Below are 46,860 nucleotides of genomic sequence, written 5' to 3' on the forward strand. Positions count from 1 at the left end.
CCTCGGCGGCCACAACCTCGCCGTGTCGACCTGCTCCCGGCACCGCGCCACCGCCTGGTCGTTCATCAGCTACATGACGACCAACCGCGACATCCAGTCGGCCATGTTCCGCGACGGCGGCTACCCGGCCGCTCTGCTCGCCGTCTACAGCGACCACGAGGACGAGTTCGGCCGAGCGGTCGTCAGCAGCCTGAAGGGCGCCGGCACCCGTCCGATCAGCCCGTACTACGCTGCCGTGAGCGGAACCATCCAGGATGCCGTCCACAGCGTGCTGACCCACGAGCGCACCCCCGCCGAGGCCGTCGCCTTCCTCCAGCAGCAGCTGCCCGATGCCCTCCATGGCGGATAGCCGGTCGCGCCCCTGCTTGCGAATGATGGATGCCGCGGACGGCCGGGCCGGGTAACGGATTCGAGGCGTGCGGGAGTCAGCGGTCGGCCGGGAGGCCGAAGAGCTGGGTCCAGTAGACACCGTAGCTGCCGCCGCGGGCACAGCCGACCCCGATCTGGGTGAAGTCCCCGGTAAGGATGTTCTTCCGGTGTCCGGGGCTGTTCATCCAGCCGGCCATCACCTCGGCCGGGCCCGGCTGTCCCGCGGCGACGTTCTCACCCAGCATGCGGTAGCGATAGCCGGCCGCGGCGGCGCGGTCGGACATCGTCCGCCCGTCCAGGCTGACGTGGTCCATATAGCTGTTGGCCGCCATGTCCTCGCTGTGCCGCTGCGCGGCCAGGGCCAGGCGGGGCTCGGACGCCAGCGGTCCAGCGCCGGTCCTGGCGCGCTCGGCGTTCACCAGCACGACCACCTCCGCCAGCGGGCCGGCCAGCGGCGCGGTGTCGTCGTCCACCTGGACGCCGAAATCACGGACAAGCCCGGCAAGACCGTCGGAGTAGCCCTGGCCAAGCGCACGGATCTTCCAGGCGCCGCCACGCCGGTAGATCTCGGCGAGGAGAAACACGGTCTCAGCGCGTGGCCGGGGCGGTGTGAAGCGCACCAGCGTGGAGCCTTCACCACCGCGGATATCCAGCACCGGCACTGGCAGCTGCCCGAGCGACAGCGCGCTGTCGGCGGGGCTCACGACCACCACCACCCGGCTCGCCCCTGGCCGCAACCGGCCCGGATCGATGGTCACGCTGTCACCGTTCACCGTGGCGCCAGGCGCGGACGGCTGGTTATAGAAGACGAAGTCCTGATCCGCCGCGACCTTCCCGTCGTCACCGGTGATGAGAAGCGAGAGGTCGAAGGGGCCGGGCACACGGACCGACAGGACGCCACCGGGTAACGGCCGGTTGGCACCGGCAACCAGCTCGATCATGACAGCTCCCGAACACGTTGCCGGCCTGTGTTGTGTGCTGCCGGTAGGCGGCATCGCCACGGCGCGGATAGGCTAGGTCACGGAAAGGACGTAAAGTCACATTTTGGCCCCGCTACCAGATGTTATTGTGCCCGGCATGGCCGAGCCGGCGTCCCCCTCACTGGGATCTTCTTCCTCCTCCAATACTCCCACCGCGCTCGACGGGGCAACGTCACAAACCTCGCGCCCAGAGCCGCCACCCACTCCACCGATGCCGGTGGCCAGCACCTCGATCAAACGATCGATCAAGCTGTTCCAGGCCTGCCGCCGCGAGCAGGTCGATCCCGCGGGCTTCTACTCGCTGCTCGCCGCGGACTCGGTGCACCAGCTCAGCCAGTTCACCTCGCTGGCGGGGTCGGTCGTGCTGGACGTCGGCGGCGGCCCCGGCTATTTCCGTGCCGCGTTCGGACGAGCCGGCGCCCAGTACTTCTGGGTTGAACCGGATATCTCGGAGATGAGCGCGGGAGGGATCGTGGAACCGGGACGGGTGCTTGGCAGCGCCCTGGACATGCCGTTCGCCACCGCCTCGGTGGACATCTGCTATTCCTCAAACGTCCTTGAACACGTCCCCGACCCGTGGCGGATGTGTGCCGAAATGGTGCGGGTGACCCGCCCCGGCGGCGTGATCTTCCTGAGTTTCACCAACTGGCTGTCACCGTGGGGCGGCCACGAAACCTCACCATGGCATTATCTGGGCGGCCACCGGGCGGCGCTGCGATACGAGCGCCGCAGCGGTGTCGCGCCCAAGAACCTCTACGGCACCAGCCTGTTCCCGGTGTCGGTCGCCGACGCCCTGGCCTGGGCACGCGGCCGAACCGACATCCAGATCCTCGAGGCCATGCCGAGGTACCTGCCTACCTGGACAAAACCAGTCCTGCGGGTTCGGGGCCTGCGGGAGGTCGTCACCTGGAACCTCGCGATGGTCTTCCGCAAACGTTGACAAAACGCTGTCATCGCATGCATCCCGACATACGATCCGGCCGCGTCGACGACATTGTTCCCGACGGTGTCGTCGACGCGGCCATCGTCACCAGGATTATCGAAAGCTCGATCTCACACACGCTCTCAGACCAGCCGTAACTGGTGGCCCTGGTTCGCCCGTTGCGGGCGGGTACCCGCCCGGCCCGAACGGCGCTGGAGCAGTGGCTCACCAAGAACGTCCAGAAATGGTGACGGCCGTGTCTCGACGACCGCCCCACCCCGGCCGCGGCGAGCCGCCTGGGTGAGCACGAGCCGCCCCTTGGCCCGGGTCATGCCGACGAACAACAGCCGGCGCTCCTCGGCGTCCTCGCCGCCCTCTCCAGCGCTGGGACCCGCCGCGTTGACAGCTACTGGCGAGGAGGCACCCGCCCAGCTCAACGGCAACAAACCAGCCTCGCAGCCAATAATGATCACAAGGCCGAACTCCAGGCCCTTGGATGCGTGCAACGTCAGCAACGAGATCCGATCCGCACGCGGATCAAGAGTGTCGACCTCCGCGCCGAGCGCGATCTCGGACCGGAACCGCTCCAGATCATCCCCGCACTCGGTGGCGAGAGAGGTCAGGATGTCAAGCGCGTAGCGGATCTCGATCTCGCCAGGAACCGGCTGGCCGGAGGCTGGCAGGCCGGTGGTGACGGCCGGCGCGGGAGAAGCGTCGATCATCTCTTGTGCGGCGGCACGCAGCCTCGCGAGGACGGACCGCCGCTCCGCGGAGCCGCCCTCGCGCTCGTCGATGAGCTCCAGCAGACGCCCGACGCCCGCGGCGTCGGCAAACCGGTTGTGGGAGCGCCGCTGGAAGGGAAAACCGTGGCGGTCCAGCGCGTCCATCACCGGCCGGGCCTGGCGAGCCGTGCGGTAGAGCACCGCGATGTCGGCGAAGGAGAACCTGTCCTCGCCGGTCCCGTCCACACCGAGGTCGAGCGCGTGAAAGGAGGTGCCGCCCAGCGCCTGTTCGATGGTGCTCACGACGACCGCGGCCTCCTCGGCCTCGTTCGAGGCTCGATGCAACAGCGGCCGCGGGCTTTCTGGGTGGGTGCCGACCGCCGCGAGCGTCCGGCCGGGAACGAGCGTCGCCGGTTCGATCAGGCGGACGGCGGCATCCACGATGGCCGGCGTGGAACGGTAGTTACGGGTGAGCGAAACCATCTGGGCGTCGGGAAAGTCCTCTCGAAAACGCAGGAAGAATCCCACATCGGCGCCGCGGAAGGAGTAGATGGCCTGGTCCGGGTCGCCGATCGCGCACAGGTTCGCGGCAGGCCGGTCAACCGCCGCACCAGCTGGTCCCGTACCGGCGGAACGACCTGTCAGCATCGTCAGTAGCACGTACTGCAGCTCGTCGACATCCTGGTACTCGTCGACCCAGACATGCCGCCAGCGCGCCTGGTAGGAGGCGGCCAGGTCCGGCCGCGCCCGCATGGCGACCACCGGCAGCCCGACCAGGTCGTCGAGGTCCACCAGGCCACGCGCGCGCAGTGCCTCGTCGTACCGCCGGGCCGGGCCCGCCAGCTCATGGCCCGCCAGCGCATCGCCCGCCAGCGCATGGCCGCTCGGCGGAGCACCGAGCGCGCACGCCCGGCGGAACCCGGCCAGCTCGCGCCGGACCCGTTCCAGGCTGCGCACGCCCGTGACCGTCCCGGCCAGCGCCTCCCGCAGGATGTGGGTGCACGTCGCGTCGTCGGCGATACGGACGTCCGCGCCGAGGCCGAACAGCTCGTGGCAGTCCTGGACGATCCGCAGGCCCAGGCCGTGGAAGGTGGTGGCGAGGATGCGGGGCGCCGCCTCGCCGGCGAGCGCGTCGAGCCGCTCCCGCAGCTCGGTCGCGGCCCGCCGGGTGAAGGTCACCGCCAGGCACTGTTCGGCGGGCACGCCCTGCTCCCGGACCCGGTGCGCAATCGAGTGGACCAGGGTCCGGGTCTTGCCGGTGCCGGGTCCAGCAATGATCAATAATGGTCCCCGGATGACCGCGGCCGCCGCGCGTTGTTCGGCATCGAGACCGGCCAGGATCGACGATCCGGCCGGGCCGGCGCTCGCCCCCACGCCGGTCGGGGCGGGGGCCGCCGGAGCCGCGGCTGTGGCCGCGCTCGTGGCCGCGGTCTTGGGCACAGTCCTGCCCGCGGCCGGTAGGACCGACGGCGCCAGCGCGCTCCGCTTCGCACGCCGGGCGTTACCTCGCGCGCTACGGGTAGCGCCGGCCGGGCCACCGGCGTCCTTCGTCGCCTCCGGCCTGCCGCCCTCCGCGGTGGGTGTGCTGGGTGCAAGGTCGAACAGCGTGCCCGCGCGGGAGGCCAGTTCCTTCGGGTCGAACAGCCGGATGACCCCGTACTCGCCGTCATAGCCGGCGTCGCGGATCACCTCCTCCCGGCGCAGCCGCCGGATCGCCTCGACCAGCACGGACGAACCGACCTCGGCGATGGCGTCCAGCGGGACCTCACCAAGGATTGCCAGTTCCGGGCCGAGGCGGGCGGTAAGCGTGGTGACCTGCGCGGCTACCGCCTTGCTCTTCGGGCCGACCCCAAGGATCTCCCCGACGACCTCGGGCAACGCGACCAACGAGCGCACCTCTCCCGCGGTCGCCGGGCGCACCCCATCGCCGCGGTCGGCCAGCGCGTCCACGCGGTGCAGCACCCCGACGGTCAGTGGGCGCCCACACTGCGGGCAGCGGCCGTCGACCTCCCGGGTCTGGCTCGGTTCGAAACGCACTCCGCAGTTGCGGTGACCGTCAAGGTGGTACTTGCCCTCTTCCGGGAAGAACTCGATGGTGCCGGCGAACCCCTCCCCGCCACGCAGCGCCGCGCGGATCGCGAAGTAGTCGACATCGCAGGTGAACGCGGTCGCCTCCCGGCCGAGCATGGGCGGCGAGTGCGCGTCGGAATTGCTGACCAGCCGGAACCGGTCGAGCCCGGACACCCGCCAGAACATCGGCGGGTCCGCCGACAGGCCCGTCTCCAACGCGAAGATGTTGTCCGCGAGGTCGAGATAGCAGTCCTCGATCGCGTCGAAGCCGGATTTCGACCCGAGAACGGCGAACCAGGGGGTCCACACATGCGCCGGCACGAGGTAACAGCCCTCCCCCGCACCGAGCGTGATCTCCAGGAGGTCACGGGAGTCCAGCCCCAGGATGGGACGCCCGTCCGCGGCCAAATTGCCGATCTTCGCAAGACTCGCGGTGATCCGGCCAGCGGCGTCGGTGTCCGGGGCGTAGAGGAGATGGTGGACCTTGCGGGTCCGCTCCCCCCGCTTGTAGATCGTGGAGATTTCCGTGGACAGCATGAACCGGGTCACCTGCTGGCAGGACGCGGGCAGCGTCCGCAGGACATCCGCCTCGAGGTCCGGACGCAGCCGGAACAGACCGGGCTCGGCCGGCACGAGCTTGGTGGCGATCTCCTGCGACCATGCGGGATGGGTGAAATCGCCCGTACCGACCACAGCGATCCCCTTGCGTGCCGCCCACCAGGCCAGATGCTCCAGGTCGCAGTCCCGGCTGCATGCCCTGGAGTACTTGGAATGGATATGCAGATCTGCAAGAAACCGTGAGTTCACAGAAATGTATGTTGTCGCATCGCCGCACCCGCACAGGCGGCTACCCCGCTGCACCGGCGGCGGGGCACGGATGGGACACCACCCGTCCGGTAGCTCCGGGACCGCCGGGCCAGCCCCAGGTCGCGCAGATGGGCACTTTCATGATCCTACAATCAAAAAAACGGACCATGCGGCCCGAGCGCGGGAGCAGGCCAGCCACGAACCCCGCCGGCACGACACGGCGAGCCATCCAGCCGCACCCAACAGTGACCGACAGTAATCTTCATCAGGTGCCTCTGACTCGCGAACGCCTGCGCACGGCACCTTCCGTCCTGCTGCTCGTTTCCCTGGTGACGGGGCTGACAGCCATGCTCCCGACCGCGGCGGGAGCCACCGCGGGAGCCACCGCGGCACCGAGGCCAACCAGCACGAACCTCCTCGGCGGTCCGGAGCTGGCGAGCGATGCCGTCGTGGTCGGTCCGCGGGCCTCGTCGCAGCCTCCTGGAACCACCGCCGCGAGCTGGCTGATCGCCGACGCCGATAGCGGCGCGGTCCTGGCGGCTCGAGACGCCCACGGTCCCCACCTGCCGGCGAGCACGCTCAAAATCCTCACGGCGCTCGCGATACTGCCGCGGCTGTCACCAGCCCAGGAAGTGAAGATCAGCAGCGCCGCCGCGTCGGTCGACGGAACTCGGGTGGGTCTCGTCCCAGGTATGACCTATACGGTCGCGGAGCTCGCCACGGAAATGATCATCGCTAGCGGCAACGACGCCGCTGTCGCGCTCGCCGAAGCCGCTGGCGGCGCCGCCACCACGATCGCCCTGATGAACCGCACCGCGGCCGAACTGAACGCGCGCGACACGCAGGCCGGAGATCCGAGTGGCCTGGACGCACCCGGACAGCGGACATCAGCATACGATCTTGCATTGCTGGGCCGGGCCGCGCTTGCCAGCCCCATAGTCAGCCGGTTCCTGACGATCCCGCGGGCGACCGTCCGCGGGCGGAGCGGCACATCGTTCCAGATCCAGAACCATAATGAGCTCCTCACCTCATATTCAGGAACCATCGGCGTCAAGAACGGCTACACCGCCGCGGCGGGAGCGACCTACATAGGCGCTGTCCGGCGGGGTGGCCACACCCTCATCCTCACGATGATGCGGGCAGCCCCCGCATATGCCGCGGAGGCCAAGGCGCTGCTCGACTGGGGATTCGCGAACGTCGATACAATCACCCCGATTGGGTATCTTGTCACGGAAAGCGATGAAATTCGCAATGTCGAAATGTTTCCAGCCGGGTCAATCGTGGACGGCTCGCGACCACTGATCGCTTCCAGCGCTGACCCGGGCATCCGAAGCCGCAACGCTGTTGGGGACCGGAATTACCCAGGAACTCAGCCATGGCGGCGGGACAGCCACGACCGCGGGATAGGGACGGTGACGTGGATCGCCATCGCAATCACCTGCGCGGTGGGGCTGCTCACCCTACGGCGGCGGCTTGCCCGCCATCGCCTTTTCTCGGGCATCGGCACGTTCCCCGTGGGCACACCGCCCGGCATCGCGATCCGGCCGCCCCTGCCCTCCTCCGGCCCGGAAAACATCTCCGGATCCCGTGTCCGGCTGCTGCCTCCTCGACGAGGCGGGGACGAAAGCGGAAGCCCAGCAGCCGCTCGAGGCGTCGAGCCCGATGGCGGCCCAGCGCCATCCACCTCTCCGCCGGGAACGTTCCCGGCAGGAGCATCCGTACCGGGAACGGCTACGCCGCCGGGGACATCCCTGCCGGCGGTATCCGTGCCGGCGGTATCCGTGCCGGCGGCAACCGCGGTACCCGACGGCGCGACATCGGAGGAATAAGGCGCGGTGACCGTCCACGCCGCGACCAGCAGCGTCCAGCGCATCATGATATTGATCCAAATCAACAAACCGACAATCACCGCGAACGTCCCGTAGACGGGGTTTCTGGTCGTCATGCCCACCAGCCAGGTCGCGAGGACCTTGAGGCCCTCCACCCCGATCGCGCCACACAGCGCCCCCCGCAACGCGCGGTCACGATCGGTGCTCAACGGCAACCAGAGAAACAGACAGAGGAAAAGCGCCACGTCCAGAGCCAGCGCGACGGCAACGGCGAGCAGCGAGGTCACCACCGCGGCCATGGTGCTGCCAGACAGCCCGATCCAGCTCAGGAACGTCCCTGACACCGATGTGGCAACGCTGGTCACCGCGATCGACACGAACCCGATAAGACCGAGCCCGGCCAGGACGCCGATATCTTTCAATCTGCGCGTCACCACATTGCCGACGTCTACCGGCTGGTGCCACATGATCCTGATCGCGTCCCGCAACGCGTCGATCCATGCCAGCCCGGCCAGCAGGAGACCGAGCAGACCGAGCAGACCGACGCCGACCTTCGCGTTGCCGATGCTGGCGATGTCCAGCTTGTCCGCAAGCCCCGGCAGATAGTTGTTGATCTGTTTGGTCATCTCCCGCTGGACGTCCGGATAGGCATCAACCACGAAGCCCGCGATCGAGAAGGCCAGGGCGACCAACGGAAAGAACGACAGGAACGCGAAGTACGTCGCGGCGGCCGACAGGCGGTCGCCACCGTCAGCGGTATACCGGCCGTAGGCGCGGACAGCGTGGTCGACGCAGGGCCGATGCCGGCGCACGGCTCCCGCCGCGCTGGACGCTTTTCGGGCACCGAAACGGACCGCTCTGATCGGATTGGCCACTGCTGCTCAGTACCCGCTCACGCCGCGGCTGTCACGCCGGGGCCTGCCCGGAGTTGACCCGCGGCCTCCTCTCAGCAGGCCTCAGCAGGCCCAATCGGTCCTGGCCAAGGCCTAAACCAGGGCCCAACCAGGCCTAAGCGGGCTGGTCGGACGCAGTGCCAGCCGGCGAACCGGGATGCTGCCCCGCGGCGCCGGCGTAGGCGGCCTGCTGGGCCAGTTCCCATCCCTCGGGGAACTGGATCGCGACCCGTCCCAGCGTGCCGCCATCCGTGCTCGGGAAGCAGACCCCGGACATGTAAGCGGACTCGTCGCTGGCCAGATAGAGCGCGGCGTAGGCGTTGTCGAGCAGGTTCGGTGGACGGCGCAGCTTCAGCGGCATCGGGGCGTGGTCCGGGTTCCAGGGTCCCATGACTTCCTCATAGGACTTGCCGAGCACCTCGGCGTCCGGAGGCAGACCGAAGTTGACGGACATGCCGTGGGTCGGGCAGATGGCGTTGACCCGGATGCCGTAGGCGCCTAGATCGAACGCGGCGCCCCGGACGAGCGCGTTCACCCCGCCCTTACTCGCGGTGTAGATCGTGAACCGCGGGTAGGCAGCCAGCGAGGACGCCGATGACGTGACCACGATCGTCCCACCGCCGCCCTGCGCCTTCATCGCCCTCGCGGCGTGCTTGATAGCGAAAAAGACACCCTTGAGGTTCGTGTCATGGACATGTGTCCAGCTCTCCTCGGTGGTGTCCTCCAGCGCGACCGTTCCCTGGCCAGGCACCGTGACCCCGGCGTTGGCGAACATGACGTCCAGCCGGCCGAACTGCTCCACCGCGGCGGCCACCGCCGCGGCGACCTCGGTTTCCACCGTGACGTCGGTTCTGATGGCCAGCGCCTGGCCGCCCCGCTCACCGATCAGGTTCGCGACGTCCTTCGCCCGCCGTTCGATGATGTCGGTGACGACAACCGTGGCACCTTCACGGGAGAACAACAGCGCGCTCTCCCGGCCCAGACCCGACCCGGCGCCGGTGATGACGACAACTTTGTCTTCAAGTCGCACCTGAACTCCTCGGAAAAACGAAAGAGATTATTCGGATAATGAGATCGCGCGTTCAGGACAGGCCGCCGCCCCATCCCGCGCCTGCCGCTCAAGGCCCACGGACACCACCGCGTTCGCGATAGTGCAGTAGCCGGAATCGTCGAGCTGGTAGACATCCGGCCCGTCGGCGTTGCAGCGGCCGTGCCCGACACACAGCGAAGGATCAACCTGGACCCGCATACGGTCCTCCTCGGTGCAGGTGAGGCGTGCGGAGACGAGACAGCGGTGCCCGGCCGAACGCGCCGCCATCCGCCGGGAGCCCGGATCGCGCGTCATCGGCCTGCCACCGGCGCCGCGCCGGGCAGGGACGCGCGGTGCTCCCGGGGCCGCGGACAGCGATCAGATTCGGCAACGGCACCACCGGATCGGCGATCACACACCGCTCCCGGGCAACTGCCATACCCCGTGCCTCTTCTCATCCGGATGGCATATCCCGCCATCGAACTGTCGCACACCTCACAGTGGACAAATGATCATCAACTGTCAAGATATCGATGCTATCCAGAAGTGCCGGAAACGCCGCGGCCCAGGACGCCCAAAATGATCATCAACGCGGTCGGTCCGAGACGTTTTCCCGGCCGCCGGAGAGCGTGCCGCCGGCTTGTTGATCGACCTGACGGACGGCCAGCCCGGCACGCGGGCACTGGTCGGTCATCATGGTTGAGTGACCCCGGATCCCCGCTCCCGACGCAGCTCGGCGACTGTCCGCTCGCTGGTCCTGGGCGCGGCTCGGGAACTGTTCGATATGTACGGCTACGAACAGGTGAGCACCCGGGAGATTGCCGCCCGCGCTGGCGTGACCCAGGCGCTGGTGTTCCGGCACTTTGACACGAAGGCCAACCTGTTCGCCGAGGCCGTCTACCGGCCCTTCTATGACTTTGTCGCCGAGTATGTACGGCAATGGATCGAACGCGGGCATGGCACAAGGAGCGCCGAACAGACCACGCTGGACTTCGTCGGCGGACTTTACGGGTTACTTGTCAACAACCACAAACTGCTGCTGGCGCTCCCCGGGGGGCCGAACGGAGGCTCGCCCGAACTGCGCAACCGCGCCAGCGCGTTTCTCCAAGAGGTCTTCGACGAGCTGGAACGGGAGATCGAGACCGAGGTGACCATGCTCGGCGCCCCTGTGATCGACGTGGCGTTGGCCGTCCGGTTCACCGTAGCACTCGTCTATGGCACCACTGTGTTGGACGACGTGCTGTTTCCCGCCGGCCAGCGGCACCCGGGCAGCCAGCGCCTCGTCGAGGAGCTGGCCGGATTCGTGATCCGCGGTGCCGGCGGCGTGAGCCCACCGCACGATCATGCCGGTTACAGCGGCCTGGCCACCGGCTCCTCGGCACCAGCACCAGCACCAGCACCAGCACCAGCACCGAGCGCCGCCACCACATCGTCGGACAACGTGGGCCAGGCATCCACCGCCCAGGAGCCGAACTCACGGTCGGTCAGACAAGCACAGGCGGCATTCAACGCCGGATCAACCCAGAGAAAAGTTCCGCTCCGACCGAAATGACCGAAGGTCCCGGGCGAATTTGCGCCCCCCGTCCAGTGGGGCTGTTTTCCGCCGCGGATCTCGAAACCGAGCCCCCAGTCGTTCGGGTCGCGCACACCGAAGCCGGGCAGTACCCCGGCGAGCCCCGGAAACGCCACCGAGGTCGCGGCCGCGAATGTCGGCGGCGCAAGCAGGCGTGGAGCCAGCAGCTCACCGGCAAAAACAACAAGATCGGATAGCGTGGACGACACCCCGTAGGCCGGCGAGCCCCGCAGCTCGGACGCTGTCATGCCCAACGGCCCGAACACGGCTTCGGCGAGGTACTCACCGAACGCGATTCCGGACGCCTTTTCCAGCGTTTCACCGAGAACCTCGATGCCCGTGTTCGAATACACCCGCCGTGTCCCAGGGCGGGTCACCGTCCGGGTGCCGGAGAAGCCCAGGCCCGAGGCATGGGCGAGGAGATGGGCGACGGTCGAGCCCGGGGGGCCGGCCGGATCGCCCAGGCCGAGGGCTCCCTCCTCCACCCCGATCAGGACGGCATAGGCGGCGAGCAGCTTCGATACCGATGCCAACCGGAAGGATCTGTCCATGGCGCCGACCGATCCACGTACCGTGACGCGGCCGGAGGCGTCGCGTACCAGGACGGCAACGGCCGCGTTCTCGACCGGCCAGGAATCCACCTGCGCGAGGGCATCCACGTGCCGAACTGTACGAACCCGGGCTGTCTGGTGCGCGCCCGGCTCGCTGAGACACTGGGCGGATGTGGCAACACCGACACCTCCCGATGCCATGACCACGCACGCACGCGGCGTCCCCGCGGTGGCCGATCCAGGTATTCCGGCCGGGCGCTCCGCCATTGTGGACCTGCTCGTCCTCGGCGCTGGACCAGCGGGCTGCGCCGCGGCGCTACGCGCGCTGCAACTCCGTCCGGATGCCCGTGTGGTGCTGTTGGATGCCGCGGCCTTCCCCCGGGACAAGGCCTGCGGTGACGGCATCGCCCCACACGGCCTGGACGTCCTGCGTGCCCTCGGCGTGCCCGATGCCGTCGCGGGGTACTCGCCAGTGGATCGCATGCGGTTGCGGACGCCTGGGGGCGCGGAAGTGGCCACCCCGTCCCAACGAGCGAACTACGTGGTTCCCCGCAAGATCTTTGACGCACGGCTCGTCGCCGCCGCCCGTGCTCGGGGTGCGGTGCTCCTGCGCCAGCGCGCGCGGTCCGTCGTGACCGGTGGCACCGCGGACGAGCCAGTGGTGATCGTCAACGGTGGCCTGAGAGCACGGGTGGTGATCGGTGCGGATGGCGCGAATTCGATCACCAGGCGGTCACTCGGCATCGGGCCAAACCCACCGGAGGCACTTGCCATCGCGGTCCGAGGGTACGCCGACGCGCCGCATACCCCCGGACCGCCGGAACAGCTCATCGAGATGACCGACGAGGGCTGGCCGGCATATGCCTGGTCGTTCCCGATCGGCGACGGCCGCGCCAACATCGGCTATGGGATGTTGCGATCCAAACTCGCCGCGCTGCCCGGCGACACGGGCGGCCGCACCGTTCTGCACGGCACCCTCGCCCGGATGCTGCCCGAGCAGCCAGCGCATCCGGGAACGCTGCGCGCCCACCATCTGCCCATGTCGACCTGGCGGCCCCGCCAGCCCGATGGCCCGGTGCTGCTCGCCGGTGACGCCGCATCACTGATCAATCCGCTGACCGGGGAAGGGATCTACTACGCGCTGCTGTCCGGCTCCCTGGCTGGTGCGGCCGCCACGACCGCCACCCCAGCCCAGGCCGGCGCGGTCTACCGCCGGGCGCTCGACCGGGAGCTCGGCCGGCATCTACGCCACACCGCCCTGCTGGCCGGGCTCGCCGGCCGCCGTCGAACCCTCATGGACTCAGCCGTGCGAGCCGCCGGCCACCGCACCGAACTGTACGACAACCTGATCGAGATCGGCCTTGGACGGGGGACGATCCCGACCGCCTCCGTCGCACGTCTCGCCCTGCGCAGGATCATCTCAACACGGCCGTGACGCACCGCGGAGAATCCATCCAGCAGCGCGATCGCTGCCCCTTTCGCGCCGCTGGAGGCCAAAAATATCAAAACCGAAATATCAGAACCGGATGCTACAGACTGGCCACATCCGCCTGCTTGACCCGCACAGCCTCGGCCGCGGTGACGAGCGCGGCTTTCTCCGCTGCCGAGAGGTCAATTTCCACGACCTTCTTCACACCCCCGCGGCCTATCTGGGCAGGCACGCCGAGATAAACACCGGAAATACCGAACTCACCGTTCACCCAGGCGCACACCGGCATGACCGCGCCGGAGTCCTCTGCCACAGCCTTCACCATCCGAGCGGCGGCGGCGGACGGCGCGTAGTAGGCCGACCCGGTCTTGAGGAGGGCGACCACCTCGGCACCACCGTTACGGGTCCGCGTGACCAGATCATCGATCTTGTCGGCGGGCAGCAATTCCGCGAGCGGCCTGCCGTCCACCGTGCACTGGGACGGAACCGGCACCATGGTGTCGCCGTGCGAGCCCAGGGTAAGGGTCTGTACCGACCTCACCGGCACTCCCAGTTCCACCGCGACGAAGTTGCTGAAACGAGCGGTGTCGAGCATGCCGGCCTGACCGATGACCCGGTTACGGGGAAACCCAAGGACATTCGCGGCGAGCGCGGTCATCTCGTCCAGCGGGTTGGAAACCACTACGACGACCGCGTCGGGTGAAGATTTCGCGATGTTCTCCGAAACCTGCCGGACAATCTTCGCGTTGACCTCAATGAGGTCCATCCGGCTCATGCCGGGCTTGCGGGGCAGGCCGGCGGTGACGACCACGACGGCCGAACCCTCGGTATCGCCATAGTCGTTTGTTCCGATCACCGTGGTCTCGAAATTCTCGACTGGGCGCGACTGATTCAGATCGAGAGCGATGCCCTGGGGCTTGCCCTCGATAATGTCGGTCAGGACAACCGTGTCGAAAATATCGTACTCGGCGAGGCGCTGCGCGGTCGTGGAACCATAGAAACCGGCTCCGACCACAGTCACTTTCCCAGCCATCGGCTGTCAGCTCCCCAGCTTCTCGATGATAGCGTCGGCGCGCTCCGCCGTCCCCACCGCGGTGGAGCCGCACGGGTCGGCTTCAGGTCGTAAGCGACACTACGCCCTTCCGCAATGACCAGCCCGCCCGCAATGGCCGGCGCGACGGCCTGATCCAGCTTCCCCGCCGCTCAGCCGCTCAGCTCCCGGGTGGCACCGTGAGCGTCACAACAATGATCATCAATCCGAACACGCCAAGTGTGGTGACATCGAACGCCCTGCTCCGCGCCGCAAGTAGCCCCACCCGCCGAGTCGGCAGCACCATCCGCAGAAACGCACCGGCAAGCAGCACCGCTCCGAGGCCGACCAGGCCCTGCCGCCAGTGACCAGCCACGACGAACAGCAGGGCGAGACCGACAGCGCCGAACATGGCGGCGAAGACCGGCTCCCGCCGCAGCCATGACCGCCATCGCGACACGGACTGGCGGTGCCGCAGACTCATGACAGCGTGGCCAGCACACGCCCGATCAGCCGTCCGATGCTCGCTCGCCTCCCACCCGTACGCGGGAGCCGACCCGCTCACCCCCGACCATAGACGCAGGTGGGAAGCGGCGCGAAAAATCGCGATCACACGCTGATCGATTTCCCAGCCCACGGCGAGAAGTCACTGTCCGGCTACCGGCCCGCGTGCGACGCATCGAGAAGAATGTGCCTGGCGGGCGCGGAAGTGGCCTACGCACAGCGTAGAAACCCCACCAGGCATCCTCAACCTCACGATCGCCGCACCGGATTCACAATCGTACGGACCCCCCGGGCGCGGACACCGTGTGCAACTAGGGCAGACTTCCGCCGCAAGTCCCCGGAGTGGGAGGGAGCGGGCCGTGGCAGACGAAACGCCACACAGCAAGAAACTGCAGGAGCTGATGTTCCGGGCTTGGGAGACCTTCGGAGATGCCCGACATCTCGACAGCGACGACCGGGTGTTCGTCCAGGCTCTCGCACGGCAGACGGCAGACAGGATCTCGGTCCTGTATGGCGCCAGCTGGCGGGATGCACTGGACTGGGTTGCGCAGCGTTACGTACCCAACGACGACGCACCCGGTGGTTCCATCCTGGCGTCATCGAACGGCAGCATGTCATCGAATGGCACCACGTCGTCGAACGGCACCACGTCGTCGAACGGCACCACGTCGTCGAACGGCACCACGGCGTCGAACGGCACCACGGCGAGCGCGCGACGAAGCGTGGCAGCGGCGGAGTCCACCTCCATCTTGTGAAACGTTGGTGTCGTCCGGCCAGTCACAGCTGACCCGGACGGCGCCAACGAACAGGCACACAGCAGCTCCATCACCACGGTGTGGCCGGGCTTCACGGGCTTCGGACGCCGACATTAGAGCGACCGGCAACAGGGGGACGCGGCGTCGCGGAGCTGGGGCACACGCCCCAGCCCGCTCCTTGATCCGCACCTCTGTTGCCAGGTGCTCCAGATGAACAACGATCATCCGAATAACGCCTGAATAACGCCTGAATAACGCCCGGATGACGTCAGTGCGCGAAGTGGCGGACGCCGGTGAAGTAGAGCGTTATCCCCGCTTCCCGCGCGGCGGCTATTACCTGCTCGTCACGCACGGATCCACCCGGTTCGACAACCGCGCGGACACCGGCGTTGATGAGCACCTGCAAACCGTCCGGGAAGGGGAAATAGGCGTCACTCGCGGCCACAGCTCCCTTCACCCTGTCACCGCCACGGCTCACCGCGAGCATCGCGGCATCGACCCGGTTCACCTGCCCCATACCCACGCCGATCGTTGCGCCGCCCAGGGCGATCAGAATCGCGTTCGACTTGACGGAACGGGCTGCCTTCCAGGCAAAAACAAGATCATTTAGTGTTGCCTCATCGGCAGGCGCGCCAGCCTTCAGCGTCCACCCCGACGACCCGTCGCCAGCCGTGTCCAGCACGTCACGGGACTGCAGCAACAGCCCACCGGAGATCTGCCGCATTTCGACCCCGTGCGGATCCATCGGCAGCGGGCACTCCAGCAGCCGGATCGAGGGCTTGCGGGAAAGGATCTCCTCGGCGCCTTCGGCATAGCCAGGCGCCACAACGACTTCGGTGAATATCTCCGCGATCTGTTCGGCCAGGGCGACGCTGACGGGCCGGTTCGTCGCGATAACCCCGCCGAAAGCGGACACCGGATCACATGCGTGCGCCTTGCGATGAGCATCGGCAACGTCGCTGCCGATGGCCAGGCCGCATGGGTTCGCGTGCTTGACGATGGCCACGCATGGCTCGTGGAAATCACCCGCGGCGCGCCGGGCCGCCTCCGCGTCGGTGTAGTTGTTGAACGACATCGGCTTGCCGTGCAGTTGCCGGGCACCCGCGAGCCCGGGCCCGCCGTCATCCGCCACATACAGCGCGGCCCGCTGGTGGGGGTTCTCGCCGTAGCGCAGGACCTCCGCCCGCCGCCAGAGCGCCGCTACCGTGTCCGGCCAGCCCGACTCCCGGGCGATCTCATCGGGCGCCAGAACGCCGGCGAACCACGACGCGACCGCGACGTCGTACGCGGCGGTGTGCGCGAAGGCGCGGGCGGCAAGCCGGCGCCGCGCCGCGAGCTCGAAACCACCAGCCCGGATCGCGGCGATCAGCTCCGGATAGTCCGCCGGGGAGACGACCACGGCCACGGAGTGATGGTTCTTCGCCGCGGCGCGAATCATCGCCGGCCCGCCGATATCGATCTGTTCGATCGCCTCGTCCTCGGACGCGCCGCCCGCGACCGTTTCCCGGAACGGATAGAGGTTCGACACAACGAGGTCGAACGGCTCAATGTCGAGTTCCGCGAGCGTCTTGGCGTGCTCGACGTCGCGCAGATCAGCGAGGAGGCCGGCATGCACGCGTGGATGCAGTGTCTTGACCCGTCCGCCGAGAACCTCGGGGAAACCGGTGAGGGTGCTTACGGGCGTCACAGCCAGGCCATGGCGAGCGAGCACCTGTGCGGTGGATCCGGTGGAGACGACCTCCACCCCGGCATCGATGAACGCGTCCGCGAGGTCCGGCAGGCCGGCCTTGTCGTAGACGCTGACCAGAACACGGTGGATGGGACGCCGGCCGGTGGTGACCAGCGCCCCGCCGGCTGATGGTGCCGGGCCGGTGTGCGGGAAGGCCCGTGCCCCAGCCGTCGAGTCACCGGCGGTGGAGGCCTGCTGATCCTGTGTGGACGTCATGTCCCCTCCTCCGACCGGATGATCCGGCCGATTGTCGCCACGTACAGGACACGTTCCACCGCCTGGATACGGGTACGCAGAGTTTCCTCAGTGTCGGACTCCTCCACCGCTACGACCGCCTGCGCAAGGATCTGCCCGGTGTCGACGCCCTCATCCACCCAGTGGACCGTCACTCCGCTGACCTTGACGCCGTACGCAAGCGCGTCGGCGACGGCGTGCGCTCCCGGGAACGCGGGCAACAGAGACGGATGCGTGTTGATCGTCCGAAATCGGGCGATCACCTGTTTGTCCAGAATTTTCATGTAACCAGCGAGCACCAACAGATCCGGAGCGTATAGGGAGATCCTCGCCGCGGTGGCCGCGTTGAAAGCCGCTCTGTCCAGCGCGTCCTCCAGGCGGACGACGAACGACGGGACGCCGGCCGCCGCCGCCCGGTCCTGTGCTCCGGTGCCGTAGCGGTCCGCGCCCACGGCAACAACTTCCGCGCCGAAATCTGGATCTCTGCACGCGTCCAGTACAGCCTGCAAGGTGGTACCCACCCCGGAGGCGAGAACAACCAGTCGTGCGGGCACGGAACTCTCCGGTACGACAGGTCGGCGGTGGCTCGCCGGTGGACGTATGACCGTTCCGACTGTACTGAGGTCTACCGGCCCGCGCGCATCAACCAGCCGCCCGGTCACAGGACGGCTTCGGTCGCCCCCCTCATCGTCGGTATCTCCGGCTCCGGACACGGATCCTCCCGTTCAACGCGGTAGCCCGCGGAACCGGGCTCGCGAGCCGGCTCGCCCACAGCATCGTCACAACCAGTGTCGAGACGGCCGAAATCCTCCCCGTCAAGAAGGTCGCCGGGCCGGCAGAGATACAGCTCGGCGAGCCGCACGAGCGTCTGGGTCGACGGCGCCCGCCCACCTCGACCGGGCCAGACCTCCCAGTAGGAGAAGGATTTTCCCGTCTTCGGGAGACCTTCCCCGGACCACCGTGCGTTCCATCGGCAGGCTGCCTCCTCCTGCGTCCAGCCGTGCGCGAGCCGGAAGGCGACCCGCGCGTTCAGGCGATAGCGATGCTGCCACTCCAGGGCGATGCGCCGATAGGACCAGCCGAGTGCCCGCAGGCGCCCCGACTCAGCCCGCAGCCCAGCGACGCTGACAGCCATGGCGACCTCCCCATAGACGAACAGATGTTCGTACATTAGCGAGCAGGTCGGACATTTCCTGACGCTATGAGCCCTGGCCGGCTCGCGCCGCGAAAACTCCCCCGCTGGCGGGGTGCCGCACCGGTGGGGGGACGGATGAGCACGCATACCCGCGGGCGCCGTGACCCGTTATGATGCCCGTTGCCGCAGCTGGGAGGGCCTGCCATGGTAGTGCCGAAGGAACCACGGCCGGGCGCCGCCCCCAGCGACGACTCGCGGCCTACCGAGTATCGGCATACGCATGTTGATCATCCGGGCGGATCCCGGAACAACTTTGGCGGTCTGGCCCTGGCACTGGGCCTGCTCGGTGTCGCGACCTGTTGGATCGGCATCGGCGGCCTGGCCGGAATCGCCGCTGTGGTCGTTGGCATGTTCGGTCGTTCCCGCGCGCGGCGGATGGGCGGTGCGGGCGGCGGTGTCGCAACAGCTGGACTGGCGCTGGGCGTGCTCTCCACTCTCATCGCGCTGCTTCTTGTCGGCGGCACCTGGACCTTCTACGAGCGGCATGGCGATGACCTGCGCCGGTATCAGGACTGTCGGAGGGACACGAGCCAGGACCCCGCGGTCTGCCAACAACGCTTCGACGAAGTGCTCAAAAACCCACCCGCCTCAAGCCGGTGAGGTGCGTGCGCACGCTGCACGCCCATGAACAGCGGCACGCCCTGAACAGCCGCCGCACGGGCGGCCAGCCCCACTCGACCACCGGAACCGACCACCGGCGCCCCGCCCGGAAGGCTACCGCGAGCGGCCTGTCTACTGGTCTCGCTGACCGTAGGGCGGCTGGCCGTAGGGTGGCTGCTGGCCGTAAGGCGGCTGGCCGTAGGAGGGTGGCTGGCCGTAAGGCGGGTGGCCATGCGGACCAGGTTGTCCGTAGCCGCTCTGCGGAGGCTGCCCGTAGGTGCCTGGTTCGCCATACCCGCCCGGCAAGGGGCGGCCCGAGGAGTCGTATCGGGTACCTGGCGCGGGCGGGAACCGCGCCCGGCCACGGCCGCCCTGCCCGGGCAGCGTGTACCCGCTCGCCAACACGCTGAGAACCGCGAAGGCCGTGATCGCGGCGGACGCGATGAGCCCCAGCCACAGCCCAGCGGCACGGTGGCTGTTCCCAAACCCCAACAGCACTTTAAGAAAGATCATAATTGTGCCGAGCGCCGCCGTCCCGGCAATGACCAGAATCCAGTCCGCACCCACTGCCGGCAGCTGGACACGGGCGAAGGCACGCAGCGCCACCAGCCCGGTCGCGAGCAGCCCCAGCTCCACGCCGCTATAGGCGAAAAAGCCCACTCCCCACGCGTTCTCCGCGAGCCTGCCGAACGAAAACCAGTTGAATAACGAGACGATGAGCAAGACGGCACCGGCGACGAGAACGCCGAGATCATTATTGGATACGTCACGACCGGCGAGACGTGGCACGGAATGACCTCACTTCATACGATCAACGGTGGCCTGACGGAGCCACCCCTGCCACGGTAGCCGCTGTGTCCCGAGACGTCATGATCCCATCCGTGATTCAGGTCCGATACTGAGAATTTCCCCCGATGGACCTGACACGACGTGGAGCACCGTAACCGGGTGTGAACCGCCACCGAAACAGCGAGGACACACCCGGTTACGAGATGCTTCAAGATTTCAGAACGAACGCATGACGTCAGCCATGAGACGGGCGGTCTCCGAAGGAGTCTTGCCCACCCGTACACCCGCCTTCTCAAGAGCTTCTTTCTTGGCCTGCGCCGTGCCTGACGATCCGGAGACGATCGCCCCCGCATGGCCCATCGTCTTGCCCTCCGGCGCGGTGAAGCCCGCGACGTAGCCGATGACCGGCTTGGTGATGTGCGCCTCGATGTACGCGGCGGCACGCTCCTCGGCGTCACCGCCGATCTCACCGATCATCACAATCGCGTCGGTGCCGTCATCGGCCTGGAACGCGTTGAGAGCGTCGATGTGAGTCGTGCCGATGACGGGGTCACCCCCGATACCGACCGCGGTGGAGAAGCCGAAGTCCCGCAGCTCGTACATCATCTGGTAGGTCAACGTACCGCTCTTGCTGACCAGACCGATACGGCCGGGCGGGGTGATGTCCGCCGGAATGATGCCGGCATTCGACCTGCCGGGGCTGATGATGCCCGGGCAGTTCGGGCCAATGATCCGCGTCGTGTTGCCCTTGGCCTGCGCGTACGCCCAGAAGTCAGTGGTGTCATGCACCGGGACGCCTTCGGTGATGACCACGACGAGCGGCATGCCCGCGTCGATGGCCTCGATCACGGCGGCCTTCGTCCCCGCTGGTGGGACGTAGACCACGGAGACGTTCGCGCCGGTCTTCTCAATCGTCTCGGCCACGGTCGCGAAGACCGGGACACCCTCGACCTCGCTGCCCGCCTTCTTGGGGTTGGTACCGCCGACGATCGATGACCCCGCGCGCAGCATCCGGGCGGTGTGCTTGCGTCCCTCGGAACCGGTGATGCCCTGAACCAGGATCTTGGACGTCTCGTCCAGCCAGATTGCCATTGTCGGAAGCCTCTTCCCGTCCGCTCAGGCCGCGGCCGCGGCGAGCTGGGCGGCGAGCTTCGCCGCACCGTCCATGGTGTCCACCGACCTGACCGCATCGAGGTTCGCCTCGGTGAGGATGCGCCGGCCCTCGTCCGCGTTGTTGCCGTCCAGCCTCACGACCAGCGGCGTGGCGACGTCGCCGACGATCTTGAGGGCCTGCACGATACCGTTCGCGACCGCGTCGCAGGCGGTGATACCACCAAAGATGTTCACAAAAACACTCTTGACCGCGGGGTCGGAAAGAATGATCGACAGGCCGTCCGCCATCACCTGCGCGGATGCGCCACCGCCGATGTCGAGGAAGTTCGCCGGCCGCTGGCCGCCGAACTCCTCACCAGCGTAGGTGACGACGTCCAGCGTGGACATGACCAGGCCGGCACCGTTACCGATGATCCCGACCTGTCCGGACAGCTTGACGTAGTTGAGGTCCTTCTCCTTGGCCCGCCGCTCAAGGGGGTCCACCGCCGCGACATCGACGAAGCCCGCGTGGTCCGGGTGGCGGAAGGAGGCGTTCTCATCCAGGCTGACCTTGCCGTCCAGGGCCACCACACGGCCATCGGCGGTCAGGATCAGCGGATTGACCTCCACCAACGTGGCGTCGGACTTGACGAAGACATCCCATAGCTTCACCAGGAGTTCGGTGGCGCCGTCGAGAGCGGCCGCGGGCAGCTTCGCGGCAACCGCGATCTGGCGGGCAACGGTCGCGTCAACCCCGGTCAGCGGATCTATCGGGATGCGGGCGAGGGCTTCGGGCTTGGTCGCCGCGACCTCCTCGATCTCCATCCCACCTTCGCGGGAGCACATGGCAAGGAATGTCCGGTTTGCCCGATCGAGCAAGAAGGAGGCGTAGTACTCCTCGGCGATGTCACTCGCCTGTTCCACCAGTACCGAGTGGACGGTATGGCCCTTGATATCCATCCCCAGGATGGCGGTGGCTTTGGCGGTGGCGTCAGCCGGACCGTCGGCGACCTTTACTCCGCCGGCCTTGCCCCGGCCGCCGGTCTTGACCTGCGCTTTGACGACAACGCGGCCGCCGAGATCGGTGGCGATGGCGTGCGCCTCGCCGGGGGTCGTGGCGACCTTGCCGGAAGGCACGGGAACGCCGTGATCGGCGAACAGCTTCTTCGCCTGATATTCGAAAAGATCCACAGTCCGTCCAGTCGGATACGAGATCGGTGGTCAGGATCGAACGTTTGAAAGTTCACGAAGATGAGAAGCATCCCGAGCCTACTGAGTTGCCCGTCGCGGTAGCCGCGCTGGCTGTCGCGACAGACGGTCACGCATGTCCGGGACAGCACCATCATCACCCGTACCCGCCACCGGGCGCCCTACTTTGTGGCAGCCGACACCGCGATCACACCGAGCAGGCGACCCTCATCACGAAGATCCTAAGAGCGCCCGGCAAGAGGGTCAACGAGGCTGGCGTGATCCCGACAACCGCGGGACCGCCGCCCGAGCCAGCACCGCGCGCGGCTCCGGCGATGTCCAGCTGCATCCCCACTACCAGGGTGAACGGGCCACCGGGAGCGCCTGATCGGGTCAGGTCAAAAATCACAGGCCCGAGCGGGAGGCCGCCCTGCCCCGCTAGCTCAGCCAGAACCGGCGCCCGCCTGACCGACCAGGCCCGCCTGGTACGTACAGGGAAGATCTAAAACAAACCGACAACTCGGTCAAGAGCCAATCCGCACGTGATCCAAAATGATCAAACCAGTCAGAGCGCGTGCACCGTAGCTACCCGCGAACGGATCCAGTCGACGATCTCGCTGGTCGTCGCACCCGGAGTGAATATCTCGGCCACCCCGAGCGCCTTCAGCTCGGGGATATCGGCAGCTGGGATAATACCGCCGCCGGTCACCACGATGTCGTCGGCGCCACGCTCCCGCAGCAGCTCCATCAGGCGCGCGAACAGGGTCATGTGCGCGCCTGAGAGCACCGAGAGACCGATGCAGTCGGCATCCTCCTGGATGGCGGTCTCGACGATCTGCTCGGGTGTCTGATGCAAGCCGGTGTAGACGACCTCCATGCCCGCGTCCCGCAACGCACGCGCGATCACCTTGGCACCGCGATCATGACCGTCGAGACCCGGCTTGGCAACCACAACCCGGATCCGCTCACCGTTTCCGCTCACGCCGCCTCCTTGCGATCCGTGACATCGACTTCCGTAACAGGGTGCTGGGAAACAGCATCTCTCGGTGGGCCGCCCAGCCCCCGGCCGCACGGTCACAGCTCCTCAGCCGCGGTCGCGGGCTCGCGGAATCCAGTAGGCCAGCAGCCACGCGATCATCGTCCTCTCCCGCGACCGGAGACCCCGAGCAGGCTAGCGGCGCACGTCCGGAGAAGCACGCCGTTGCTGACCGGGCTGACCGGGCCGGCCGGGCTGACCAGCGGAGAAACAGTCGACAGCTATCAGGTCCGTTTGTACTCTCGGTCACAGTGGGCGTGACGATGATCCGCGGAACCTCTAGCAACACGAAGAGTCACCACGAGAGTAGCCGACAGCTCGGTTCGCGATCCAACGGCCCTCGATCATCGCACTGCTCCGGTTGGCCGGTTCTTCCGACGGCTATCCACGCACGGACGGGAGAAGGGGTAATCGACAAACGTCAACTAGGCCGGAGCGACACGGTGGTGGGCAAAATCGCCAGATCCTTCGGTGCGACCACTGCTCGCCACGGCGCAAAAGTGACACGCGGGCTGCTCGACGTGCCCGCGACGGTCCGCGGGATGGTCCTGGAAGCCACCTGGGTGGCGACCCATGTCGCCTTTTATCCGGTCGGGGTCGTCTCGGAGAAACTGCGTGAGCCCGTCCAGCGCTACACCCTCGAGGGGCTGTCACCGCTGAGGCGCGGCCTGCTCATCGGCGACATAGAAGCCGCAGGCACGCCGATCCTGCTGGTGCACGGCCTGATCGACAACAGGTCCATCTTCACCCGGCTGCACCGGTCACTGCGCCGGCGCGGTTTTGAACACGTCGCCACGGTGAACCTGCCCTTGTTCACCTCGGACATACCCACAGCGGCCAGCAGGCTTGCCAAGATGGTCGAAACCACGTGCGAGCAGACCGGGCACGGGCGCATACACATCGTCGCCCATTCGCTCGGCGGCCTTGTCGCACGCTACTACGTCCAGAAACTGGGCGGCGACGAACGCGTCCACACACTGGTGACCCTGGGAACTCCGCACGAAGGTACCCGCCTCGCCCGGATGCTCCCGCCAATGGTGCCCTACACCCTGCTGCGCCAGTTACGCCCAGATTCGGACGTAATCCGGGAACTGGCCGAGCCCGCACCAGCCTGCCGGACGCGCTTCCTGGCGTTTTCCGGCGATCTGGACACGGTGATCCGCCCGACCGAATCAGCGCTTCTTCACCACCCGGACCTCAGCGTCCGCAATGTTCGGCTGCCTGGTGTCGGTCATCATTCGCTGCCGTTCAATCTTGACGTTGTCCACCAGATTGCGAACGTGCTGGCCCACCTCGATGGTGACGCGGAACGTCCCAGCGCCGGCAGGGAACGACCGGAGGAACAGCGGCCGAAGGCGGGAGCGCGGTCCGAAGCTCGGTAGGAGCCTGTTCCAGCCCCTGTTCCCGATCCTGGCGGCCGCTCCCGGCACCGGGATCCGTCCAACATGATCCGATCACCTTGGACCCGCGGCTGCGAAAAGCGACCTATGTTACGCTCACCGTCACTACGCCCCCTTGGCGTGGGGTGGCGACAAAGTCATGATTTGGCCGGTGTAGCGTCTTCATCGGTTTACGGGATCCCCCCTCCTGCCGCACGGTGCCGTGGCTGGAGCCTTGTCGACCAACAGGAGCGTGAGTCCGGGTTGTCGCAGCCCCCTGCCCGCAGCTCCGCGCGACACCGTGAGCACGGTGCGCCCGCGAGACGCGGGATACCGTTCGGTCGCGGCCGGCGAACGGTGCCCCTGGCCCAACTGCGTCGCACCGGAGTTGCCTCGGCTGTTGTGTCGACGCTTGGCATCGCCATGGTCAACACAACCGGCATCGCGCACTCCGAACCGCCATCTCTCACCCGACTTGGGACCGTCGGGGCGGCCTCGGCCTCCGGCCAGGCCGAGAGCGCGACCGATGGCCTGAGTGACCCGGCCCTGGTCGCACAGCTCGACAACGACGGCGCGGCTATGCGGCTCCGGGTCCAGGCTGATCGGGCTGACCGCGATGAGGCGCTGGCCCAGCTGTCCATCCTCCTCGTGCAACGACGGAATGCGGCCGAGCGGACCGCACGCGATCAGGATGACGCGCTGCGCTGGGTGCGGCCTATCGAGGCCCGTCTCACCCAGCGGTTTGGCGGTGCCAACGGCCACCCCGGAATTGACCTTGGAGCCGCGCTGGGCACCCGGATCGCCGCCGCCCACGGCGGCACAATCATCTATGCGGGATGGGAGTCCGGCTACGGCAACTTCGTACAAATCATGCACGAAAACAAAATTGTCACCTGCTACGGCCACCTGTCACGCATCGATGTCCGGGTCGGCCAGGTGGTCGCCACCGGCCAGCAGATCGGCCTGGAAGGCTCAACCGGTTATTCGACCGGCCCGCACCTGCACTTCGAGGTCCGGCTCAACGGCCAGGACGGGATGAAGATCGACCCGCTGGCCTGGCTCGCCGAACACGGCGTGACCTACTAATACGTGCCTGACGGCTCTCTACAGGCGCTAAGAGCGCTCCGATAATAGGGCGCGAGCCGGCCAGTCCTATTGCCGGAGCCGCTAAGAGCGTGTGTGAGATCGTCATTCCGGCTCGCCGCGCCCAGGCGTCCCCTGGCTGCGTTGTCGGCCGCACCGAGACAACTCATCCGGTGTCGCTTCGGCCTGCCGCCTTGCCGGGGGGCGCCTGGACGCGGCTCACTGATCGAAAGCCCGATCTCACACACGCTCTAAAAGCCGCCTGCGTTACACGACGCCAGCGCCACAGCCGGTCAGAGTTTTTCAACGGGTGCGAAACGCAGGAGCAACCGTTTGGTTCCCGTTCCATCCCCAAAATCAATACTCGCTTCCAGATTGTCACCGGATCCCGCCATGGCGACAACCTGGCCCAGCCCAAACGTGTCGTGGTTGACCCGGTCGCCCGTGGTCAGATCGGGAATGGGACGTGGGACCGGCGAGGGCCGGCGGCCGGGTAGTCCGCCGGCCCTCGCGGGCGACGGCCCAGCGGACGCCGAGCCCCACCCCGACACCCGCGGCGCGGACACGGGCGACGGCGGGCGAGTGCTCTCCTGCCAGGTAACCAGCTCTGTCGGCACCTCATTGAGGAAACGCGACGGCGGGTTGTACGCCGGCTGACCCCAGGCATTGCGGACATGCGCCCGGGTCAGGTAGAGCCGGGCCCGAGCGCGGGTGATGCCGACATAGGCGAGGCGACGTTCCTCCTCAAGCTCGGTCGGGCTACCGAGCGTGCGGATATGCGGGAACATGCCGTCCTCCAGCCCGGTCAGGAAAACAACCGGGAACTCCAGCCCCTTTGCACTGTGCAGGGTCATCAACGTGACGACCCCGGCTCCGCCGTCAGCGGGGTCGGGTATCTGGTCGGCATCGGCCACCAGGGAGACCTGTGCCAGAAAGTCCGCCAGTGAACCCTGCGGAAAGCGTTCGGTGAACTCCCGGGCCACGCTGACGAGTTCCTGCAGGTTCTCCACCCGTCCGGCGGCCTCGATATTTTCCTGCGCGGTCAGTTCGGCGAGGTATCCGGTTCGTTCCAGGGCCGCCTCCAGCGCCGTTACCGGACCGGCTTCCCCGACCGCCCGCAGCTCGGCGAGAAGGTCCACGAAACCACGGACCGCGGTCGCGGAACGGGTAGGCAGGCCCGGGATCTCCCCCGCCTGGCGCAGGGCGTCAGCGAACGGAATCCGCTCTTTTTCGGCAAAGACGGCGAGCATCGTCTCGGCACGCTCGCCGATGCCCCGCTTGGGCACGTTGAGAATACGCCGCAGACTCACCGTATCCGCCGGATTGGCCAGCACCCGCAGATAGGCGAGGAGATCCCGGACCTCACGCCGATCGTAGAAACGCACTCCGCCGACCACCCGGTAGGGCAGCCCGACCCGCATGAACAGTTCCTCGAAGACACGGCTCTGGGCATTGGTCCGGTAGAAGACAGCGACGTCACCCGGCCTGGCTGTGCCGGCGTCGGTGAGCCGATCGACCTCGGCGGCGACAAACGCGGCCTCATCGTGCTCACTGTCGGAGACATAACCGACAATCTTCTCGCCGTCGCCCGCGTCCGACCACAGCCGTTTGGGCTTACGCTGCCCGTTACGGGCGATCACCGCGTTGGCCGCCAGCAGGATCGTCTGCGTGGAACGGTAGTTCTGTTCCAGCAGAACCACGGTCGAGTCAGGATAGTCCTGTTCGAACTCAACGATGTTGCGGATGTTCGCGCCCCGGAAGGCATAAATCGACTGATCGGCATCACCGACCACACAAAGCTCGGCCGGTTCCACACCATGGCCCCCCACGCCTGGGCGGACCGGCTCGCCGTCCACGGTCAGCGGGGATACGCGCCCGACCAGCTCCCGTACGAGCACGTACTGAGCGTGATTGGTATCCTGGTACTCGTCGATGAGAATGTGCCGGAACCGGCGCCGGTAATGCTCGGCGACCTCCGGGAATGCCTGCAGCAGGTTCACGACAGCCATGATCAAATCGTCAAAATCGAACGCGTTCGCTTCCGCGAGCCGGCGCTGATAAATGCCGTAAGCCTCGGCGGTGGCCCGTTCGACATGATTCGCCGCCCGGTCGCGGGCGGTCTCCCAGTCGATCAGCTCGTTCTTGAGATTGCTGATCCCGACAGCGAGCGCGCGGGGAGGGTAGCGCTTGGGATCAAGGTCCAGATCGCGAGCGACCAACGCCAGCAGCCGCTGCGCGTCGGCCGCATCGTAGATTGAGAAACTGCTGGTGAACCCAAGTCGCACCGCTTCCGACCGCAGGATACGCACGCAGGCGGAATGGAAGGTGCTGACCCACATCGCCCGCGTCCGGACGCCGACCAGCGCGGTGACCCGCTCCTTCATCTCGTTCGCGGCCTTGTTGGTGAACGTGATCGCGAGGATCTCGCCAGCGCGGGCCCCGCGCACGGCCAACAGATAGGCGATCCGGTTCGCGAGGACCCGTGTCTTGCCCGATCCCGCGCCCGCGACCACGAGCAGTGGCGAACCGGCATGGACGACCGCGGCCCGCTGCTGCGGGTTCAGCCCCCCCAGCAGGACATCGGGACCGAGTCGCGGAGCGGGACGACCAGCCTGCTCGCCCGGGTCGACACCAGCGTCAGCACCGGCATCATCGAAGTCGGCGTACGGACCGCCGGAAAGAGTACTCATAGCAAATCGATCATATGTTCGACGTCCGACAGTTCTGGCAGCGATGCACACTCGACACCCTACGAGGCACCGGTAGGCCTCACGACAGGGCGTAGCGCCGGATCGGCATCCGGGCCACTCCGATCACGCGGACCACTCCGATCACGCGGGCCATACCGGGATCGATCAGCTGGCCGAGCGGGCGGCCCGCCGGCACAGTCAGGAGGATCTCGGGCATCCGGTTTGACGACCATCGGCACGAGCGAGCATCCTGAGCGGGTGGCGCAGCATCTTATGATTATTTCTTGGGCGCGCGAACCCGCCTGACGAGCCAGCGCTCCGGGTCCGTGCGCCTTGCCCTCCTGCCATGCCGGCGGGGGGCTTTTTTGTTGCCGCGGCCATGCAGCAAGCTGGTCGCCGAGCCATCGGGAGAGCAGCGATGAGCCGACCAGCCGCCACCCAGGCGCCGACCAGCAGTGATGGCGCCGCTGCCGAGACTCCGTCAAGACCCGGCCCGCCCCCAAGCGGCCGCCGTGCCGACCAGCCAGCCGCGGAGGTCCCCGATGCCGACATCAACACCACCGACATCAACACCACCGACATCGACGTCGCTGGCATCGACGTCGACCGGGCCGCGGCTGTGCTCACCGGAGTGGCCCAGCGCACCCGGGTCGTGCGCAGCGCGCACCTGTCCCGCCTGACCGGCGTGCCGGTGTGGTTCAAATGCGAGAACGAACAGCGCACCGCCTCGTTCAAGCTGCGCGGCGCCTTCACCCGGATCGCCCTCGCGGACCCCGAGGTGCGTGCGCGTGGCGTGGTCGCCGCCAGCGCTGGTAACCACGCCCAGGGCGTGGCCTACGCGGCGGCCCGCTTCGGCGTCCCAGCGACGATCTTCGTTCCAGCCGGGGCAAATCCTACAAAAATCGCTCGAACCAGGCGATTCGGTGCTCATGTCGAACTCGTGTCAGGCGACGTCGACGCCGCCCTGCTTGCCGCCGAGTCCGCCGCGCACGACCTCGGTGGGCTGCTCGTACACCCCTTCGACGACCCGATAGTGATCGCCGGTCAGGGCACGATCGGGCTCGAGCTGATCGAGCAGATACCGGGGCTGCGTACCGTGCTGGTCGGCGTTGGCGGCGGCGGGCTGATCGCGGGTATCGCGACAGCGCTCAGACAGCGCCGCGCCGATGTGCGGGTAATCGGTGTCCAGGCAGCGGGCGCCCCCGCTTTCGTCCGCTCCTGGCGCCGCGGGCACCGGCTGTGGGTACCGGCCACGACGATCGCGGACGGCATGGCCGTGCGAAGTCCGGGCAATCTGCCGCTGGCTCTCGCCGCGGACCTGGTGGATGACATGGTCACGGTTGATGAGGAGGCGTTCTGGGAAGCGATGGTGATGTTGGCCCAGGCCGATGGCCAGACGGTCGAACCGGCTGGTGCCGCCGGGGCCGCGGCGCTGCTGCGCCATCCGGGCTGCGCGCAGGGCCCGACCGCGGTGGTCCTGTCCGGCGGGAACATCGACCAGGCGACCGCTGGCCGCGTACGGGCGCTGGTGGCCGAGTCGCTGCGCACACCCGCGGCCTGAACCGGCCACATCGCCACCCGGGCCGCTCCCACACCACCCGGGGCTACTCCCACTCGATGGTGCCAGGGGGTTTCGAGGTGATGTCGTAGACCACCCGATTCACCTGGGCGACCTCGTTGACCACCCGATTGGAGATGCGTTCAAGCAGCTCATAGGGCAGCCGAGCCCAATCGGCAGTCATCGCGTCCTCGCTGGTGACCGCACGCAGGACAACCGGGTGCCCGTACGTGCGCTCGTCCCCCTGCACCCCGACCGAGCGGACGCCGGCCAACAGCACCGCGAACACCTGCCAGATCTCCCGGTCCAACCCGGCACGACGGATCTCCGCGCGCACAATCGCATCCGCGGCCCGCAAGGCCTCAAGACGCTCAACAGTGACCTCACCGATGATCCGGACAGCAAGGCCAGGCCCTGGGAAGGGCTGCCTCCAGACAATCTCCTCGGGCAGCCCGAGCTCCTCGCCGAGCCTGCGCACCTCGTCCTTGAACAGCGTGCGCAACGGCTCCACCAGGTTGAAACGCAGATCGTCGGGAAGACCACCCACATTGTGGTGCGACTTGATCTTCGCCGCGGTCGCTGAGCCGGACTCGATGACGTCGGGATACAGCGTCCCCTGTACGAGGAACTCAATCTGGGTTCCCTCGCTCTCGGCCCGTGTCTCGAGCTCGCGGGCCGCGGCCTCGAAGACCCGGATGAATTCCCGGCCGATGATCTTACGTTTACGCTCGGGATCGGTGACACCGGCAAGCGCGGCGGCAAACCGGTCGGCCGCCTTCACCTGGAGCAGCTCAACGCCGGTCGAGGCAACGAAGTCCTTCTCGACCTGTTCGGCCTCGCCAGCGCGCAACAATCCATGATCGACGAATACGCACGTCAACTGATCACCCACGGCTCTGTGCACAACGGCCGCCGCCACCGCCGAATCCACCCCACCGGACAGCCCGCAGATGACCCGGCCGCCACCGACCTGAGCACGCACCGCCGCCACCGCCTCATCCGCGATGTTGAGCGTGGTCCAGTCCGGCCGGCACCCGGCACCGGCGAACAGGAAGTGCCGCAGGATGTCCAACCCCCAGTCGGTGTGCGCGACCTCGGGATGAAACTGGACGCCGAACAGCCGGCGTTCGGTGTTCTCGAAGGCCGCGACCGGGGTTGACCGGGTCGCCGCGGTGACCACGAAGCCAGGTGGTGGTGCCGTCACCGAGTCGCCGTGAGACATCCACACCTGCTGGGCGACGGGCAGATCCGCGAACAGGACGCCCGCCGCCATGACCGCGAGCGGGGTCGCTCCGTACTCCGCGACACCCGTGCGCGCGACCGTCCCGGCCAGCGCGTGCGCCATCACCTGATGGCCGTAGCAGATGCCCAGGACCGGGATACCGGCACCGAACAGCGCCGGATCCACCGCCAGCGCGCCCGGTGAGTACACCGACTTCGGCCCGCCCGAAAGGATAATCGCGGCGGGACGCCGAGCGATGATCTCCTCGACCGGAAGATCCCACGGCACGATCTCCGAATACACATGGCACTCGCGTACCCGCCTGGCGATGAGCTGAGCGTACTGGGCACCGAAGTCCACGACCAGAACCCGGTCATGGACGGGGCGAAACCCCGGATCGGTACCGGTCGGACGTCCGGCGGGCTGCGAGGCTGCGGTGTTCACGGCGTCAGCCTACGAAGCGGCAGGGGCCCGCGGCCGCGCGGACATTGATCCTTTCCCGCGGACATTGATCCTTTCCCGCGGCCGTGCCGTGACGGGTGTCCGCACGAGTCCCGGCCGGGGCACCGCCTGGATCACCAGACAGCAGCCGCGCGCGCTGGCCGATCGTAACGATTCCGGCATTCACGACTACCATCAACTAGTATCAGCCCATGCCCGTCTGGCCGCTCCTGGGTTCGGCGGGAACCACTCCTGGGTCCGGCGGGAACACAGCCACCGCATCGAGCGGGAAGTGGACAACACTTCCCACACTTCCGGCTGTGCCGAGAAAACCATGATCCTATAGCCTTTGGGTGGCTACCCTAGGGTAGGCGTCTTTCGGGTCGCCTGTCCGTACCGCTAAGGTGCCTGTCGAGGGACATCCGGGCCCGATACCGAGCCATCCTGGTACGACGTGTTCCGGGAGGCTGGCGGAGAGGTTGCGAAGGTACGTGCGCAGACAACCGATAGCCAGCAGGGGCGTCGACGCGCCCGCGGCATCCCCAATGACGCCGGAGGAGCCCGCCGACGACGGTGGGCATCGCGTCGGTGCGCCTACGATTACCCCGGCGGCCCCCGGCGGCCTGCGGCGGATAGCGGCGAACGTCGCTACCCCGGCGAACTGGCGGGTCCGGACCAAACTGATCGCGATTCTCGCCGTTCCAATGATCGCCATCCTGGTCAATGCCTCCCAGGGGGCCAACACGGTCCTCAGCAGCACTCAGCAGATCAACAGAGTCCGTAACATGATCCAAATCAGTCGCGCCGCCACCACCCTCACGTTCGAACTGGAACGGGAACGCACCTACACGATCGGCTATGTCGCGAGCGCGGGGCAACAGCGTTCCCTCGACGCGGTCAAGGCAGCACAGGCCCGGGTCGATCAGGCCGCCCGTGACTACGAGGACACCGCCAAGGGCCGCCAGAACGGCTTCAGTGAGCAGACCCGGGCGGCAATCCAAGCAGCCGCCGACCGGCTGTCCCGCCGACAGAACGTACGCGCGACAGCGCTGACTGTAGTTGACCCAGGCACTGTCACCGTGGCCTATACAACTATTATCAACAGTCTTGTCAACCTGGTTGCCCTCATTCCGCAGGGTCAGGACGACGGGTCGCTGCTGGCGGACGTGGTGAGCGCGGACTCGATTGCCCGCTCCGGGGAATTGCTGGCCGCTCAGCAGGCGCTGGTCTACGGCATTCTACAGAAGCAGCAGTTCGACAACAGCGACTATCGCGCGTTCGTCGGATTCCACACTGAGCGCGAAAGCCAGATTTCCCGCTTCGAGGGCGCGGCAACCGGCCCGCAGCGCGATTCGTACGGGACGACTGTTACCGGTCAGGACGTGTCGCAGGCCAACGACAACTCGCAGACCGTGCTGACAGGACGAGTTGGGCAGCCCCTCGACCTGGACGCCCAGAAATGGCTGAGGTCGACCCAACAGACGATGGACCTCAACCACAAGGTCCTGACCTCCCTTTTCAGCGACACCGACAGCCGGGTTCAAACGCTTCGTTCGACTATTCAGCGCAAGGCGCTGGTGGCCGGTCTGCTCATCGTTTTCATCCTGGCCGCCGCCCTCCTCATGACAATGGTCGTGGCCCGCTCCCTGGTGCGGCCACTGCTCGGACTGCGCGCGGCGGCGCTCGACATCGCCGGCAGCCGCCTGCCTGAAGCCGTCCGTCGCCTGCGTGACTCCACTGACCAGGACATCGACACCAACATCCAGCCGGTCGGTATCGACACCGAGGAAGAGATCGGTGAAGTCGCCCGTGCGTTCGACGAGGTACACCGGGAAGCCGTCCGCCTCGCCTCCGAGCAGGCGGTCCTGCGAAACAACGTCAACGCGATGTTCGTCAACCTGTCCCGACGAAGCCAGGGCCTGGTCGAACGGCAGCTACGGCTGATCGACGATCTGGAGAACCGGGAGCAGGACCCCGACCAGCTCTCCAACCTGTTCAAACTCGACCACCTCGCCACCCGTATGCGGCGGAACAACGAGAGCCTGCTGGTCCTCGCCGGTACCGACACCGCTCGCCGCTGGACCCACCCCGTCCCGCTCAACGAGGTCGTCCTCGCCGCCATCTCCGAGGTGGAGCAGTACACGAGGGTGAAGCAGTCGGCCGCGGCCCCGGTATCGATCGCCGGACACGCGGTGAGTGACGTCGTGCACCTCATCGCCGAACTGCTGGAGAACGCGACATCGTTCTCGCCACCGGCAACAGAGGTGCTGGTCACCAGCCATTCGCTCGGTCCCGGCGCAGGGGCAATGATCGAAATTGAGGATCGTGGCATCGGCATGCCGGCCAAGGATCTCGAGCGTGTCAACGAGCGCCTTGCCAACCCGCCGGTCGTCGACGTGTCGGTATCCCGGACGATGGGCCTGTTCGCGGTAGGCCGGCTGGCCACCCGGCACGGCATTCGCGTCCAGCTTCGGGAATCAACGTCCGGCGGCATAACCGCCGTGGTGCGGCTACCAGCCAAAGTTGTCGCCGGTGATCCGTCCTCAAGCGCCCCCGCACGGCCGGCGAGTACCGTCGGTGGCGGTCGCCCATCTGTTGGCAGCCGGCCAGCGGCCGACAACGCTTTCCCCGCGGCCATGCCCAATGGCAACTTCACGGCCAACGGCAGGACGCTGGCCAAGGACAGCGCATTCTCCAACGGCTCTGCCCAGCTCAACGGGCATGCCCCGTTGAATGGCAGCGATCCGAGATCCGTCGAGCCGCAGTTGGGATTCCCGCCTCTTCCGTCCCCGGCGCCGCACATGGCGTCCCACGACGACCAAGACCGGGGACGTCGTCCCGGAGCGGACGGGATGCCGGCCGACAGCGGATTCCGCCAGGCGGGAAGCGGCGGATTGGACGTGGGCTCCACCCGTTTCGGAGGTACGAAGCCAGGGCCGGACGCTCTGTCCAGCGCTACCGGCCCGCAGAACATCATCGCCGGCGACCGGTCGGGAACCGATTTCCCAGCCGCGACCGGACCTTCCAGCGACGGCTATGAGATCCCCCGCGGGCCAACTGTGTCGCCTTGGCCGGCCGCATCGGACACCGGGCCGATCAGCACCGGGCCGATAAACACCGGGCCGATCGGTAACAGACAGCCCGCAATGGGCCCCACCGGCTTCGGGATGTCAGAACCCACGGATCACGTCGCCCCGGACACGGTGTGGGGTGCTCCGAAGGCCAACGCCGATCCCGCCTTCGGCCGGGCCGCCGTGACCCACGAGGCATACGAGGCATACGAGGGCGGACGCTCGCCCGGCACCATGCCGACGGCCAGCAACCAGCCTGACGATTTCAGTCCAGATCAGGCCGACGCCCCCTTGGATGATTCGTCCTTCGTCCAGGCAAGCGCTAAAGACGATCAAGGTGCTGAACACGAGCTGGACGATGCCGACACAACTCCTATCTTCGACTCGGTATCGGCCTGGTTCCAGCGGCGCTCCCCCGCACCGGCGCTCCCGACCCGGCGGGCTGTGCCACCGCCGTCCCCGCTGCGCCGTCCAGGCCCGGCAATCAACCGTGGCCCGGCGGTACAGCGTGCTGACTCACGCCCGGCAGAACCGCTGAGCCGTCTCGGTGGCCGTGCTAACACGATTGCGGGCGGCGAGAGCACCCGCCCCGGTTCCTCCTTCCCGCCCCCAGGCCGGCTCGCGAACCCTGCCCCGGCAACCAGCCAGGATGCGGCGTCCCCTGAGCTCCCGGTACGCGCCGGTGCGGGGATGGGTCTCCCCCCGGCCTACTCACCAGAGGCGATGTCGAGCGCGATGGTCACCGGTGTCGGCGACGCCACGGCGGCTTCCGCCGCCCCCGGGGCGATCTCCTGGTCCTCCGCCGGTGATGCGGGCTGGCAGGCTGCCGAGGCGGCCCGCCAGCCCGCATCCAGCGGAACGACTCGGGCCGGCCTGCCGTTGCGGGTCCCGATGACCCACCTCGTGCCGGGTAGCGCCGAACCCGGGCCACGGCGCCGTCCACCGGACACGCCCCCTCGGTCTCCGGAAGCAGTCGGTGGCCGGCTCGCCAGCTTCTATCAAGGTGTTCGGCAAGGGCGCGACGTCACCAGGGACGCCGCCCCTCGCCGGGATGCCCAGGAGGACATGTGACGCCCATGAGCTCAGACGCACAGAACCTCAACTGGTTGATCAATAACTTCGTCGAGAGGGTGCCCGGTGTCGCGCACACCGTGGTGGTCTCCGCGGATGGTCTGCTTCTGGCCGTATCGGACGGATTCCCCCGCGACCGCGCGGACCAGCTGGCGGCCGTCGCCTCGGGCCTGGTGAGCCTGACCCAGGGCGCTGCCCGGGTCTTCGAAGCGGGCAACGTGACGCAGACTGTTGTCGAGATGGAGCACGGCTTCCTGTTCATCATGGCGATCAGCGACGGCGCCAGCATGGCGGTCCTCGCGGCGCCGTCGTGCGACATCGGGCTTGTGGGGTATGAGATGGCGCTGCTGGTAACCCGGGCGATGGACGTTCTGACGCCGGCACTACGGGCCGAGCTGCAGGGGATCCTTCCGCGGTGAACCGACGGGAACACAGGGGGTCAGGGTGAGCATTGATCCCGAGAACGCCCCCGGGCCGGTTGTCCGTCCCTACGCGATGACCGGTGGAAGAACGCGCTCACGGTACGAACTTGCCATCGAGGCGTTGGTCTTCACGACAACCCTCGGCGAGGAACGGGCAATTGACCTTGCCCTGGAGCAACAGACAATTGCCGCCATGTGCCAGCATGTGCGATCGATCGCGGAGATCGCCGCTGGCCTGCGGGTTCCCCTCGGCGTCGCAAGGGTGCTGGTAGGCGACATGGCGGACGAAGGTTACGTCCGGGTACACCAGCAACCGGACCGCGACGAGGCGCCAGACCTCGCGCTGCTCGAAAGGGTTCTCAGTGGCCTTCGAAAACTCTGACCACCGACGGGTCAATTCATCCGTCGCCACGACATCAGTCAAGATTGTTGTTGCTGGCGGTTTCGGTGCCGGCAAGACGACCTTCGTGGGTTCGGTGTCGGAGATTGTGCCCCTGCGCACTGAGGCTGTGATGACCGAAGCCGGGGCGCACGTCGACGACCTGACCCACCTGACCGACAAGACGACAACCACCGTCGCCATGGACTTCGGGCGGGTCTCCCTGGATGAGGATCTGATCCTGTATCTGTTCGGTACGCCAGGACAGTACCGTTTCTGGTTTATGTGGGACGACATCGTCCGCGGCGCGATCGGTGCCATCGTGCTGGCCGATACGCGGCGGTTGGCCGACTGTTTCGCCGCAGTCGACTATTTCGAGCAGCGACAGCTGCCGTTCGTCGTAGGCGTGAACTGCTTCGACGGTATCCTGCGGCATTCCATCGACGATGTTCGGGAGGCCTTGCAGATCAACCAGGCCGTACCGATCATCACCTGCGACGCGCGGAACCGTGACTCCACGAAAAGCGCGCTCATCTCGGTGGTCGAACACACCATGTCCCGAGCGGTAGCGCGGACCTGAACCCGGGCCCGCAGCCGGCCGAGGGCGACCCCAAAGAATACTGATCAACTCGCCCTCGGCCGTACGGGACGTTACGGCCGCAGGCGGCTGGGATATTGTCGGCCCCACTCCTTTATCGCATCAGCCGTACTGCTGCACCCGGTCCGACTGCGAAACAATGCTGCTGTCCGAATCTTCACCGACGATCACAAGCTTGTATCCCTTGTTCTCTTCCGGGCGCCACTGACCGCCGACCAAAGGTGTCTTCGCGACGTTCTTGGGGATGTTCGCCAAACCGCCGAAGGCGAGCGGCCCCACTATCGTGTTGATACGCAGTTTACCGATGGCATCCGCGAGTGCCGCCCGGTCACCGAGGGAGCCGACCTGGGCCAGCGCTTCGGTGGCAACCTCGTACAGCGCGTGCACGAAGCCAAGGGTCTGCAGCCATGGCTTCCCGGTCTTCGCGGTGAAGTCGTCGGCGAGCGCCTGGGGGGTGGCCCCCGTCAACGAGCTCCGAAAACGGTGCACAGGTGACCACCAGACCTCGGTGCCAAGGTTGCTCGCATTCGTTCCGAGTTCCAGGACCGACGCCGGGAACAGCAAGGCCTTCGCCACCGTTACGATCTTTGGCTTGAAATCCTGCCGGACTGCCTCCCGCCAGAACAAGGCAAAGTCGGCCGCTGTCATCACCCCGGTCAGGATATCCACTCCCTTGCTCTTGAACTGGCTCACCAACGGGCTGAAATCTGTTGTGTTGGCCGGGATCGCGGGTTGCGCCGCCAAGGAGTAGCCATGCCCGGCAATCGCCTGCGGGAAGGCCCCGGCGAACGCCCTGCCATCGGGGTCATCTGGCCACAGCGCCCCGACTTTCTTGTTGGTGCCGAGCTGCGCCCACATTCCCAGGTAAACCTGGATCACATCCTCCAGGCCCCAGAAGAAGTGATAGGTCCATTTAAACGGCTTCGTGAGGTCGCCACCGCGCCCGGAGAACCACGACTGCCACGGAGCCGCGGTGGAGATGCATGGCACCTCATTCGCCTCGCACTGGTCCGCAACCGGGTTGACCGTGTCCAGCGTCGACCCGACCAGCACGACGTCCACGCCATCGATGAAAATCAGGTCGCTGGCCGCCTGAGCCGCCCTGGTCCGGTCGGACTGGCTGTCCCGGAAAACGATGTCCACCGGGTAGGTCCGAGTGCCTATGGTCAGGCCACGCCGGTAGAAGGAACGCATCGAGTCGGTGACGTACCTGTCCGCGACGCCGAATGCGGCCAACGACCCGGTCTGCGGGCTCACATAACCGATCCGGATGGATCTCGACGCTTGCGATCCGTCGGAGCCCCCGCCGCACGCGGCAAGCGGCAGGGCGGCGGCGGTCATTCCAGCCAGGCTCAGCAGCTTCCGGCGGTCCAGAGAGCCACCGCCCCAACCGTCCGGTCGGGCCATGATCGGACGATACGAGCTGGTCGTGGCGCAGACGCCGGAGTCCGAAAGGCTGCCAGGTCGTACCGGGTCAGCGCCGGTCACACAGTCAGATCGGAGCATGGGACCTGATCCTGCCGCACCCCGGTTGAAACCTGGGCACTGGGTCCTGGTCAACACGTATCCAGGAGATCAAAAAAGGGAGTTTTGTTCCCTGCATCGTGCATTGTCACCCGTTGTTCTGACGCTCGGCACGGCCACCGGAGCAGGCGATCACCGAGACCGGCCAGGACGCCCTCGGCCGGGCTGCCTGGATCCGCCGGGACGGCCCAGCGAACCATGAGCGCACGCATCCCAGCCCCGCTCCTTGATCCACGCCTCTCTTGCCAGTCGCGCTAATTGATCGCGCACCACCGGTTGGTCCCGTCCTCGAATGTCAGACCACCCACGTCCTTGCCCGCGTCGCCCTGTCGCACGCGGTTGAAAAACAACGCCTTGACGTCCTTGAGCGGCCCAGCGGTGAACTGCACATCGGCGAAGATCTCGGTCTCGGTGCTCAGGCTGTTCTTGGCGATCGTGTAGGTACCCTGCTGAGCGTTCCAGCTGTAGGCCCCTCGCCCCATCGGGACCACGAGCTTGTCCGGAAGTGCCGCCAGCGGCTTGAGGTCCGCGCTGTCCGCCTGGTAGCAACGGTAGGCACCATCGATCAGTGCCAGCCCCGCAGCCGCGTCCGGATTACTCGTCGTCGATGTCTGCGACCCCGCGGACCGCGAGGTGGACGCCACCGACGTCGGCGCCGCCTCCGGAGCGCTCTTTCCACCGGTCACCATGACATACACGCCGATCGCGACGAGTGATACCAGTACCGCGATGGCGAGCGGGCCCACCCAGCCGTGTCGATAGCGCGCGAAGATTCCGGACGGGTAGTCATCCTCGTCGTCAATATCAATATCGTCGGTCAGGTCGGTGTCGCCGGTGAGATCAGGGTCGAAGTCGGTCCGGCTCGCCACGCCACGCCGATTACCGGGGGCGTTGCCGCCACGCCTCGCGGAGACCGCTGTCCGCCCGCTCAGTGCCCGGCGGCGTTCCTTCGCCCCCTTCGTCGCCATGCCTGAGATCGCGTCGGCGGACGACGCCCGCGCGGACGATACTCGCGGGGGTGCCGCACCACCGCGGTCCGTCTTCTTCCGGACGGTGGTGGACGGCTTCCAACCGTCGTCCTCAACGCTCTCCGGCGCGGGCTCCAGCCGCAAAGCCTCGGTCATCGCGGCTTCCACCGGCGGTTGAGGCGGCAGCGCGGCAGGTGGCACGCCCTGGGACAGCGGACCGCTGTCCCAGGCGGGAGCCCGCACGGGGTGATGACTGTCCCGGTCCAGCTCAGGCGTGCCGCCAGCCGCCGTGCCAGCCGCATGGCTCCCCGACGATGGCGGAGCCGGCGGCAGGGCGGGCAGCGGCAGGGCGGTCGCCGGCCCCAGGGGTGTTCGCGGCGCGGTGAGCGGATCAACGCGAGGTCCGGCCGGGTCCCGGTGAAGCGGGGGGGGGATCGTGGCACGGCCGCTGGCATCCGCTCGTCTCGCGGCCGTCCGCGCGGGCCCGTCCGGTGGCGCGAAGGCCCGGTCGTCCGTACCGGAGCGGCGAGGAACCGGCCTGCCTGGCGGATAGCCGGAGTATCCGCCCGCGCTGGGCTCGGCCGGGCTGGGAGGCTCCGGTAACAGGACTGTCCGGCTCACGGCCTCCGGGCGGCGCCTCGCGTCATCGCGCTCCATCCGCCCGGACTCCGCTGTCTGATCGAACGCCCTGCTGCCGGAGCCTCTTTGGCTGCCGGCGTCAACGGGCCGGCCGGAGCGGGCGATGGCATCACGCCCACCGGCAGCGCCGCGCGCGGATCCCGGGTAATCGGGAGGCTGGTGACCGCTGATCGCATAGCTGTCACCCTGCGGAACGCCATAACCGTCCGGCTGCTGGCCACCGGGGTAGCCATTCGCGCCGCCAGTAGGCCCGCCTCTCGGCGGACCATCGGCGCCGGTAGGCGTATATCCGCTGCTCCCATGGTCCGCGGGGCGCCCGGTAGCGCCCGCGAACCCTCGAGGGGGCGGCGAGCTGGCCGTCGAGCCGCCGGCCGGCCGATCCGCGGCCGCGCCGGTGGCGTTCCCCGGCGGCTGGAACGCCTGCGCACCAGATGCGGCCTGACCAGCGGCGGGGAAGGCCGTTAGCCGGTCGTCGGCTGGCGGCCAGTTGCGCCTGGCCTCAGCGGAGCCGACAGCCTCTGAGCGGTTGGGCCCGAAGCCGCGGGGAACTTCGGGCTGGCGGTCGCGCACGCCGGGATCCCGGCCCGTGCCTGGACCCGCGGGCGAGGACTGCCAGGCCAGACCAGCGCCGCGCGCGGAGTGCCCGTCGTCGGCGCTGCCCACTGACAGGTCCCAGCGCCCGCTCCCATGCCCAGGCCCGTGCCCGGCCGGCGTTCCTGGCAGGCCTGGCACGCCTCGCCCAGGATCAACCTGGTTCGGCAAACCATCCGTCCACGGTTCATGACGGACCGGATACGGCGGGTGCTCAACGGAGGGGTATGCGGAAGGAAGCGGTCGGTCATGGGTGGAGGAGACGTCAAAGGGGTCGACCGCGGCAGCCGCCGGCCGTGCGGGCGAGCCCGAGCCGGAGCGCCGGCCAGGGTCACGCTCCGAGGGCTGGTATGCCGGAGCGGTGACATCCCAGGATGATTCTCGGTCCGACGGCTGATACGGACGGTCGTCGGTCTCGCCGACCCGTTCCACCGCAAAGAAGTCATCCGCGCGTCGCGCCGGTGAACCGGATCGCTCCGATGGCCCCGTCACAGGCCCACCCGCGTCACCGGAATCACCGGCCGTCACCCGCGGACGCCACATCTTGGCCGCGCTGTCCCACACCCACGCGCCATCGTCGCTCAACCAGCGCCCGAAGTCGTCGGTGGGCATGTCCTGCCCCCCAGGTAAAGGGCGTATATGCCCAGGAAACGCGAAAAAACGGATAGCCCGAGCATACACTAGTGCTCATCATCCGGCGCTCACACACTGGTCCGCGATCTCACGAACGACCTTGGTCGAGTCGGAAGAATTAACATTGTTGTTGAAGGCGACGTACTGGTCCTCCGGGTAGGTGGCTTCCAGCTTCTCCAGCGTGCATGCGCAGTAGGCCCGCAGCCCCCCGCTGACTTGGACGCACTCATCCAGATAGGCCGTGCGTACCGGTCCGGAGTACTGCCGCGGGTATCCCGCCGAAACACTCGCCGCGACCTTGGCTGGTCCGTGGCTCACGGTGTGCCCACCGGCGTGGCCGAAAAGCAGCCACCCACCGAAGCCGAGCAGAAGCGCCAAAACCGCCGCTCCACCGATAAGCGCGGAACGCGGCAGCGGTGAGATACCTCGCGGGAACCCGCGGGTCTCCCCGTCGGCGGGCCCGGTCAACGGGCCGGACCGGGTCGCTCGGGCACTCGCCGTAGCGCGTCGCCGACGCCCATGGGTACGCGCACCGCTGGAGCCGGCGCGGCTGCGCGCCCCCGCCTCCAGCGCAGCACCAGCAGGGACGCGGTCACCACGGTCACGCTCAGCCGGGTCCCACCCCGGGGCGGACGCTACGCGATCATCCTGGGCATGCTGGCTCAGGCCTGGTGACATCTTCTCGGCGCCCGGCACCCGGCCACCGAGGACATCAGCCCCGGCAAGATCACCGGAACCAGCCGGGATGTCACCCTCCCCCACAGCCCCCGCGAGCCAGGCCCCGGCGATCGGGTCAGATACCGGGGCGGGATCCCCGGATGCCCTGCCCGCCGCGGGGACACCGGTGCCGATCAGGTCAGTACCAAGCAGATCAGTACCAAGCAGGTCAGCGCCGAGCAGGGTGCCGTCGGGCCGGTCCCACCCACCAGGGCTGGCCGGTTCCCCCCCGACGGCCGGCTGGATGCCCGGCCCGACGCCGGGACCCCCCGTATCGTCATGGATCGACCGCGGCCAGTCCACACCCGCCACCGAAAGATCGTCCGCCGCGGGTAGGGCCGCTGTGCTCCGCGGGAGGGAAAGCAACGAGAAAGCGCCGGTGGACTCGACCACGATGCCATCCGTGGCAGGGTCGGCGGTAGCGGGGGCAGCCGTGGATCCCGCCGATCCGGTGGGACGCGGCGCCGACGGCTGCCACGCCTGGGCGGCCTCATCCCAGACGTAAGCGCCGTCATCGCTGACCCAGCGACCGTGCTCGTCGATGCGCATGTGTCATCCTTCGGACCGAAACAGACGGTTCCAGGGTGCCATGCCGCCTGAAGGCGACGTCACCCCGGCATCTGAACCAGACCGGAAACGCCCGTTATGCCTGTATCGCCGGAAATTACCTGTCGCGTAGCCGACTACGAGCGCCCGGCGGCAAGGCTGTCCGGCTCGCGCGGCCCGGTCGGGACGCGACAGAAAACGAGGCAGCCGGCAGGGGATGCCGGACAGTCAACAGAGCGTAGAGGTGATCAGAACTTCCGCCTTCTGCAGCTCCTTCACGGTCGCATAACCGGTGGTGGCCATGGCGGTCCGCAGAGCACCCGCAAGATTCAGGGTGCCGGGATTAACCGCAGCCGGGCCCAACAGGATCTCGCGCAGCGTCCCGGTGACAGGTACGCGCTCCCAGACACCGCGGGGCAGCCGTGAATGCAGGACATCCATGGACCAGTACCCGCCGTGGCCAGGCGCCTCGGCCGCGGCGGCCAGCGGCGCGTCGAGCATCACCGCGTCAGCGCCACAGGCAATGGCCTTGGCAATGTCACCGCCCGTCCGCATACCGCCATGGGCGATCACATGGACATAACGACCGCCGGACTCATCCAGGTAGCGCATGCGCGCCCCGGCCGCATCCGCGATGGCGGTCGCCATCGGAACCCCGACCCCGAGCACCGCGCGGGTGGTGTCCGCCCCGCCCGGTCCGACACCCACGATCACACCAGCCGCCCCGGTCCGCATCAGATGGAGGGCCGTCGAGAAGGACGCGCACCCGCCCACCAGGACCGGCACATCGAGCTCACCGATGAACCGCTTGAGGTTCAACGGTTCACCCGCCCGCGACTGGTGCTCGGCGGACACGGCTGGCGCATGGATGACAAGCAGGTCTATACCACCGGCCTCGAGGAGGAACGGGTATAGCGCCCCGACCCGTTGGGGACGCAGCGCGGCAGCGGTGACGACGCCGGATTCGCGTATCTCCGCCAGCCGCTTGACCACCAGCTCCGGTCGGATCGGCGCGGCATAGAGCTCGCGCAGCCGCCGGGTGGCCGCCTCGGCGTCGAGGGTGGCGAGCTCCGCCAGCAGCGCATCGGGCTCCTCATGCCGGCTCCACACGCCCTCCACGTGAACGACGCCCAGACCACCGAGCCCACCGACGCTCACGGCGCTCACCGGCGAGGTCACCGCGTCCGCCGGAGCGGTGACAACCGGCAGGTCGAAACGATAGGCGTCGATCTCCCAGGCCAGCGAGACGTCCGCGGGGTCACGGGTCCGCCGCGATGGCACGATGCCCAGGGCGTCCAGCCCGAAGGCGACGCGGCCGCTCTTCCCGATCCCGATCTCGACCTCAGTCACTGTGTCCTCTCACCGGGGATGTCTCACCGGGCGCCTGTCACCAGATGCCTGTCACCGGGGACCGGGCCGACGGAAGCCGGCCGGCCGCGCGCGGGCCGGCCACGGCACAGATACTGATCATCGAGTGTTGTAGTTCGGCGCCTCAACGGTCATCTGAATGTCGTGCGCATGGCTCTCCTTGAGCCCGGCCGAGGTGATACGCACCAGCCGGCCATCCTGCTGGAGGGCGCCGACCGTCGCCGAACCGGTGTATCCCATAGCCGCGCGCAAGCCTCCGACCAGCTGGTGCGCGACCGCGGCCAATGCCCCCCGGTAGGGCACCTGCCCCTCCACACCTTGCGGAACAAGCTTGTCGTCGGAGAGAACATCATCCTGAAAGTAGCGGTCTTTTGAATAGGAGCGAGCCGTGCCCCGGCCGCGCATCGCGCCCAACGACCCCATCCCGCGGTATGCCTTGTACTGTTTGCCGTTGATGAAGATCAGTTCGCCTGGGCTCTCGTCAACTCCGGCAAGAAGACTGCCAAGCATCACCGAGTCAGCACCAACGGCAATCGCCTTGGCGATATCGCCGGAGTACTGCATCCCGCCGTCACCAATCACGGGGACGGCCGCCTGCCGCGCGATGCGCGCGCATTCGTAGATCGCGGTGACCTGCGGGACCCCGACCCCGGCCACGACCCGGGTCGTGCAGATCGAGCCGGGCCCCACCCCCACCTTGATGGCGTCGGCACCGGCGTCGACCAACGCGCGTGCGCCGTCCGCGGTCGCGACATTGCCCGCGATCACGTCAAGAGGGCCACCGTCCAGGCGGGTCGGCAGGTCGGACTTGATACGCCGCACCATGTCCAGCACAGCCCGCGCATGGCCATGCGCGGTGTCCACCACCAAGAAGTCGACGGCCGCCGCTACAAGCATCTGCGCGCGCTTGTAGGCGTCATCCCCCACCCCGATGGCGGCGCCGACCACCAGTCGTCCATCCGCGTCCTTGGTTGCCCGCGGATACTGCTCACGCTTGGTGAAGTCCTTGACCGTGATCAGTCCACGCAGGCGGTCACCGTCGTCCACCAGGGGAAGCTTCTCAATCTTGTGCTGGCGCAGCAGCAACAGCGCGTCGTCCGCGGACACCCCGACCCGCGCCGTAACGAGCGGCATCGGTGTCATGACCGCACGCACCAGCCGGGAATAGTCCCGCTCAAATCGAATATCACGATTCGTGACAATTCCCACGAGCCGGCCATCCGGTTCGGTCACCGGAACCCCGGAAATGCGGTAGCGGGCCATGAGCTCGTTGGCGTCCTCGATGGTGGCATCCGGGCCGCAGGTAACAGGCGTTGTGATCATCCCTGATTCGGAACGCTTCACCACGTCGACCTGCTGCGCCTGGTCCTCGATGGAGAGGTTGCGATGCAGCACGCCCACGCCGCCCTGCCGGGCCATCGCGATCGCCATCCGCGCCTCGGTGACGGTGTCCATCGCCGAGGACAGCAACGGAACAGCCAGCCGGATGTGCCTGGACAACCGGGTGGACGTGTCGGCATCCGCCGGCATGACGTCCGATTCCGCTGGCAGCAGCAGTACGTCGTCGAAGGTCAGCCCCAGCATGGCCAGCTTCGCCGACGGCATCGACCCTGGCTCGGACCCGATCGACTGGACAACGGGACTGTTCATGACACCTTCCATCCGCACCTCGCCACTCCCCATAACGATCAAAACCATATCCCCACGCTTTGCCCAGAACACCCACGGCCCCATGGCGGGGAACGCCGTCCTGGCGCCGGCTGCGGCCATGAGCCGCCGGGCATGCGAATCAGGCACCGGCACAAGAGCCCTACCGGCCCATCCTAGGACTCCCAAGGCCGCCGGCAAGACCGCCGGCGAGAGCGCTCGGGCGCGCGGAAGAAGACCATCATCGCGCACCCGCGCGGCGAGAAGCGCCAAAAAACGATCAGCTTGGTCTCCGCCTACCGGCATCGGCACCCAGGCAGCAGGCGGGACCAGAGAACCGGAACCACCAATCCAGTGCCGGATATGTCGTACTACGCAGTAATCCAGCGCCGCCAACCGTATGAGATGCGTAAAACGGTCTCGCGGACAGGTTGAAACACGCGATCCGAAACCGGCCAACCCCCTGGAGTCGCCCATCGGGACCACTAAGGGGCTTGCTCCGGCGTAGCGTGGGCGGCGTGAGCGACGAGCCTCTCGACCCGTTCGCGGGCGACCCCGAGGACCCGACAGCAGAGCTCGCGCGCCTCGACCCGGTTGAGGACACCGAACTGCTGGAGCCTCTTTCGCCGCACGAGCGCGAGGAGATACTTGCCGAGCTCGGGGACCTCGACGTCTTCCGGACCTTGCTGGAGCCCCGCGGCTACCGCGGCCTCATCGTCGACTGCGAGGGATGCGCGGAACCGCATTTCTTCGACTGGGACCTGCTCGCCGGCAACCTCCGCTACCTCCTTGACGAGGGCCGGGCCCGGGTCCACGAACCCGCGTACGCTCCGGACCCATCGTCCTACGCCAGCTGGGACTATGCGCGTGGTTACGCCGACGGGGTCTACGAGACAAGTGAAGCCTCGGAAGCTGATTCCCGCTAGCCAAAGATCACCAATCTGCGTCGGATCATGCCTTTGCCCTGATCCAGGCGGCACGTGCTA

General features: G+C 67.5%; 36 protein-coding genes and 3 pseudogenes. 15 read left to right on the forward strand and 24 right to left on the reverse strand.

Features of this window, described 5'->3' with window-relative positions; genetic code table 11:
* Positions 1-349: pseudogene (locus tag MJ785_RS03750) on the forward strand (hypothetical protein); the annotation flags it as partial.
* A 76-nt stretch (positions 350-425) separates the two neighbouring features.
* Here the strand turns inward: MJ785_RS03750 and MJ785_RS03755 are convergent.
* A complete protein-coding gene (locus tag MJ785_RS03755) occupies positions 426-1,310 on the reverse strand; it encodes a CAP domain-containing protein (protein WP_239308632.1) in 885 nt (294 codons plus the stop codon).
* 250 nt (positions 1,311-1,560) lie between these two features.
* Between MJ785_RS03755 and MJ785_RS03760 the strand changes: the two genes are divergently transcribed.
* Positions 1,561-2,289 carry a class I SAM-dependent methyltransferase gene (locus MJ785_RS03760; protein WP_239308650.1) on the forward strand — a complete coding sequence of 243 codons (729 nt, stop codon included), beginning with the start codon at positions 1,561-1,563 and terminating at the stop codon, positions 2,287-2,289.
* A gap of 125 nt (positions 2,290-2,414) precedes the next feature.
* Here MJ785_RS03760 and MJ785_RS03765 read toward each other — a convergent pair whose 3' ends face one another.
* The gene (locus MJ785_RS03765) at positions 2,415-5,870 is read right to left on the reverse strand and encodes a UvrD-helicase domain-containing protein (RefSeq protein ID WP_239380044.1); all 3,456 of its coding nucleotides are present in this window, start codon (positions 5,868-5,870) and stop codon (positions 2,415-2,417) included.
* A 347-nt stretch (positions 5,871-6,217) separates the two neighbouring features.
* Between MJ785_RS03765 and MJ785_RS22125 the strand changes: the two are divergent.
* Positions 6,218-6,952 (forward strand): annotated as a pseudogene (locus tag MJ785_RS22125) (D-alanyl-D-alanine carboxypeptidase family protein); the annotation flags it as partial.
* Positions 6,953-7,239: 287 nt separating this feature from the next.
* Here the strand turns inward: MJ785_RS22125 and MJ785_RS03770 are convergent.
* The 3 genes from MJ785_RS03770 to MJ785_RS03780 form a co-directional block, all read right to left on the reverse strand.
* A complete protein-coding gene (locus MJ785_RS03770) occupies positions 7,240-8,511 on the reverse strand; it encodes a YihY/virulence factor BrkB family protein (protein ID WP_239380045.1) in 1,272 nt (423 codons plus the stop codon).
* A 196-nt stretch (positions 8,512-8,707) separates the two neighbouring features.
* Positions 8,708-9,622, reverse strand: a complete 915-nt coding sequence (locus MJ785_RS03775; RefSeq protein ID WP_239308629.1) for an SDR family NAD(P)-dependent oxidoreductase — start codon at positions 9,620-9,622, stop codon at positions 8,708-8,710.
* A 27-nt stretch (positions 9,623-9,649) separates the two neighbouring features.
* The gene (locus tag MJ785_RS03780) at positions 9,650-9,937 is read right to left on the reverse strand and encodes a ferredoxin (RefSeq protein WP_239308628.1); all 288 of its coding nucleotides are present in this window, start codon (positions 9,935-9,937) and stop codon (positions 9,650-9,652) included.
* A gap of 388 nt (positions 9,938-10,325) precedes the next feature.
* On the opposite strand from MJ785_RS03780, the pseudogene MJ785_RS21900 reads away from it, so the two are divergent.
* A pseudogene (locus MJ785_RS21900) lies at positions 10,326-10,505 on the forward strand (helix-turn-helix domain-containing protein); the annotation flags it as partial.
* Positions 10,506-10,972: 467 nt separating this feature from the next.
* Here the strand turns inward: MJ785_RS21900 and MJ785_RS03790 are convergent.
* Positions 10,973-11,854 (reverse strand): serine hydrolase, encoded by an 882-nt coding sequence (locus MJ785_RS03790; RefSeq protein WP_239380046.1) that lies wholly within the window; start codon positions 11,852-11,854, stop codon positions 10,973-10,975.
* A gap of 91 nt (positions 11,855-11,945) precedes the next feature.
* Between MJ785_RS03790 and MJ785_RS03795 the strand changes: the two genes are divergently transcribed.
* Complete coding sequence (locus tag MJ785_RS03795; protein WP_239308626.1) at positions 11,946-13,181, forward strand: NAD(P)/FAD-dependent oxidoreductase; 1,236 nt, start codon at positions 11,946-11,948, stop codon at positions 13,179-13,181.
* A gap of 94 nt (positions 13,182-13,275) precedes the next feature.
* On the opposite strand, the gene mdh is transcribed toward MJ785_RS03795, so the two are convergent.
* The 6 genes from mdh to MJ785_RS03825 form a co-directional block, all read right to left on the reverse strand.
* Positions 13,276-14,208, reverse strand: a complete 933-nt coding sequence (gene mdh / locus MJ785_RS03800) for a malate dehydrogenase (RefSeq protein WP_239347964.1) — start codon at positions 14,206-14,208, stop codon at positions 13,276-13,278.
* A 178-nt stretch (positions 14,209-14,386) separates the two neighbouring features.
* A complete protein-coding gene (locus MJ785_RS03805; protein WP_239308624.1) occupies positions 14,387-14,689 on the reverse strand; it encodes a DUF3017 domain-containing protein in 303 nt (100 codons plus the stop codon).
* 573 nt (positions 14,690-15,262) lie between these two features.
* A complete protein-coding gene (locus MJ785_RS03810) occupies positions 15,263-15,451 on the reverse strand; it encodes a hypothetical protein (RefSeq protein ID WP_239380047.1) in 189 nt (62 codons plus the stop codon).
* A gap of 281 nt (positions 15,452-15,732) precedes the next feature.
* A complete protein-coding gene (gene purH / locus MJ785_RS03815) occupies positions 15,733-17,409 on the reverse strand; it encodes a bifunctional phosphoribosylaminoimidazolecarboxamide formyltransferase/IMP cyclohydrolase (RefSeq protein WP_239308622.1) in 1,677 nt (558 codons plus the stop codon).
* Positions 17,406-17,981, reverse strand: a complete 576-nt coding sequence (gene purN, locus MJ785_RS03820) for a phosphoribosylglycinamide formyltransferase (RefSeq protein ID WP_239308621.1) — start codon at positions 17,979-17,981, stop codon at positions 17,406-17,408. The genes purH and purN overlap by 4 nt, the downstream gene beginning before the upstream one ends.
* A 104-nt stretch (positions 17,982-18,085) precedes the next feature.
* Positions 18,086-18,562, reverse strand: a complete 477-nt coding sequence (locus MJ785_RS03825; protein ID WP_239308620.1) for a helix-turn-helix domain-containing protein — start codon at positions 18,560-18,562, stop codon at positions 18,086-18,088.
* Positions 18,563-18,766: 204 nt separating this feature from the next.
* Between MJ785_RS03825 and MJ785_RS03830 the strand changes: the two genes are divergently transcribed.
* Positions 18,767-19,222: a hypothetical protein gene (locus MJ785_RS03830; protein ID WP_239308619.1), complete on the forward strand. Its 456-nt coding sequence runs from the start codon at positions 18,767-18,769 to the stop codon at positions 19,220-19,222.
* A 132-nt stretch (positions 19,223-19,354) separates the two neighbouring features.
* On the opposite strand, the gene MJ785_RS03835 is transcribed toward MJ785_RS03830, so the two are convergent.
* The 4 genes from MJ785_RS03835 to MJ785_RS03850 all read right to left on the reverse strand — a co-directional run bounded on the left by MJ785_RS03835 (position 19,355) and on the right by MJ785_RS03850 (position 23,273).
* Positions 19,355-20,011, reverse strand: coding sequence for a hypothetical protein (locus MJ785_RS03835; RefSeq protein WP_239308618.1), 657 nt, complete (start codon positions 20,009-20,011; stop codon positions 19,355-19,357).
* A 216-nt stretch (positions 20,012-20,227) separates the two neighbouring features.
* A complete protein-coding gene (gene sucD / locus MJ785_RS03840; RefSeq protein WP_239308617.1) occupies positions 20,228-21,103 on the reverse strand; it encodes a succinate--CoA ligase subunit alpha in 876 nt (291 codons plus the stop codon).
* Positions 21,104-21,127: 24 nt separating this feature from the next.
* Positions 21,128-22,294, reverse strand: coding sequence for an ADP-forming succinate--CoA ligase subunit beta (sucC, locus tag MJ785_RS03845; RefSeq protein ID WP_239308616.1), 1,167 nt, complete (start codon positions 22,292-22,294; stop codon positions 21,128-21,130).
* A gap of 562 nt (positions 22,295-22,856) precedes the next feature.
* Complete coding sequence (locus MJ785_RS03850; protein ID WP_239308615.1) at positions 22,857-23,273, reverse strand: cobalamin B12-binding domain-containing protein; 417 nt, start codon at positions 23,271-23,273, stop codon at positions 22,857-22,859.
* A 554-nt stretch (positions 23,274-23,827) separates the two neighbouring features.
* On the opposite strand from MJ785_RS03850, the gene MJ785_RS03855 reads away from it, so the two are divergent.
* Together MJ785_RS03855 and MJ785_RS03860 are read left to right on the forward strand one after the other, a co-directional pair.
* On the forward strand, positions 23,828-24,709 hold the full coding sequence (locus MJ785_RS03855) for a triacylglycerol lipase (protein ID WP_239377003.1): 882 nt from the start codon (positions 23,828-23,830) through the stop codon (positions 24,707-24,709).
* A 399-nt stretch (positions 24,710-25,108) separates the two neighbouring features.
* Positions 25,109-25,792: a M23 family metallopeptidase gene (locus MJ785_RS03860; protein ID WP_239310864.1), complete on the forward strand. Its 684-nt coding sequence runs from the start codon at positions 25,109-25,111 to the stop codon at positions 25,790-25,792.
* 290 nt (positions 25,793-26,082) lie between these two features.
* Here MJ785_RS03860 and pcrA read toward each other — a convergent pair whose 3' ends face one another.
* On the reverse strand, positions 26,083-28,479 hold the full coding sequence (gene pcrA, locus MJ785_RS03865; RefSeq protein ID WP_239310865.1) for a DNA helicase PcrA: 2,397 nt from the start codon (positions 28,477-28,479) through the stop codon (positions 26,083-26,085).
* Positions 28,480-28,558: 79 nt separating this feature from the next.
* Complete coding sequence (locus MJ785_RS03870; RefSeq protein WP_239310866.1) at positions 28,559-28,696, reverse strand: hypothetical protein; 138 nt, start codon at positions 28,694-28,696, stop codon at positions 28,559-28,561.
* A gap of 201 nt (positions 28,697-28,897) precedes the next feature.
* On the opposite strand from MJ785_RS03870, the gene MJ785_RS03875 reads away from it, so the two are divergent.
* Entirely contained in the window at positions 28,898-30,040 is a 1,143-nt protein-coding gene (locus MJ785_RS03875) for a threonine/serine dehydratase (protein ID WP_239380048.1), read from the forward strand.
* Between the two features lie 43 nt (positions 30,041-30,083).
* Here the strand turns inward: MJ785_RS03875 and guaA are convergent, their stop codons facing one another.
* Positions 30,084-31,703, reverse strand: coding sequence for a glutamine-hydrolyzing GMP synthase (guaA, locus tag MJ785_RS03880; RefSeq protein WP_370651625.1), 1,620 nt, complete (start codon positions 31,701-31,703; stop codon positions 30,084-30,086).
* Between guaA and MJ785_RS03885 the strand changes: the two genes are divergently transcribed.
* The 5 genes from MJ785_RS03885 (at position 31,696) to MJ785_RS03905 (ending at position 37,223) form a co-directional block, all read left to right on the forward strand.
* Positions 31,696-32,046, forward strand: coding sequence for a hypothetical protein (locus tag MJ785_RS03885; protein ID WP_239310868.1), 351 nt, complete (start codon positions 31,696-31,698; stop codon positions 32,044-32,046). The two genes, guaA and MJ785_RS03885, sit on opposite strands and share 8 nt — an antisense overlap.
* Positions 32,047-32,191: 145 nt before the next feature.
* On the forward strand, positions 32,192-35,842 hold the full coding sequence (locus tag MJ785_RS03890; RefSeq protein WP_239380049.1) for a nitrate- and nitrite sensing domain-containing protein: 3,651 nt from the start codon (positions 32,192-32,194) through the stop codon (positions 35,840-35,842).
* Complete coding sequence (locus MJ785_RS03895) at positions 35,839-36,261, forward strand: roadblock/LC7 domain-containing protein (RefSeq protein ID WP_255720431.1); 423 nt, start codon at positions 35,839-35,841, stop codon at positions 36,259-36,261. Before MJ785_RS03890 ends, MJ785_RS03895 begins: the two co-directional genes overlap by 4 nt.
* Before the next feature lie 25 nt (positions 36,262-36,286).
* Entirely contained in the window at positions 36,287-36,646 is a 360-nt protein-coding gene (locus MJ785_RS03900; protein WP_239310871.1) for a DUF742 domain-containing protein, read from the forward strand.
* On the forward strand, positions 36,627-37,223 hold the full coding sequence (locus MJ785_RS03905) for an ATP/GTP-binding protein (protein ID WP_239310872.1): 597 nt from the start codon (positions 36,627-36,629) through the stop codon (positions 37,221-37,223). Before MJ785_RS03900 ends, MJ785_RS03905 begins: the two co-directional genes overlap by 20 nt.
* Positions 37,224-37,343: 120 nt before the next feature.
* Here MJ785_RS03905 and MJ785_RS03910 read toward each other — a convergent pair whose 3' ends face one another.
* From MJ785_RS03910 to guaB, 5 genes are all read right to left on the reverse strand, one after another.
* Positions 37,344-38,582: an ABC transporter substrate-binding protein gene (locus tag MJ785_RS03910; RefSeq protein ID WP_255720432.1), complete on the reverse strand. Its 1,239-nt coding sequence runs from the start codon at positions 38,580-38,582 to the stop codon at positions 37,344-37,346.
* Positions 38,583-39,019: 437 nt separating this feature from the next.
* Complete coding sequence (locus tag MJ785_RS03915; protein WP_239380050.1) at positions 39,020-40,354, reverse strand: hypothetical protein; 1,335 nt, start codon at positions 40,352-40,354, stop codon at positions 39,020-39,022.
* A 1,299-nt stretch (positions 40,355-41,653) separates the two neighbouring features.
* Entirely contained in the window at positions 41,654-42,862 is a 1,209-nt protein-coding gene (locus MJ785_RS03920; RefSeq protein ID WP_239380051.1) for a hypothetical protein, read from the reverse strand.
* Between the two features lie 225 nt (positions 42,863-43,087).
* On the reverse strand, positions 43,088-44,209 hold the full coding sequence (locus MJ785_RS03925) for a GuaB3 family IMP dehydrogenase-related protein (protein ID WP_239310876.1): 1,122 nt from the start codon (positions 44,207-44,209) through the stop codon (positions 43,088-43,090).
* A gap of 117 nt (positions 44,210-44,326) precedes the next feature.
* On the reverse strand, positions 44,327-45,877 hold the full coding sequence (guaB, locus tag MJ785_RS03930) for an IMP dehydrogenase (RefSeq protein WP_239394721.1): 1,551 nt from the start codon (positions 45,875-45,877) through the stop codon (positions 44,327-44,329).
* 506 nt (positions 45,878-46,383) lie between these two features.
* On the opposite strand from guaB, the gene MJ785_RS03935 reads away from it, so the two are divergent.
* Positions 46,384-46,800: a DUF5319 domain-containing protein gene (locus MJ785_RS03935; RefSeq protein ID WP_308127796.1), complete on the forward strand. Its 417-nt coding sequence runs from the start codon at positions 46,384-46,386 to the stop codon at positions 46,798-46,800.
* The last annotated feature ends 60 nt before the right edge of the window (positions 46,801-46,860 follow it).

It is taken from the genome of Protofrankia sp. CiT1 (assembly GCF_917627335.1).
GTDB lineage: Bacteria > Actinomycetota > Actinomycetes > Frankiales > Frankiaceae > Protofrankia.

Coding starts and splice junctions, on each gene's coding strand:
- MJ785_RS03755 (WP_239308632.1), bottom strand. CDS start 1,310: ATGATCGAGCTGGTTGCCGGTGCCAACCGGCCGTTACCCGGTGGCGTC.
- MJ785_RS03760 (WP_239308650.1), top strand. CDS start 1,561: ATGCCGGTGGCCAGCACCTCGATCAAACGATCGATCAAGCTGTTCCAG.
- MJ785_RS03780 (WP_239308628.1), bottom strand. CDS start 9,937: ATGACGCGCGATCCGGGCTCCCGGCGGATGGCGGCGCGTTCGGCCGGG.
- MJ785_RS03795 (WP_239308626.1), top strand. CDS start 11,946: ATGACCACGCACGCACGCGGCGTCCCCGCGGTGGCCGATCCAGGTATT.
- mdh (WP_239347964.1), bottom strand. CDS start 14,208: ATGGCTGGGAAAGTGACTGTGGTCGGAGCCGGTTTCTATGGTTCCACG.
- MJ785_RS03805 (WP_239308624.1), bottom strand. CDS start 14,689: ATGAGTCTGCGGCACCGCCAGTCCGTGTCGCGATGGCGGTCATGGCTG.
- purH (WP_239308622.1), bottom strand. CDS start 17,409: ATGACGTCCACACAGGATCAGCAGGCCTCCACCGCCGGTGACTCGACG.
- MJ785_RS03825 (WP_239308620.1), bottom strand. CDS start 18,562: ATGGCTGTCAGCGTCGCTGGGCTGCGGGCTGAGTCGGGGCGCCTGCGG.
- MJ785_RS03830 (WP_239308619.1), top strand. CDS start 18,767: ATGGTAGTGCCGAAGGAACCACGGCCGGGCGCCGCCCCCAGCGACGAC.
- sucD (WP_239308617.1), bottom strand. CDS start 21,103: ATGGCAATCTGGCTGGACGAGACGTCCAAGATCCTGGTTCAGGGCATC.
- pcrA (WP_239310865.1), bottom strand. CDS start 28,479: ATGAGTACTCTTTCCGGCGGTCCGTACGCCGACTTCGATGATGCCGGT.
- MJ785_RS03870 (WP_239310866.1), bottom strand. CDS start 28,696: ATGCCCGAGATCCTCCTGACTGTGCCGGCGGGCCGCCCGCTCGGCCAG.
- MJ785_RS03875 (WP_239380048.1), top strand. CDS start 28,898: ATGAGCCGACCAGCCGCCACCCAGGCGCCGACCAGCAGTGATGGCGCC.
- MJ785_RS03910 (WP_255720432.1), bottom strand. CDS start 38,582: ATGACCGCCGCCGCCCTGCCGCTTGCCGCGTGCGGCGGGGGCTCCGAC.
- MJ785_RS03920 (WP_239380051.1), bottom strand. CDS start 42,862: ATGCGCATCGACGAGCACGGTCGCTGGGTCAGCGATGACGGCGCTTAC.
- guaB (WP_239394721.1), bottom strand. CDS start 45,877: ATGAACAGTCCCGTTGTCCAGTCGATCGGGTCCGAGCCAGGGTCGATG.